A 54,045-nucleotide genomic window follows, 5' to 3' on the forward strand; every position below is an offset into this window, starting at 1 on the left:
CGCCACGTTCGCAAATATCTCCCGCAGGCGCAACGTAAACGTTCGCACTCATGCTCGCCTCACAGAGCCTCGATCATGCGTCGTTGCCGATCATATGGGTAATAAAAATACTTGCTCGCCAACGCCGCGCCATGGCTATGGTTCCGGGGAGGGAACGCGATCGTGAGGGAAATTTTCCTCAACGCGGGATTTCGAGTTGGTGTGGCATTAATCGGTTAGGATCGTGCTCGGCAACCGTGCCGCGCAGCAAGCTTACGAGACCCGCTATGGCCAGCACATCTGAGCCGCCCGAGAAAATGATGTTTCAGCTCGCGCTGCGGCGGCGCGGCATCAGCGACCAGTCGGTGCTTCGTGCGATGGAGGAGGTGCCGCGTGAGCGGTTTGTCGCGGCCAATGACCGCGACCATGCTTACCGCGACAGCGCGCTCGGCATTGCCTGCGGGCAGACCATCAGCCAGCCCTTCGTGGTCGCCTACATGACCGAACAGCTCCAACTCAACCGGGAGCACCGGGTGCTCGAGATCGGCACCGGCTCCGGCTACCATGCCGCGGTCCTCTCGCGGCTGTGCAAGCATGTGCTGACCATCGAGCGCTATCGGACATTGGCCGATACGGCCCGCCAGCGGCTGGAGAAGCTCGGCTACTACAATATCGAGGTCATGCTTGGCGACGGCTTCGACGTGCCTGCCGGGGGCGGCGATTTCGACCGCATCATCGTCACCGCCGCGATGGAGCAAATTCCGGAGAAGCTTTTGCAGCGGCTCGAGGTCGGCGGCATCCTGATCGCGCCGGTCGGCCCACACCATGGTACCCAGACCTTGGTGCGGGTGACCAGGACCGAGACCGGCTTCGAGCGCAAGGAACTGGTCGACGTGCGCTTCGTGCCGGCCCTGCCGGGGGTGGCGCGGGAACTGTAGAGTCTGGGGATTGCTGCCTCGCGCCAATACCTTATTCCGAAGGTTAAGCGGTTATTTACTCGGTACGTGTTTACTCAAAACAGTATTTTGTTGCGTACGAGTGAGTAACCATGTCCGCTCTTGTCGAGTTGCTTCGCTCGCGCCGCGTCCCGCAGGTGACGGTGCTGGCGCTGATGTCGGTCGGTTTTGCCGGGTGCAGCGGCGACATGTCGACGCGCTTCTCGCAAAACTCTTATTCCAGCAATCCTTTCGCCTTCGAGCCCCAGGCGACCGGCTCTGTGCCGCAGCAGCCGGTCGAGCGGCGTGAGTTGCCGCAATATGCGCGGCCGCAATCGCCCTATTCGCAGTCCCAGCCCTATCAGTCCCAGCCGCTGCCGCCGCCGGTTGCTGCGCCGCAATCCTATCCGGTCTCGAACTCCGGCGTAGCAGGGGGCGGGCGGGGCGTGGCATCCTATGCGCCGCCACAACAACCGCCGCGCCTTGAGGCGCCCCAGCAGCAGCGTCTCGAGACGACTGCTGCCGTGCCGCAGTCGGTGGCGCGCGCGCCCGCAGGCCATGGCGGCACTACCATCATCGTCGGCACCAGCGATACGCTGGAAGTGCTGTCGAAGCGCTACAACGTCTCGACAGCCGAGATCCTGCGCGCCAACGGCTACAAAGGGCCGCGCGCGCTGTCGCCCGGTCAGCAGCTTGTCATCCCGCGTCCGGCTGCCGTTGCGGCGGCGCCGGCACCTGCCGTGGCGCCGCCGGCAAGCAAGCCGGTCGCGGTCGCAGCCACGGTTGGAGGCGTCCATTACGTCAACAGGGGCGACACGCTGCACAGCATCGCGCGCCAGCATCACGTCTCGCCGGCCGAGCTTGCCAAGGCCAACCATCTCGATCAGTCGGCCAGGCTCAGCCTAGGCATGAAGCTGACCGTCCCGGGCGCCAAGACCGCTGCGGCCGCGCCCACGGCGCCGGCAGTTGCGCCGGCTCCCGCTGCCGCGCCAGCCGCTCCGGCACCGAAGGTGGTTGCGACCGCCCAGCCGCAAAGCGCCCGGCTGGTTCAGCCCGCGGCGAATGTCGAACAGCCTGCTCCGGCCGCGGAACCGGTGGCGGTCAAGCCCAGCGAGACCACGAGCTCGTTGCCGACCTTCCGCTGGCCGGCCCGCGGCAAGGTGATCACCGGCTATGGCGCCAAGACCAACGGCAAATCCAATGACGGCATCAACCTCGCGGTGCCCGAGGGCACGCCGGTGAAGGCCGCCGAGGATGGCGTGGTCGCCTATTCCGGCAACGAATTGAAGGGCTATGGCAACCTGGTCCTGGTGCGGCACTCGAACGGCTACGTCACCGCTTATGCCCATGCCAGTGAGCTGCTGGTGAAGCGCGGCGATACGATCAAGCGCGGCCAGGTGATCGCCAAGTCGGGCCAGTCGGGAGAGGTGAGCTCGCCGCAGCTTCACTTCGAGATCCGCAAGGGATCATCGCCGGTCGATCCGCTGCAATTCCTCAACGGCGCGTGAGGCCGTCTTCGTCATTGCCGGGCCTGACCCGGCAATCCATCTTTGAACAAAGCGCTTTTGTGAAGATCGATGGATACGCGGGTGAAACCCCGCGTAGGACGATCGAAATCTTGGCCTGCTCTGCGCGCCATGCTGGGCGCCTTACTTGCCCGCTAGCCTCACGCCAAGCCGGCCGGCCAATTCCTGCGTGAACTGCCAGGCGACGCGGCCGGAGCGGGAGCCGCGGGTGGTCGACCATTCCAGCGCCTCGCGCTCCAATTCCTCGCCATCGACCTTGATGCCGAAATGGTCGCAATAGCCTCTGACCATGGCGAGGTATTCATCCTGGCTGCAGCGGTGGAAGCCGAGCCACAGGCCGAAGCGGTCGGACAATGAGACCTTCTCTTCGACCGCTTCGCCGGGATTGATCGCAGTGGAGCGCTCGTTCTCGATCATCTCGCGCGCGAGCAAATGCCTGCGGTTGGACGTGGCATAGAGGATGACGTTCTCGGGACGTCCCTCGATGCCACCTTCCAGCACCGCCTTCAGCGACTTGTACGAGGCGTCGTTGCCGTCGAAGGAGAGGTCGTCGCAGAACACGATGAAGCGGAAATCGGAGGCGCGCAGCACTTCCATCAGCATCGGCAGGCTCTCGATATCCTCGCGATGGATCTCGATCAGCTTCAACCGGTCCGCAGGCTTGCGGTCGAGATTGATGCTGGCATGTGCGGCCTTCACCAGCGAGGATTTCCCCATGCCGCGCGCGCCCCAGAGCAGCGCGTTGTTGGCGGGCAGCCCGTTGGCAAAGCGCTCGGTATTTTCGATCAGGATGTCGCGCATCCGGTCGATCCCCTTGAGCAGGAAGATCTCGACGCGGCTGACGCGGGCGACGTTCGAGAGCCGTCCGTCCGGATGCCAGACGAAAGCATCGGCCGCACCAAGCTGCTCGCTTGCGTCGGAGTCCGGGGCGGCGGCGGAGAGGTGGCGCGCGATCGCTTCCAGGGCGTTCGCGATCCGCTCCGCGGTGTCGCCGTTGGGCTCGCTTGCCGGACCTTTTGTCGCGGTTTTGCGGGGGCCTTTGGAGGCCAGTTTGGGCATGGCGCGAGGCGCTGATTTTTTGGCTTTTTTCGACATTTGCGCAGTTCCTGAGGGGGCAGCCTTTAACGGGCCTTGGCGGTTGCCGCAAGCGGCCTAAATGAGGGGCTGTTAACGTTGCAATTGGGCCGGCCGCCGCTATAGTCCGCGCGAATTTGCCCGGACCGGGCTTGACGCGCCAGGCGTCGCCGGTCCTTTTCCCGTCTCACGAGGATTGTCCGAATGCTGATTACTCCTGCGTTTGCCCAGGCCGGAGCCGGCGGCGATGCCAACAGCATGTTGATGTCGCTTCTGCCGTTCGCCCTGATCTTCGTGATCATGTACTTCCTGATTCTGCGCCCGCAGCAGAAGAAGGTGAAAGACCATGCCGAGCTCGTCAAAAACATTCGCCGCGGCGACACCATCGTGACCTCGGGTGGCCTCGTCGGCAAGGTGACCAAGGTGGTCGACGACGACCAGATCGAGTTCGAAATCTCCGATGGCGTCCGCGTGCGGCAGATGCGGCAGATGATCTCGGGCGTGCGCACCAAGGGCGAGCCGGCGAAGGAAAAAGCCGAGGCCAAGGACGAGACATCCGCGAAGTGATCGTCGCGCCGCAATTTTCGATCTGACAGGTCAAGGCGATGTTGTATTTCACGCGGTGGAAGGCGCTGGGGATCATCCTCACGGCGCTCGTGGTGTGCCTTTGCGCCGTGCCGAACTTTTTCCCGGAATCGCAGGTCAAGACCTGGCCGGGGTGGGCGCAGCGGCGCCTGGTGCTCGGCCTGGACCTGCAGGGCGGCTCCTATCTGCTGCTCGAGGTCGATTCCAACTATGTGAAGAAAGAGAAGCTCGACCAGATCCGCGACGACGCGCGGCGCGTGCTGCGCGACGCCAAGATCGGCTACACCGGTCTCAACGCGCGCAACGATGCCGTGGAGGTACGGATCAGCCGCGATACCGACCTGCCGACCGCGCTCTCCAAGTTGCGTGAGCTCTCGCAGCCGCTCGGCGGCTTGCTTGGTTCCAGCGGCCAGCGCAGCCTCGAAGTGTCCGATGCCGGCGGCGGGCTGATCCGCCTGACCGTGCCGCAGGCTGCCATCACCGAGCGCATCCGCCAGACGATCGAGCAGTCGATCCAGATCGTCGAACGCCGCGTCAACCAGCTCGGTACCGTCGAGCCCGTGATCCAGCGCCAGGGCACCGACCGCATCCTGGTGCAAGTGCCGGGTCTACAGGACCCGACACGTCTGAAGGAACTGCTCGGCAAGACCGCGAAGATGGAATTCCGGATGGTCGACACCTCGGTGCCGCCCGACCAGGCCCAGCAGGGCAGGGTTCCGCCTGATTCCGAACTGCTGATGAGCGCGTCGACGCCGAAGATCCCCTACGTCGTCAAGAAACAGGTGCTGGTCTCCGGCGGCGACCTGACCGACGCGCAGCCGGGATTCGACCAGCGCACCGGCGAGCCGATCGTCAGTTTCCGCTTCAATACCTCCGGCGCACGGAAATTTGCCCAGGCCACGACCGAGAACGTCGGCCAGCCCTTCGCCATCATCCTCGACAATGAGGTGATCTCCGCGCCCGTGATCCGCGAGCCGATCACCGGCGGCCAGGGCCAGATCTCGGGCAGCTTCACGGTCCAGTCCGCCAACGATCTCGCGATCCTGTTGCGCGCCGGCGCGCTGCCGGCACCGCTGACGGTGATCGAGGAGCGCACGGTCGGTCCGGGGCTCGGCCAGGATTCGATCGAGAAGGGCGAACTGGCTGCCTATGTCGGCTCGATCCTGGTCATCGTGTTCATGCTGCTGACCTATCGCCTGTTCGGCGTGTTCGCCAACATCGCGGTGACCATCAACGTCGCGATGATCTTTGGCCTGTTGTCGCTTCTGAACGCGACGCTGACGCTGCCCGGCATCGCCGGCATCGTGCTCACGGTCGGCATCGCGGTGGACTCGAACGTGCTGATCTATGAGCGTATCCGCGAGGAATTGCGGGGCGGGCGCAACGCGATCTCGGCGATCGATGCCGGCTTCAAGCGTGCGCTTGCGACCATTCTCGACTCCAACATCACCACCTTCATCGCCGCTGCGGTGCTGTTCTACATCGGTACCGGCCCGGTGCGCGGCTTTGCCGTCACGCTCGGGATCGGCATCATTACCACGGTCTTCACCGCGTTTACGCTCACGCGGCTGATCGTCGCGTGGTGGGTGTGGTGGAAGCGGCCGCAAAAGACCGTGCCGATCTGAGAGGCCTGTTGTGACTCATTACGTTCTCATTGGCCTTGGCATCCTGATCGCCGTGCTGACCGTGGTCGCCGCGCTCGGCCTCCTGCCGCCGCTGCGCATCGTCCCGGACAACACGCATTTCGATTTCACGCGCTTCCGCCGCATCAGCTTCCCGATCTCGGCGGTGCTCTCGATCATCGCGATCACGCTGTTCTTCACCCACGGCCTGAATTTCGGCATCGACTTCCGGGGCGGCACGCTGCTGGAAGTGCAGGCCAAATCCGGCAACGCCGATATCGCCGCGATGCGCGCCACGCTCAGCACCTTGAACCTCGGTGAGGTCCAGTTGCAGCAGTTCGGCGGGCCGGCCAACGTCTTGATCCGCGTCGCGGAGCAGCCCGGCGGCGACAGCGCCCAGCAGGAGGCCGTGCAGAAGGTCCGCGGCGCGCTCGGCGATTCCGTCGAATATCGCCGCGTCGAGGTGGTGGGCCCGCGCGTCTCCGGCGAACTGCTGGCTTACGGCATGCTCGGCCTGATGGTCGCGATCGTCGGCATCCTGATCTATCTCTGGTTCCGCTTCGAATGGCAGTTCGCGCTCGGCGCCATGATCGCCAACGTCCACGATATCGTGCTGACGATCGGCTTCATGTCGGTCTCGCAGGTCGATTTCGACCTCACCAGTATCGCCGCGCTGCTGACGATTCTCGGGTATTCGCTCAATGATACGGTCGTGATCTACGACCGTATCCGCGAGATGCTGCGGCGTTACAAGAAAATGCCGATGCCGCAGCTCCTCAACGAATCGATCAACTCGACGCTGTCGCGCTCGATCATCACCCACGTCACCGTGACGCTCGCGCTGCTGGCGCTGCTGCTGTTTGGTGGCAACGCCATCCACAGCTTCACTGCGGTGATGATGTTCGGCGTGGTGCTGGTCGGCACCTACACCTCGATCTTCATCGCGGCGCCGATCCTGATCTATCTCGGCGTGGGCACCGTACGCGGCGACGCGCCGGAAACGCCGGCCAGGAAGCCGGAAGCAGCGGTCAAGAAGTAGCTCCATGGCTCAATCCTCGGACGCTCCACATCTTCCGAGGTCGGCGCCGATCGAGGCCTACGGCAAGGGCGGCTTCGCCTTTGCCGACATGTCGCATCGGGGCTCGCTGCTCTGCCTGCCCGATGGCATCTGGGCCTGGCCGGTGACGACGCCGCAGCAGATCGACCGATACTCGCTCGAACGTGTGTTCGCGAAGGCCAACATCATCGACACGCTGATCGTCGGCACCGGCACCGAAGTATGGATAGCGCCCAAGGCGCTGCGGGATGCCTTGCGCGCGGTGCATGTGGTGTTGGATACGATGCAGACGGGGCCTGCGATCCGCACCTACAACATCATGTTGGGCGAGCGTCGGCGGGTGGCGGCGGCGCTGATTGCGGTGCCATGACCGAGTCCGGGTCCGGCCGCACGGACGCCGCGGCATTCTGCGCCGACCTGGTGCGCACGCATGATTTCGCGCGCTATGCCTCCACGCTGTTCGTGCCGGCGCGCGAACGCCGCGCGCTGCTCGGGATCTACGCCTTCAACGCCGAAATTTCCCGCGTTCATGAGCTGGTCAGCCAACCCTTGCCTGGCGAGATACGCCTGCAATGGTGGACCGACATGCTCGCAGGCAGCCGACATGGCAGCGTCGAAGGCAACCCGGTGGCTGCGGAACTGCTGCTCGCGATCAGGAATTTCCGGCTGCCCGTTGAGCCGCTGTCGCGGCTGGTCGAGGAGCACCAGTTCGATCTCTACAACGATCCGATGCCGTCGATGGCGGCGCTCGAGGGCTATCTCAACGAGACCGCCTCGGCGCTGTTCTCGCTCGCTGCGCGCGTGATGGCACAACCCTCCGAGGAGATCGATCACCTCGCACAGCACGCCGGGCTCGCGCAAGGTATCGCGCAAGTGATCGCCGCATTGCCGCGCGATGCTTCGCGGCGGCAATTGTTCCTGCCACTGCAGTTCCTTGAGCAGCACGGCGGCGGAATCGAAGACGTGTTCTCCGGCAAGCAGACGCCCCAACTGCGCGCGGCGATCGACCAGCTCATCAGTGAGGCGAGCAGTCATCTGAAGACCGCGTTCTCGCTGCTGCCGACGGTCCCGCCGGCGACGCGGCCGATCTTCCTGCCATTGGCGCTGGCCGAGCGCGATCTCGCGCGGATATCGCGGGCCGGCAGCAATCCCTTCGCCCCGCAGGTCACATCACGGCTGCGGGTCCTGTGGACCACGTGGCGGGCGTCGCGGCGACGGGAGTTCGGCGGCTAACACCGCGCATTACTTGCCGATGTGCTTGGTGAAGATCCTGATCGTGCGGCCCTTCACGACCGGGCCGGCATCGAACAGGCCGGACGCGATCTTCTCGATCTCGTCGCGCAGCGACACAAACTGCCCCTGCCGCGCGATGCTTGGTGTGCCGCGCGTTCCCGCAAGCTCGTCCATCGCGGCGTCGCTGATCTGACACTCCACGGCTTCGCCGTCGTTCAACATCGTGAACGTGAATGCGAGCCGTTCGGAATCATGTCCGCCAATCTTGCCACGCGTCAGCGGCATTGAAGCACTCTCCTTGGGATCGATTCCAAAGGTGCTTCGCAACGATGGCATTGTCGAGGTGGCGATGCCGAACGGTTACCGCGTCAGCCGATCCATTTCCGCGACCTCGAAATTGAATCGGTCGCGAAGATTTTTGCGCTGCTCAAGGATGTCCTTGAGGAAGGCGCGGTCGGTCTCGTTCTGCATCATCGGCTCGATCAGGTCGATCTGGTTCATCGCCACGAGCTGCAATATCTCGGTGCGCGGCTTGCCCGCGGCATCGCGCGGCAGCGCATGGACGACCTGGATATGCTCGGGCGGCTTGACGCCCTTGGCTGAGGCGAGCGTGTTGCGCAGCTTCTTCTCCAGCGCGGCCTCGTCGGCTTCCACAAAGGCATAGAGCCCGACGCCGACGCGGCGGTCGGCGAAAGCGACGATCGCGGTGTCGCGCACTTCAGGGTTCTTCCGGATCAGATCAATCAAGACCGGCGCGTCATTGACCAGCCGCCGGCCGCCGCCTTCGCGATCGGTGAAATTGAAGAGTCCGCGGGTGATCGCCTGGTAGACCTTCTTGCCGGTCTTGAGCCAGACGCTGGCGACGACGGACTTGCGTGCGAGGATCTTGCGTTCCTTCGGGGTCAGCGCCTCCGGCGCATAGCTGCGCTTGTGCTTCAGCAGGTGCCGCAAGTCCTCATAGGCCGCGATGCGGAACAGACGGCTGCGGCGCTTGAAGCAGGCGGCGAGCTGGAAATCGGTGAGATAGGCGCAGCCGTTGCGGCCGACCAGCCAGTTCTGCTCCTTGGCGAGATCGTTGTGGCAGATGCCGGCGCGATGCAGTCTGCGCAGCGCATCCTTGGCCGAGCGGAAATAGGCGACATCGCCATGTGGCTTGGCCAAGTGCAGCGCCACGCCGTCGATGAACCCGCGTACCAGCGCGCGTTGTCCCGCCCACAGCAGTTTCGGTCCGACGTCGAGGTCGCGCGCCAGCGACAGCGCGCGCCGCTCGCGCGAAAACAGGTGCAGCGCCAGTGGAAACGACCAGAACGGCACCAGGTCGAGTCGGCGCAGCACCGCATCGGTTTCGCTGGTCTCGATGCGGAAACGGCCGCGCTCGACGGTCGAGAACACGTCGCGCTTGAGCAGGACTCCTTCGCGCCATCGCGCCGACAGGGTGGCGGCGTCGTGTTTCGGCAAGCTCATGGCTCAAGCCGCCGCCGCGACGTGCAAATGCTCCGATATCCAGCGGTCGAGATCGGCAAGCGCGCGGGCGGACATCGCCTGCTTCTTCGCTACCGTCTTCTCGTTGCCGCGGAGCCGCGTGCCGTCGGGTTTCTTCGTTGGCGGGCTGGCCAGAGGCGGGAACAAGCCGAAATTGATGTTCATCGGCTGGAACGAGCGCGGACCCGTGTCGATGGTCTCGATATGGCCGCCGGTGATGTGGCCGAGCAGCGCGCCCAGCGCCGTGGTCGAAGGCGGCGGCGCCAGCGAATGGCCGCCAGCGTTCGCTGCGGCATAGAGGCCGGTGAGCAGGCCGATGCTGGCGGACTCCACATAACCTTCGCAGCCGGTCATCTGGCCGGCGAAGCGCAATCGCGGCTCGGCGCGCAGCCGTAGTTGTGAATCCAGAAGCTTGGGCGAGTTCAGGAAGGTGTTGCGGTGCAATCCGCCGAGCCTGGCGAATTCGGCGTGCTCGAGACCCGGAATGGTGCGGAACACGCGCTGCTGGGCGCCGTGCTTCAACTTGGTCTGGAAGCCGACCATGTTGTAGAGCGTGCCGAGCTTGTTGTCCTGGCGAAGCTGTACGATCGCGTAAGGCTTTGTTGTGGGATCGTGAGGATTGGTGAGGCCAACCGGCTTCATCGGACCGTGCCGCAGCGTCTCGCGCCCGCGCTCGGCCATCACCTCGACCGGCAGGCAGCCGTCGAAATAGGGGGTGTTGGTCTCCCAGTCCTTGAAGTCCACCTTCTCGCCGGCCAGCAGCGCGTCGACGAACGCGTCATACTGCTCCTTCGTCATCGGGCAGTTGATGTAGTCGGCGCCGGTTCCGCCTGGGCCGACCTTGTCGTAGCGCGACTGGAACCACGCCACGTTCATGTCGATGGAGTCCTTGTGCACGATCGGCGCAATGGCATCGAAGAAGGCGAGCGCGCTTTCGTCAGTGAGCTCGCGGATGGCGCCCGCCAGCGGCGCCGAGGTGAGGGGGCCTGTCGCAACGATCATATTGCGCCATTCGGCGGGCGGTAGGCCCGCGATCTCCTCGCGGCGAATCTCGATCAGGGGATGGTCGTTGAGGGCCTTGGTGACCGCCGTGGAGAACCCCTCGCGATCGACCGCCAGCGCCCCGCCGGCGGGCACCTGGTTGGTATCGGCGGCGCGCATGATCAGCGAGCCGAGCCGGCGCATCTCGGCATGCAGCAGGCCGACCGCGTTGTTGGCGGCGTCATCGGAGCGGAAGGAATTGGAGCAGACGAGCTCGGCAAGGCCATCGGTGCGATGGGCCTCGGTCATCCGTTGCGGGCGCATCTCGTGCAGCACCACGCGCCCGCCGGCGCTCGCCACCTGCCAAGCGGCTTCGGAACCGGCAAGGCCGGCGCCGATGATGTGGACAGGATCTGTAAAGGGTTTGGTCATCGCGCAGGGTTAGCGCGTTTTTTCCGCGAGCGCATCTGAAACCGGGCAGAGAAACTGGGGAGAGAATACGAGAACGCCCGCGTAAAGCAGCGGGCGTTATCCGTTCATTGATGGGCTGACGAACGATTAGCCGTTGTAGTGCCCAGAGGCGACGCGCGGGATATCGGAGCGATCGAGGCCGATGTCCGCCAGCTCGCGATCGCTAAGCTGCGACAGCTCGGCAACATTACGCTGATAATCCCGGAAAGCCCGGATCATGCGGATGAGCGAGAGTAACATGGTAGTCTCCTAGAAATTACGATTCAGCGTTTCGGCACGCGTCATCGTTGATGAAGTGAACATAAGTTGAGTTGATGCGGTGCGGTAGCGCTTATGTTGCGATGCAGCTAAGTGAAAAATGCATGACAAAGTAAGGGTCGATTAACCCTTCATGGGGCTGCCCGAGAAGGCGCGGGCGGTCCCGGTGTGAGGCCTGTCGGAGATCAGAAAAAGCCCGTAAAATCACTGGCTTGTTACAAGAATAGCGTCTCTGTCGCCCCTGAAGCATGTCGTGGCTATCAGTGCCGAAATCAAACGTTGAAACCCGATTGGCGTCATGCGGAGGTCAACTCGCAAGGGCTCGCTTCTCATGCGTGATTCGCATGCGTCTCTTAGAAATGAAATAAAAATCATTTCTTCTGGGGCAGATTTAGAAGAACATTCCTTCGCCATCTAGGAGTTGGCGTCGGACCGAGCGCCCGAAGCCAGGCGCAGGATCATCGTCTGGCAGACCGTCCACCCCTCAGCGTAGTCACCCAAGGATGTTCGCACGAAGGACTCGTCGCCGACGCTGAACCCGCAGTTCCCGGTCCGCGGGAATTCGGTTCGTGAGGAGAGGAGACGGCACGTCGCACCGGGCGAGCGGCAACGATCTCTTACGCGGCGTTTCCTTACCGGGCTGTAATGAAAAATCGATGCAACGCATGCGTGCTTTGCTCGCAGCGTCGATCACATCTCTATCGCGCGGAATTCATTCTGAACTTTTCGATGATGGGCGAACAATTGTTGTCACGGATTCCGGCAATGACGTCGGCTTCCGTTCAAATAATACAGAAAATGGGGAAAATACCATGCGCAACAAACTGATCGCAGCGACTGCGATGGCTGTCATTGCTTACGCGGCCATTCCTGCCCACGCCGCCAAGGTGAGCGCCGGCTGCAGCGGCGACAATCTCAGCAAGACTGAATCTATGGTCGAGAACATGGCGGACGGTCCAGGCAAAATCGTGGCGCAAAAGGAGATTGCCCAAGCCCAGGACGCTCTGCTCGGTGGCAAGATGGGCGTGTGCGCGGCGCATCTGAACAAGGCCATGCACGCCGGCGAGGCGAAGTAGGAGGCAAGGCCTCTCGAAGGAGCCGATCGCCCTGCGGCGATCGGCTCCTTAAAGACAGAGGGGCGTTAGATTTCTTTTTGACGCGTTTGCTTGACGCGAACCGGCGTCCACCCTCGGATCAAGTCCGAGGGCATGCTTCGCTCGCAAACGCTTTAGGGCGCTCGGGTAAGCTGGGTGGCAAAATAGGCGACGGTCCGGGCGTAAACCTCGCTCTTGTTCCATTGCTGGATTACCGCGAAGTTCGGATTGCCTGGCTCCCAATTCTTGCCGCGTTGCCAGCCATGGTTGGCGAAGAAATTCGCGGTCGAGGCCAGCACATCGGGCGCGCTGTGCAGGAGATCGCGGCGGCCATTGCCGTCGAAATCGACTGCGAATTTGATGTAGTTCGACGGCATGAACTGGGTCTGGCCGATCTCGCCGGCCCATGCGCCGCGCAGTTCCTGCGCAGGGACATCGCCGCGCTCGATGATGCGGAGCGCATCCAGAAGCTCGGCCCTGAACATATCGGAGCGGCGGCAATCATAGGCGAGCGTCGCCAGCGCCCGCATCGTCGGGAATTTGCCGATGTTGACGCCGAAATCGGTCTCCAGTCCCCAGATCGCCACCAGCACTTCGCCTGGCACGCCATACGCCTCCTCGATGCGGGACAGCACCGAGCCGTACTGCTTCATCATGTTGGCGCCACGGGTGAGGCGGGGCGGCACCATGCGTCCCGAGAATTCCTCGAAAGTCTGACTGAACACCTTCTGCGACTGGTCGCGCGTGAGCACGTTCTTGTCGAGTGTGACGCCGTTCAGGCCGACCTGGATCGCGGACTGCGAAATCCCCTTCGACGCCGCCTCCTTCTTGAAGTCGTCCAGCCACGTATCGAACGAGCCGCTGCCGCAGGTCGCGGCGAACGAAGGCGTGCAGAGGGTCAGGAGCAGGGCTCCCAGCGCAGTCCGGAGGGAAAAGCGAAAGCTCATGAAATCACTCACTCCATGTCGACGCACCATCGACACTAATCTCGAAACGCTACCAAAATGTTTGCGGCAACAGCGGCCAAAACAAGGCTTCTGGGCGTTACGCGAGCAAGTCAATCCATCATGCCGGGGCGATAACATATTTTGGAGCTGGCCCCTGCGCATCTCCGATCCGGTGCTCGCGCACCAGGCCGGAGATGAATGGATTTGCCGAAGATCTACGCGCTGTCCTTCCGCCGCCATGGGAACAGGTTGGCGGGGAAGTCGGCGGCAGGCTTGCGCTCGCGCGGGCGCGGCGGGAACGGTCGCACATTGGGATCGGGAACGATCACCTGCCGGTAGAGATGCCAGGTGGCATGGCCGAGCAGGGGAATGACAACGGCGAGGCCGAGGAAGAAAGGCAGCGTTCCCAGCACTAGCAATGCCGCAACGATCAGGCCCCAGGCGGCCATTGGTAGCGGATTGCGCGCGACCGCGCGCAGCGAGGTGACCATGGCTTCACCGGTCGTGGCGTGACGGTCGAGCATCATCGGGAACGACACCACGCTGATGCAAAGCGCGAGCAGGGCGAAGAGAAAGCCGACGCCGCAGCCGACCAGGATCAACCACCAGCCTTGCGTTGTCGTCAGCACCTGCGTGAAGAAATCGGGTATCCCCGCAGCCGTCGCATAGCCGAATGCCGAGACATAGATGGCCTGCGCCGTGGCGATCCAGGTCACGAACAGCGCGAACAGCAGCGTGCCTAATCCAAGCATGGCGCCGAATGACGGCGAGCGGACGATCTCGAGCGCGTCCCATGCAGAAGGTTCTTCGCCATTCTCACGACGGCGACTGAGTTCATAGAGACCGATCGCCGCGAACGGGCCGAGCATGGCGAAGCCCGCGGCCAACGGGAACAACAGCGGCAGCACGGAATAGCCGTGCACGACGCGGGCAAGCACCAGGCCCAACACCGGATAGACCACGCACAAGATGACGGCGTGGCTTGGCACGGCTTTGAAATCCTCCCAGCCGAGCTGCAGGGCGCGATGCAGATCGCCAAGACCGATGGTGCGGATCTCGGGCGCAGTCGCGACTTCCTGTCCGTTCTGCGTCAATGATGTGACATTGTCGTGATAGGTGGCCATAGTGGTTGTCTCCCTGCGCGGCCGCATTTCTGTGCCCGCGAGCGAGGGCACGACGTGCCGTCTCCTAAGCGATCACGAACAGGCCAGACGCGAAGACACCCAACCGGCCATGTCGCGAACTGAGATGTCACGGTACTCCGAAACCGGGACAGACGCGCTCACGCTTCGGTGAATGTCGCATTGGCAACCTTGGCTGGTCCGGGTAAAATCATTTTGCGACCCGGGCGGGTGCTGCCGGTCGAAAAGAGCCCCGAGAGAACCACCTGACACCATATCTCAAGTCCTTTGGAGTGAACGATGAGCATTTTCGGAAAAATCATGAGCTCGATCTTTGGCAGCAGCACAGCGACTGCGGCGCCGGCTAGCGGTGCGCCTGCGGGGAGCGCGCCCGCGGCCGGCACCTCGCCGACTGCTACGGCTGCAGCGCCTGCGCAGAGCGTCGACGTCGCTCCGATTTTGGATGCGGCCGTCGCCGCGAAGAAGGAGAAGCTTGAGTGGCGCACATCGATCGTCGACCTGATGAAGGCGCTCGACATCGATTCGAGCCTGTCCGCGCGCAAGGAGCTTGCCAAGGAACTCGGCTACACCGGCGATACCAATGATTCCGCGAGCATGAACATCTGGCTGCACAAGCAGGTGATGACCAAGCTCGCCGCCAATGGCGGCAAGCTGCCGCCGGAAATCAAGCACTAAGGCGACGCTCGTACTTAGGATTCGGAGGCCCGCGATCGTCGCGGGCCTTTTTTTGACCCCAGATAACAACAACGAAGGAGAAACGCCCATGACTACGATCGATCGCAGGACCATGCTGGCCACCGGCGCGCTCGCGCTGGCGGGAACGGCTGCGCAGGCGACGTCCGCTGAGGCGCAGGCTGGGCCGAAGGCGATGTTTCCGGTGGCGGCGACGACGATCCCGATTGTCGGCGAGACCGAGGTATTCCAGGTCCGCCGCATCTATTGCATCGGCCGCAACTATGCCGCGCACGCGATCGAGCGCGGCTCCGATCCGACGCGCGAGCCGCCGTTCTTCTTCCAGAAGCCGACCGATGCGATCCAGAACGTTGAGATCGGGACAGTTGCCGATCATCCCTATCCGTCGCTGACGAAAAACTATCATCACGAGGTCGAACTCGTCGCAGCGCTGAAATCCGGCGGCACCAACATTCCCGCCGACAAGGCGCTGGATCACGTCTACGGCTATGCGCTCGGTCTCGATATGACCCGCCGCGACCTGCAGAACGGCATGGCCGCTGAGAAGAAGCCTTGGGAGATCGGCAAGAGCTTTGACCATGCCGCAGTGATCGGTCCGATCCATCCGGCTTCCAAGACCGGACATTTCACCCAGGGCGCGATCTCGCTCGCGGTCAACGGCACCGTCAGGCAGAACTCGGACCTGCGGAACATGATCTGGAGCGTCGCCGAGCAGATCGCAAAACTGTCGGAAGCCTTCGAGCTGAAGGCTGGCGACATCATCTATTCCGGCACGCCGGAAAATGTCGGCCCGGTGGTCAAGGGCGACGTGCTGCTGTGCAAGCTCGAGGGCCTGCCGGACATGTCAATCCGGATCGTGTAGCAGGCCGCCCGACTCTCACGCCACGAGATCCCGATATTCGGGGTGCTTGCTGAGATAGTCGACGACAAAGCCGCAGCCGGCGATCACCTTGTGGCCGTCGGCGCGGATCAATTCCAGCGCGCCCTTGACGAGTTCGGAGGCGATGCCGCGGCCGCGCAGCGCACGCGGCGTCTCGGTGTGGGTGATGATGATGGCCGACGGCGTCGCGCGGTAGTTTGCGAAGGCGACGCCGCCTTCGACGTCGAGTTCGAAGCGGCTTTGTGCGCTGTTATTGCGGACCGATGTCATGTCTGATGTCTACGCTTTCAGTGTTTCAGCAGATCCTGGTAATCCGCGTGTTTCTCGATGAAGGCCTTCACGAACGGGCATTGCGCGATCACCTTCAAGCCCTCGGCGCGCACCCGGTCCAGCGCGCCGCGGACCAGCTTTGAGCCGATCCCCTTGCCGCCGAGCTCCGGCGGCACTTCGGTGTGGACGAACGTGACCACACCATCCGCTTTCTCGTAGTAGGTCGCGGCAATATGTCCATCGACTGCGAGCTCGTAGCGCTTGCGCCCCGGGTTGTTGACTACGGCTTCGTTCACACGTCCATCCATCATCTCATTCCTGTTGTTTGCATCGCGGCATCGCCCCGCGGTTGTCCCGCGAAATGGCAATCGCCCGCCTTGCAAGCCGATCATAACCGGCCTACGTTTTTTTCAAGACATACGCCCCGAAGCGGCCAGATGGTCGTTTGGTCCTGCAATGTCATAATCGCTGGCTGCTGACGTATGCCTCTTTTCCAGGGAGGTCTACCATGTCTACCATGTCGGATAAGCGTTTCTTTAGCACCCATAGACCTTGGGAGGACTGGTTCGGCATGCTGCTCGGCGTGCTGATCGTCGTCTCGCCGTGGTTTCCGATGCAGGCCGGCCGCGACGTCGTCGATGCCGACCGCAGCATCATGATCCTCAACACCTTCGTGATTGGCATGCTGGTGTTCGGCCTGGCCCAGCTCGAATATGTCGCCCTGCAGCGCTGGGAGGAGGTGGCAGCCATCGTGCTCGGCTGCTGGCTGATCGCTTCGCCCTTCCTCTTCGGCTATTCCGGCGACACCCTGCTGCAGGTGTGGCACGGCATCCTCGGCGCGCTGGTGGTTCTGCTGGGTGCGCTGCAGCTCTGGCAGGACTGGGGCAGGAGCGACCAGGAACTCGCCGACCATCCGCAGTGAGCGCCCTCGTCGCGGAGCGGTGGCTGGGCAGCCGGAGGCGCCGGGTCCGCCCTTGCCGAACCCCGTGCGGAGGCGATAAACCGCGGAGGGGTGGCGAGAAGCCCCGCGTGATGAAATTCCCGATGGGACGGAAATGAGCGGAGAGACGGGTAGCGCGGCCACGCCGCGCGGCGGCCAGTTGCGGATGTCGCGCCGGGTCATGAACCTGGCGCATATCGTGACCCAGAATGCGCGCCGGCACGGCGATCGCGCAGGGTTCATTTGGCAGGACCGAAGCTGGACGTGGCGCGAGATCGATGGCCTCGTCTCGGCGCTTGCCGCTGCGCTGGCGGCGCGGGGCATCGGCAAGGGTGACCGCATCCTGGTCCATTCCAAGAACTGCGACGAGATGTTCTGGTCGATGTTCGCGGCCTTCCGCCTCGGCGCGGTCTGGGTCCCGACCAATTTTCGCCTGATGCCCGACGAGGTCGCCTATCTCGCCGCAGCCTCCGGAGCCAAGGCCTTCCTCTGCCACGGCGATTTTCCCGAGCATGCCGCGGCCGCCGCCAATCCCGCCCTGCAATTCACCTGGCGGATCGGCGAGGAGGGGAGTTTTGGCGAGCGGACCGTCACTGACGCGATCGCGGCGCATGCCGGCGCGAAGGTCGATAATGTCGCGGTCGAGCATGACGATCCCTGCTGGTTCTTCTTCACCTCCGGCACCACCGGCCGCTCCAAGGCCGCCGTGCTGACCCACGGTCAGATGGCCTTCGTGGTGACCAACCACCTCGCCGACCTGACGCCCGGCGTGAGCGAGCGGGATGCCTCGATCGTGGTCGCGCCGCTGTCGCATGGCGCGGGCATCCATCAGCTCGTGCAGGCGGCGCGCGGCGTGCCGACCATCCTGCTGCCATCGGAGAAATTCGATATCGCCGAGACGTTCCGGCTGATCGAGCAGCATCGCGTCAGCAATCTCTTCACCGTGCCGACGATCCTGAAGATGATGGTCGAGCATCCCGCCGTCGACCAGTTCGACCATTCCTCGCTGCGCCACGTGATCTATGCGGGGGCGCCGATGTACCGCGAGGACCAGAAGCTGGCGATGCGAAAGCTCGGCGCCGTGCTGGTGCAGTATTTCGGCCTTGGCGAGGTCACCGGCAACATCACCGTGCTGCCGCCGGCGCTGCACGATCCTGAGGACGGCCCGCATGCGCGGATCGGCACCTGCGGCTTCGAGCGCGTCGGCATGCAGGTCTCGATCCAGGACGACCAGGGACGCGAATTGAAGCCGTTCGCGACCGGGGAGATCTGCGTGATCGGCCCCGCGGTGTTCGCGGGCTACTACGACAATCCCGAAGCCAATGCGAAGGCGTTTCGCGACGGCTGGTTTCGCACCGGCGATCTCGGCCACATGGACGAAGAGGGCTTCGTCTACATCACCGGCCGCGCGTCCGACATGTACATCTCCGGCGGCTCCAACATCTATCCGCGTGAGATCGAGGAGAAGATCCTGACGCATCCTGCTGTTGGCGAGGTCGCGGTGCTCGGCGTGCCCGATCCCTTCTGGGGCGAGGTCGGGGTTGCCGTCTGCGTCGCGCGCGAGGGCGCCAGCGCGGTCGGCGAGGCGGAGCTTGCCGCCTATCTTGCGCCGAAGGTGCCGCGCTACAAGATGCCGAAGCGCTTCTTCTTCTGGGATGCGCTGCCGAAGTCGGGCTACGGCAAGATACCCAAGCGCCTGATCCGCGATGAGCTGGAAGCGCGCGGGCTGCTCGACATCTCCACCAAGCAGACCGGGTGATGCGCAGCATCGCCCAACCGGGTCCCATCGCGCGCGAGCGCATTCAATGGGTCGAAGCGCGCGGGCGCGCGTTTTCGTTTACGCTGCAGGCCGGCATTCCGCTGCTTGAAGCTGCGCGCCGCGGCTTCGCAGCGGAAGGGTTTTCCGGCGGCGTGTTGAGCGCAAGCGGCGGCGCGCTCGGCCCGTTCGCCTACGTGATGCCGGCACTGTCGAAGACCGGCGCCAACGCCGCATTCTACAGCGAGACATTTCGCCCTGATGGCATCACCCGGCTCAAGTTCGCCACGATGACGCTGGGCGAGCGCGACGGTGCGCCGTTCTTCCACTGCCACGGATTGTGGACCGAGGCTGACGGCCGCTTCAACGGCGGCCATATGCTGCCGGAGGAGACGGTGGTCGCCGAACCTTTCGAGGTGCAGGCCTTCGGTCTCAATGGCGCGATGTTTGTCGCCGAGCCTGATGCGGAGACCAATTTCAAACTGTTCGGCCCGGTGCCGCGCCAGGCGACCAGTGCTGAGACCGCCAGCCGCGCCTTTGCGCTGCGGCTGCGCCCGAACCAGGATTTTGCCTGCGCGCTGGAGAAGTTTTGCCGCCAGCATGGCATCCTGCACGCGCGCCTGCATGGCGGCGTCGGTTCGACCATCGGCGCCTGCTTCACCGATGGCCGCACAGTGGTGCCGTTCGCGACCGAGCTCGCGGTCCGAGCCGGCACGATCGCTCCCGATGCCGATGGCCAACTTGAAGCCGAGCTCGAGATCGCGCTGGTCGACTATCTCGGGGGCATCGCCGAAGGGAAATTGGTGCGCGGCGACAATCCAATGCTGATGACGATGGAGCTCGTGCTCGAAGTGCTGGACGAGGAGTAGGCTCTCTCCGATGTTGTAGGATGGGTAGAGCGAAGCGAAACCCATCGACTTCATAGCAAGCGGCCGCATGGTGGGTTTCGCTTCGCTCTACCCACCCTACGATTCCGATTCAATTTTCAAACAGCTCTCCGCTGTCATCGTCCGGCTTGACCCGACGATCCAGTATTCTAGAGGCGATCGTGCTTGAGCCGAGAGGCCGCGGGTTACTGGATGCCCGTCTTCGCGGGCATGACGGTGGAGTTTGGGAGAGGATGTGCGTTCGCATTCTCGCGACGCTTTGCGTCCGAGTTCTGCGTCACTTTCCACCCTCGAAGAGAGGGCGCAGGGAAAGCCGGGTGCTGGTTGCACCCGTGGGTCCCGTGCAACAAAAAGCACGGGGGTAGGACCACAGGTTCAACCGGGATCACACCGGCTTTCCCTGCGCGACGGCTTTACGGCTTACTTCGTACTCTCCCCGGTGACCGGGCTTTTTTGCCACCGTCGCCCGCGGCAGCTCTTGCTGCTCGCGCGCTTAGCGCCAGCGTCGGGGCGCCAGGACCACACGACTTCGCCGTACGCAGCCATGCCATCCGTCCAGCGCTCTCCGCGCCTGACGCAGCCACGTCCATCGCATCCCGCTTCCAACGTCCGTGACGATCGCGATACGCCCCTCCAAGTGGAGGCGGGACGGTGCGGTTTCTAAGGTGATTTGCGGTGAGAACGAAGCGGAATGTTTTTCGTCGGGCGACTGGACGAGGCAAATCACTTTGATATTGCAGGAGAATTTTCGCTCGGGCGGCATGCGAGACCACGTGCTCAGTCCTCATCCTGAGGAGCCGCGCCTCGCGCGGCGTCTCGAAGGATGGCCGCGGGCGAGATCGGGGCCTCATGGTTCGAGACGCGCTACGCGCTCCTCACCATGAGGGTCTGGCATTGCGCGGGCGGCTAGGACGCAAACATCGTCACCGCCGCCCGCGGACGTGGATGTTGATGTCGAGATCGATGTTGCTGACGCAGGTCTGCTCGGTGCGGTGCGAGCCGCCTTCGTGCCAGCGTCCTTTGCGCAGGCGGGCGTCGCGCACATTGGCGAGCCGCAGGCAGCGCCATTGCGGGAGCCTGCCTGAACTCTCGCCGGCGAACTGCCAGGCCAGCACGACTTCTTCGCCTGATTTGTTGGTGCCGATGATGTGCGGGCAAAGCTCGCGCGGCCGGCCCTCGTAGGTGCAGACGACCTGCTGCTCGCCGAGAATGGCTTTGCGGAAAAGAGCGTAGGTGGCGCTCGGCGCGGGGCGGACGCTCATCGGCAGGATCGTTCTTGTTGTGTTCCGTGATCTGTGCCAGATAATCATCCCGGGATTGAAGCTCTGAACTGCGTCGGTTGTTAGGTGCGCCCATGGCCTCGCGAAGAAGCCGAACGATCAATCTGCCGGCGCCCTACCTCAGGCGCGTCTGGCTCGATCCGTCCCGCATCACGGACCGGGAGGCTTATCCATTTTGCCTGCCGTTTCTGCGCGAGGATTTCGAGCTCAGCTTCGACCGTGCGATCACCATCATCGTCGGTGAGAACGGCACCGGTAAATCGACGCTCTTGGAAGGTATAGCGGTGCTGGCCGGCTTCGACGAGGCCGGCGGCAGAAATGGCTACATGCCGGTCGATCACTCGAAGGCGATCGAGAAGATGGGCGGGCAATTGTCGACCGCGCTTCGCGCAAGCTGGTTGCCGAAAATCACCAATGGCTGGTTCTTTCGGGCGGAGAGCTTCTTTTCGGTTGCGAGATATCTGGACGAGGTCAACAACGAATTTATTCCGGGAGTTGGTCGCGGCATCCCTCCAGACTTCCTCTCCCACTCTCACGGCGAAGGCTTTTTGCGTTTCTTTAACGAGCAGTGCCAGCGTCAGGGCATCTTCATCTTCGACGAGCCGGAATCGGCGCTGTCACCTGCGCGCCAGATCGAATTCTTGAAACTGCTGCGCCGCATGGACGATACAGGACATTGCCAGGTGCTGATGGCCACGCATTCGCCGGTACTGATGGCCTATCCAAACGCAACGCTGTTGCGGCTGACGAAATACGACCTTGAGCGCATTACCGTCGAGCAGACAGACCACTACAAGGTGATGCGCGCGTTCTACGCGGACCCGATGGGCTTCGTGCAGGCGGCGATCGCGGAATAGAGTGGGGCGGGGACATGGGCCGAAGACGACACCGAACGATCAATCTGCCTGCGCCGTATTTGAAGCGGGTCTGGCTCGATAGGTCCCTCGTTCCGGATTGGGAAGCCTATCCATTCTGCCTTCCTATTTTCAGGGACGAGTTCGATCTTAGTTTCGAGTCAGCCATCACCATCATCGCCGGCGAGAACGGGACCGGCAAATCGACCATCCTCGAAGGGATCGCAGCGCTTGCCGGGTTCGACAACGCAGGCGGCGGGAAGGGATACAGGCCGGTCGATCATTCCGGCGCCATCGAATCGACGGGCGAAGACCTGTCGGCTGCCCTGCGCGCCGGCTGGTTGCCCAAGGTCAACTACGGCTGGTTTTTCCGGGCGGAGACGTTCTTCTCGGTCGCAAGATATCTGGATCAAACCAGCGAAGCGCCCCCCGATTATCTCTCCTATTCCCACGCAGAGGGCTTTCTCTACTTCTTCGAAGAACGCTGCCAGCGTCAGGGCATCTTTATCTTCGACGAGCCGGAATCCGCGCTGTCGCCCTCGCGCCAGATCGAATTCCTGAAGCTGATGCGCCGGATGGACGAGACTGGCCAATGCCAGATCATCATGGCCACGCATTCGCCGATCCTGATGGCCTATCCAAATGCGACGCTGCTGCGATTGTCGAAATACGGACTCGAGCCGGTGAACGTGAAGGACACGGATCATTACAGGGTCATGCGCGAGTTCTGCGATGATCCCCATGGGTTCGTCGAGGCGGCGATCGAGGAGTGAGGCGAGCAGGGCGCTGACCCGCGGGGCGCTCGTCTTTCTGGTCCAGCACCGCTCCCGCCCGCGCCACAAACCAGCCGCGTTTGGTCTGAAAATGCCTTACGATATGGCAGCCCGCGCGCCTGCGGGCCGCCAAGATAAGATAAATGGGGAAACGACATGAGAGTGACGATCGCGAAGGTGGGAGCCGTGGTGGCGGCGCTGGCTGTGGTAGGGGCGGCTTGGGCCCATGGACCGACCCGGCAAAAGGTGCGGGAATCAATCGAGATCAGCGCGCCGCCTGCAAAGGTATGGGCAGTGATCGGGAATTTTCAGGACATGAGCTGGCTGCAGCCGGTCAGCAAGACCGAAGGTGAGAAAGGCAACGAGATCGGCGCCACGCGGCGGCTGACGCTTGCGAGCGGCGGCACGCTCGACGAGGAGCTCTACAAATACGACGCCGAGAAGTTGAGCTATTCGTACCGGATTACGGCTGTTGACGTGAAGGTGCTGCCGGTCACCAACTATTCCTCGACCTTGACGATATCGCCAAGGGCCGACGGCAAGGGCAGCGTCCTGGAGTGGGCCGGCGCCTTCTATCGCGGCTATCCCAACAACGACCCGCCACCCGAGCTGAACGATGAGGCCGCGGTGAAGGCGGTGAGCGGGCTTTATCGTTCAGGGCTTGAGGCGCTGAAGAAGAAGGTCGAGAGCGGAAGCTGATCATGCGGGCCATCGTTCTGGCGGCTGTGGTCGCCAGCATCGGCTCAGCTTCCGCCGAGGAGGCGTTCGTCACCAATCAGCTCAGCGAAAACCTGACGGTCGTGGACCTCGCAACCGTGCAGCCGGTCGCGACCATCGCGATCGGCGGCAAGCCGGCCGGCGTTGCCGTCACGCTGGATGGACGCTTCGCCTATGTGACGAGCCCCGAGGCCAAGGCGCTCACGGTGGTGGATGCCGCCGCGCGCCAGGTCGTCGGGCAGGTCAAAGTTGGCGGCGGTCCGCTCGGTGTCGCGGTATCGCCGGACGGTGCGGCGGTCTATGTGGCTGACTGGCATGCCGCTGCGGTGCGGGTGATCGATCCGCTGGAGCTGCGCGTTGTCGCTGATATCGCGGTCGGCGCATCGCCCTCGGGCCTCGCGGTGACGCCCGACGGCCGGCTCCTGCTCTCGGCGGACCGCGACGACAACACTGTATCCGTCATCGATACCGCAACGCGCGACCGGCGGGCGGTCATCAAGGTCGGGATGCATCCGTTTGGAGTCACTATCGATGCAGAAGGCCGGCGTGCCTACACCGCCAATGTCGAATCAAACGACGTGTCGGTCATCGATATCGCAGAGGGCCGTGAGATCGGTCGTGTGAAGGCCGGCCTGCGCCCCTATGCGGTTGCGCTGGCGCAGGGCCGTGGCTTCGTCACCGACCAATATGACGGCACCGTCAGCGTGTTCGATCTCGCGACGCTGGCGCCGATCAAGCGCATCAGCGTCGGTGACTATCCGGAAGGGATCGCCGCGACGGCGGATGCGCGTCGCGTCGTCGTGGCAAACTGGGAGAGCAACACGCTCAGCGTCATCGATGCGGCCGAGCTTAAGGTGATCGGTGAGACCAAGGTCGGCGACGGTCCGCGCGCGTTCGGAGCTTTTCTGCGGCACTAGAGCGGGATGACTTGTCTTCGAATCGGCGTGACCGCGGTTGTCCACCTCTCCCATAGGGAGAGGTCGGCGCGCAGCGCCGGGTGAGCGGTTATGGTTCCTCGATCGAGCTCATCCCCCTCACCCGGATCGCATCTCACGATGCGATCCGACCTCTCCCCGACGGGGAGAGGTAAGGCACCTCCGACGTGGCGCCAACTCGACCTGATCTCATCATGCTCTAACGCGCGGATGGAGGTTCGTGCCTAGGCCCATATTAGCGAAGCGTAACCCGCCCTTCGGCGCCGCCGCAAAGGGACGAAGCAATATCCTCCATTCGCTCGAACATCAGGTCGGGCCCGAGCGCCCGCAGCTTGGCGGGCGCCGCATAGCCCCACGACACGGCGCCGCAGGCGATGCCGACGGCGCGCGCGGCTTCGATGTCACGGGTTTCATCGCCGATCGAAATCACCTGTGACGGCGCTAGGTCGGCGCGCTTGAGGACGCGGCTGAATTTAGCGGCCTTGCCAAAGATCGACGCGCCGCAATCGAACGAGGAGAACAGCGCCGTAGTCTCGCCGAGCAGCCGGCGTGCGTTCGCCTCGTTGTCCGAACTGACCAGCACCAGTTGCATGCCGCCGTCCTTGAGTGTGCGCAGCATGGTTTCGGTACCCGGAAACAGTTCGATATCGGCTAGGTGCTCCGCTTTCAGCCGGCGCATATGCCGGGCGATGATGGGTATCTTCCACATCGGCACTTCAAGCCGCGCGACGATCTCGCGCGAGCCGGCATGCCGCAGCTCTTCGACGTCCTCATCCGCGACGCGGCGGAAACCGAAGCGGTCAGCAACATCGTTTACGTTGCGCAGGAACCAGGGAAAGCTGTCTGCAAGCGTGCCGTCGAGGTCGAAGATGACAAGGGAGTAGGGCATTCGGCGGGAGAAGAGATAGCACGCGCTGAGACAATTGCGAAATTAACAAATGGAAAAGCGGTCGCAAACCTGCGATCGGCATTGGCTGTTGCCGCATGCCGCCGGAGGGCAGTTGCACTAATGTCGCTCGGCTTCGGCCTCCTGCTCGAGCTGCAGGATATGAGCCCGCAGCGCATCGAACCTGGCTTCCGTGGCGTCGCTGAACAGCGGATCCTTGTGGGGGACAAGGCTGACGCGATTTCGGTCCAATCCTCGGACTGCAATGCCTTCAGCGCGGCCGGAAAGAAATCACGATCTTCCATCCTGATATGACGCCGCTCATGCTCCAGGAAATCGCGAACGATGCGGTCCACGTCCTGACGAAGGAACTCGCGATCAGCAAGCACGCCGTCGACGGCTTTGGCGACGAGGTGCAATCCCTTGGCGCCTTCCCGGTGCTCATGCGCGAGATCGCCGATCTTCGCTGCAGCGGCGGGATCGCGAATTTTCAGTTTGGCGAAGACACGGTCTTCCTGAGCATGATGGTATATCTCAGTATAGACTTCGAAATAGGCGATGATGGCGCGGATGACCTCGTAGTCCGGCCGGCCTGAGCGATCGAAAATATCCAATTCGTGCTCGAGGACGGCAAGCAGCCGTTCAATATTGCGATGCTCTTGGCTTAGCAGCTCGATGATCATTGCGGTGATCCACAAGGGGGTGAACCATCGCAGAAAAGTAGACGCTCAAATCATCGTGGCATTGCGTTAGATCAAGGTCGAAACCGATTTGCACCGGAACGCGTCCGAAGCGTCGGAAAACCCTCACTCCGCTGCTTCGCTCGCGCTGCTCTTGCGTGGCTTACTGTTCGCCTTCTTCAGCACCGGCGCCAGGAATTTGCCGGTGTAGCTCCGCGGTGCCTTGGCGATGTCCTCCGGCGGACCCCAGGCGACGATTTCGCCGCCGCCGTCGCCGCCTTCGGGGCCGAGGTCGATCACCCAGTCGGCGGTCTTGATGACTTCGAGGTTGTGCTCGATGACGACGACCGTGTTGCCCTGGGCGACCAGCTCGTGCAGCACCTCCAGCAGTTTTGCCACATCGTGGAAGTGCAGGCCGGTGGTCGGCTCGTCCAGGATGTAGAGCGTGCGGCCGGTGGCGCGCTTTGACAGCTCCTTTGCCAGTTTGACGCGCTGGGCTTCACCGCCCGATAGCGTGGTCGCCTGCTGGCCGACATGGATGTAGTCGAGACCGACGCGGTGCAGGGTCTGGAAGGTTTCGCGGACGCGCGGCACCGCCTTGAAGAAATCGGCGGCTTCTTCCACGGTCATGTCGAGCACGTCGGCGATCGACTTGCCCTTGAATAGAACCTCCAGCGTCTCGCGGTTGTAGCGCTTGCCCTTGCAGACGTCGCAGGTGACGTAGACGTCCGGCAGGAAGTGCATCTCGATCTTGATGACACCGTCGCCCTGGCAGGCCTCGCAGCGGCCGCCCTTGACGTTGAAGGAGAAGCGCCCGGGCTCGTAGCCGCGTGCCTTGGCCTCGGGCAGGCCGGCGAACCATTCGCGGATCGGCGTGAAGGCGCCGGTATAGGTCGCAGGGTTCGAGCGCGGGGTACGGCCGATCGGTGACTGGTCGATGTCGATGATCTTGTCGATATGCTCCAGGCCCTCGATGCGGTCGTGCGGCGCGGCGGCTTCGCTGGCATTGTTGAGCTTGCGCGCGATCGCCTTGTAGAGCGTGTCGATCAGGAGCGTCGACTTGCCGCCGCCGGAGACGCCGGTGATGCAGGTGAACAGCCCCAGCGGAATCTCCGCCGTGACGTTCTTCAGGTTGTTGCCGCGGGCGTTGACGACCTTGATGGTGCGGCGATGGTTTGGCGGCCGCCGGTCGGAGATCGGCACCGAAAGCTCGCCGGTGAGATATTTGCCGGTCAGCGATTTCGGATTGCGCATGATCTCGGCGGGCGTGCCTTGCGCGACGATATGCCCGCCATGCATGCCGGCGCCGGGGCCGATGTCGAGCACGTAGTCGGCGAGGCGAATGGCGTCCTCGTCATGTTCGACCACGACCACGGTGTTGCCGAGGTCGCGCAGCCGCTTCAGCGTATCCAGGAGCCGCGCATTGTCGCGCTGGTGCAGGCCGATCGAGGGCTCGTCCAGCACATAGAGCACGCCTGTCAGCCCCGAGCCGATCTGGGACGCGAGTCGGATGCGCTGGCTTTCGCCGCCGGACAATGTGCCGGAGGAGCGGGACAGCGTGAGATAGTTGAGGCCGACGTCGAGCAGGAAGGTCAGTCGCTCGCGGATTTCCTTCAGCACGCGCGCGGCGATCTCGTTCTGCTGCGTGTTCAGCGCTTCCGGCACGGTCTCGAACCACTCGCCGGCGCGCTTCACCGACAGGTCGGCGATCTCGCCGATATGCTTGCCGCCGATCTTGACGCACAGCGCTTCCGGCTTGAGGCGATAGCCACTGCAGGCGGCGCAAGGAATGTCGGTGAAATATTTCGCCAGCTCCTCGCGCGCCCACTCGCTCTCGGTCTCGCGGTAGCGGCGGTTGATGTTGGTGATCACGCCCTCGAACGGCTTCTTGGTGTCGTAGGAGCGGACGCCGTCCTCATAGGAGAACTTGATCTCGTCGTCGCCGGAGCCGTGCAGGATGGCGTTCTGCGTCTTCTTCGCCAAGTCCTTCCACTTGGTGTCGAGCGTGAACTTGTAGTGCTTGCCGAGCGCGGTCAGCGTCTGCAGGTAATAGGGCGAGGAGGACTTGGCCCACGGCGCGATCGCGCCCTTGCGCAGGGACAGATCCTTGTCGGGAATGACGAGGTCCTCGTCGACATGCTGCTCGATGCCGAGGCCGCCGCAGGCGGGGCAGGCGCCATAGGGATTGTTGAACGAGAACAGCCGCGGCTCGATCTCGGGGATGGTGAAGCCGGAGACCGGGCAGGCGAACTTTTCCGAGAACAGGATGCGTTCCGGTCCGCTCTTGTCGTGGATCTTTGCGGTCTTCTTCTTTTCTTCGGCGGGAGCTGCCGCCGGGGCGTCGGCGAATTCGATCACCGCAAGGCCCTCGGCAAGCTTGAGCGCGGTCTCAAAGCTCTCCGCGAGACGCTGACCGATGTCGGGGCGCACCACGATGCGGTCGACGACGACGTCGATGTCGTGCGGAAACTTCTTGTCGAGGCTCGGCGCTTCGGCGAGCTCATGGAAGGTGCCGTCGATCTTGACGCGCTGAAAACCCTTCTTGAGATATTCGGCGAGCTCTTTCCGGTACTCGCCCTTGCGGCCGCGCACGACCGGCGCCAGCAGATAGAGGCGAGTGCCCTCGGGCAAGGCGAGCACGCGATCGACCATCTGCGAGACGGTCTGGCTCTCGATCGGCAATCCCGTGGCCGGCGAATAGGGCACGCCGACGCGGGCCCAGAGCAGGCGCATGTAGTCGTAGATCTCGGTGACAGTGCCGACGGTCGAGCGCGGGTTCTTCGAGGTGGTCTTCTGCTCGATGGAGATGGCGGGCGAGAGGCCGTCGATCTGGTCGACATCAGGCTTCTGCATCATCTCCAGGAACTGGCGGGCATAGGCCGACAGCGATTCGACATAGCGGCGCTGGCCCTCGGCATAGATGGTGTCGAAGGCAAGCGAGGACTTGCCGGAGCCGGACAGGCCGGTGAAGACGACGAGCTTGTCGCGGGGAATCTCGACGTCGATGTTCTTGAGATTGTGCTCCCGCGCGCCGCGGATCGTGATGGCACGCGTTGAGGAGCCGGCGGTCGGTTGGCGCTTCGCCCTGAGCACTTCATCCATATCGGCATTTCCAGGCGCTTGTAAGCGCGCCACGTTATGGGCGCGCGTCGTCGGAAATCCCTACCACGGCGCCGATGGGGTGATGCCGGAACATAGGAAGAACGGGCGACGATTTCCAGTGCTCAGCACGAATCATCAACGATTTGTTTCTGATCGCATTTCCTGCGTGCAGCTTTGGCAGTAGCTGGCAGCAAGAGGGGCCCGCGCAAGCGGAGCTTCGCAGATGAGCGGCTCGGAACTAACGACACGCAAACAAAAAGGCCGGCGCAAGGCCGGCCTTTTCTTAAGATTGATATCCGATCGCGAGATCAGTACCGCCCGATGATCGGAGCGCCGCCGAGGCCGAACTTGTAGTTCACGCGGACGGTGACGAGGTCGATGTCCTGCTTGATATTCTCGGTGGCGAAGAGGCTGCCGGCCGGGCCGGCGAAGCCATTGTTGACGAAATCGTAGGAGCGATTGCCCAGGAAGATGTGATTGTACTCGGCGCCGACCGACCAGTTCGGCGCAAAGCCGTACTCGATGCCAGCGCCAACCGAGGCTCCCCAGCGGGTGTCGTTGATGTCGTTGGTGATCGGGAAACCGGTGAAGGCGTCACGCACGCGGTAGCGATCGGCGACCACGGCCGCGCCGCCCTTGACGTAGAACAGCACATTGTTGGCAGCATAGCCGATCTGGCCGGTGATCAGGCCGAAGGCGTCGACCCTGGTCTCGTTGGTGTCGATGCCCGTCAGCAGGCTGATGTTGCTGCCCTTGAAGTCGGCCCAATTGCCCTGGCCTTCGACGCCGAACACCCAGGTGCCCATCTGCCAGCGATAGCCGATCTGACCACCAGCAGTGCCGCCGTCGGCGTTATGGGAGCCGTCACTGAAACCAAGGACGTCCCAGCGGTTGCGGCTCGTTCCCCAGCCGCCGTTGCCGCCGATATAGAACCCGGTCCAGTCGTAGACGACGGCGACGGGCGCCGGCGGAGCCTTGACATAAGGGCGCGCGGCAAGATCGGCAGCCGAGGCGGGCGCAGCCAGCGCAACCAAGGCAACCGTTCCAAGCAAAAACTTCTTCATCGTAGCTCTCCAGCCTTTGTTCGCTTCAATTTGGTCCCGAAGCGTTACGGTATTAAAGACGCGAGCGCCGCGCCGTCGTTTTAGGCATATACTCCGATTCAACCGGAAATACCGTCGCCGAAACGCAACACTTCACGGCGAAGTACCGGGAACATAAGTTAATGGTTTTCTTGATGTTTTATGGAACCCCAGGGTCGATTTCGGGTTCCATCCTGGCCGCACCAAATTTGGGCCACAATGCCACCACGATTATGTCAAGTTGCATGGAACAAAACTGGAACAATGGCGCGGCTGGTGCTATATGTGGATAACCGCGCAATGGACGGGGAATGGCTGCGCCCGACGGTGTCGGCGAGCGTATAGGGTCCGTCAGCAATGTAAGATGTGGTTAGCGAAGACTGAATGTGGCCGCCGTGTAACCGGCCGGCCCAGTGATTGAGTGGAGAGCGGCGATGGCGGGAAGCGTAAATAAGGTCATTCTGGTGGGCAATCTCGGCAAGGACCCGGAAATCCGGCGGACCCAGGACGGCCGTCCGATCGCCAATCTGAGCGTCGCGACCTCCGAGACCTGGCGCGACCGGGCCACCGGCGAGCGCAAGGAAAAGACCGAGTGGCACCGTGTCGTCATCTTCAATGAAGGGCTCGCCAAGGTCGCCGAGCAATACCTGAAGAAGGGCGCCAAGGTTTACGTCGAGGGCCAGCTCCAGACCCGGAAATGGACCGATCAGAGCGGGGTCGAGAAATATTCGACCGAAGTGGTGCTGCAGGGCTTCAACTCCAACCTCACGATGCTGGACGGCAGGGGCGGCGGTGGCGGCAGCTTCTCCGACGACATGGGCAGCGGTGGCGGCGATTTCGGCGTCAGCGGCCCCTCGAGTTCCGCGCCACGCCGCGCCGTGCCGGCCGGCGCCCGCAACAACAACGACATGGACGACGATATCCCGTTCTGATCGAGCGGTACGTTGCCGGAAAGATCGCGTGAGGATGAAAATCTCCCTCGCGCGATACAGCTTGCGTCGAACTTATCCTCTTCAATGACTGCAGGATATCAGCGTCAAGCGATTGATATGGCTTGATGTGCCGCGGCCGGGTTGCTTGTGGCTCCGGTTAATGTGAATTGTGAGGAAATCGATCTAACCGACAGGGCGCGGCGATGCGGGCGCCGCCAACGGCCCGCGGGCGGTTTCCTGACCTCGGAGGGCGCCTTGCCGCACGCCGCTGGGGTGTTCCCGCGGCGCGCCGGTCGACCCCGTAAGTCTATGAAAAAACGAAGGGAAAAACCGGTCGCCGAGGCCGTTCCGGGGTGGTGGTCGGGCCCCCGATACGCTATATGATTCTGCAGTAGAACCGACCCGGATTCCCCCTTTGTCAGAACCTGAAGACGACAAGCCCGGCGAGCCGTCGGGGCCCTCCGACATTCGTCCCGTTTCCATCCTCGACGAGATGAAGAAGTCCTACCTCGACTACGCCATGAGCGTGATCGTGGCGCGGGCGCTCCCCGATGCGCGTGACGGGCTCAAGCCGGTCCACCGCCGCATCCTGTATTCGATGTACGACCAGGGGCATACGCCGGACAAGAAGTACGTCAAGTCCGCGCGCGTGGTCGGCGACGTCATCGGTAAGTATCACCCACACGGCGACCAGTCGATTTACGACGCCATGGTGCGCATGGCGCAGGATTTTTCGATGCGCGTGCCGCTCATCGACGGCCAAGGCAATTTCGGCTCGGTCGACGGTGATCCGCCGGCGGCCTATCGATACACCGAAGCACGCCTGACGCGGGCGGCAGAGGCTGTGCTGGCGGACATCGAGAAGGACACGGTCGACTTCCAGCCCAACTACGACAACAGCGAGCAAGAGCCGTCGGTATTGCCGACGCGGTTTCCGAACCTCCTGGTCAATGGCGCGGGCGGCATCGCCGTCGGTATGGCCACCAACATCCCGCCGCACAATCTCGGCGAGGTCGTCGACGCCTGTGTGGCGCTGATCGACAACCCGGCGCTCACCATCGACGACCTCATCAACATCATTCCGGGGCCGGATTTCCCCACGGGCGGCATCATCCTCGGTCGAGCGGGCATCCGAGCATCCTATCATCTCGGCCGCGGCTCGATCGTGATGCGCGGCAAGGTCACGATCGATACCCTGCGAAAGGATCGCGAGGCGATCATCATCACGGAGATCCCGTACCAGGTTAACAAGGCGAACATGGTCGAGCGGATCGGCGAGCTGATCCGCGAGAAGAAGATCGAGGGGATTTCCGACCTGCGCGACGAATCCGACCGCGAAGGTTTCCGCGTCGTGATCGAACTGAAGCGCGAGGCGATGCCGGACGTGGTGCTGAATCAGCTCTACCGCTTCACGCCGCTGCAGACCAACTTCCCGGCCAACATCCTGGCACTCGATTCCGGCCGTCCGCAGACGATGAACCTGAAAGATCTGCTGACGATCTTCGTCAACTTCCGCGAACAGGTGGTGACCCGGCGAACCAAATACCTGCTCGGCAAGGCGCGCGACCGCGCACACCTCCAGGTGGGCCTGGCCATCGCGGTTGCCAATATCGACGAGGTCATCCGCGTCATCCGCTCTTCGCCGAATCCGGCGGCCGCGCGCGAAACCCTGATGTCGCGCGATTGGCCGGCGCGGGACGTCGAAGACATGATCACGCTGATCGACGATCCGCGCCACCGCATCAATCCGGACGGCACCATCCGCCTTTCGCTGGAGCAGGCGAGGGAAATCCTCGACCTCCGGCTGCAGCGCCTCACCGCGCTCGGCCGCGACGAGATCGGCGAGGAACTCACCAAGCTCGCGGCGGAGATCTCCGACTATCTCGACATCCTGCGCTCGCGCGCCCGGGTGCAGGCGATCGTCAAGACCGAGCTTGCCGAGGTGAAGGCCGAGTTCGCCACCCCGCGCAGGACTGTTATCGTCGAGCAGGAAGGCGAGGTCGAGGACGAGGATCTGATCCAGCGCGAAGACATGGTGGTGACCGTGTCGCACGCCGGCTACGTCAAGCGCGTGCCGCTGTCGACCTATCGCGCCCAGCGCCGCGGCGGCAAGGGCCGGGCCGGCATGCAGACCCGCGACGAGGATTTCGTCAGCCGCGTGTTCGTGGCGTCGACCCATACGCCGGTCCTGTTCTTCTCCTCGCGCGGCCAGGTCTACAAGGAGAAAGTCTGGCGATTGCCGATGGCCGCGCCGAATGCGCGCGGAAAGGCGCTGATCAACATCCTGCCGCTGGAGCAGGGCGAGCGCATCACCACCATCATGCCGCTGCCGGAGGATGAATCCTCCTGGAAGAATCTCGACGTGATGTTCGCCACCACCGGCGGCAACGTCCGTCGCAACAAGCTGTCCGACTTCGTCGACGTCCGCCGTTCCGGCATCATCGCCATGAAGCTGGAGGAGGGCGAGGCGATCGTCGACGTGCAGATCTGCACCGAGCATGACGACGTGCTGCTGACCGCCGCCGGCGGCCAGTGCATCCGTTTCCCCGTCACCGATGTGCGCGTCTTCACCGGCCGTACCTCGATGGGCGTGCGCGGCATTTCCCTCGCCGAGGGCGACAAGCTGATCTCGCTCGCGATCCTGCGCCATGTCGAGACGACCTCGGACGAGCGCTCGGCCTACCTGAAGATGCGCCGCGCGGTCGCAGGCGAAGCGACCGCCGAGGAGCCGGTCGAGACCGAGGCCGAGGAGGCCACAGGCGCGATCCAGCTCTCGCAGGAGCGCTATGTCGATATGTCGGCGCAGGAGCAGGTGGTGCTGACGGTGTCCGAAAACGGCTACGGCAAGCGGACCTCATCCTACGAGTACCGCACCACCGGCCGCGGCGGCAAAGGTATCGTCGCCATGAGTGTCAACAGCCGCAACGGCAAGCTGGTGGCCTCGTTCCCGGTAGAGGAGGCCGACCAGATCATGCTGGTGACCGACAAGGGGCAACTCATCCGCTGCCCCGTCGGCGACATCCGCATCGCCGGCCGCTCGACCCAGGGCGTCATCGTATTCGACACCGCGGACGACGAGCATGTCGTCTCGGTCGAGCATATCGGCGACGACAGCGAGAATGGCGAGAACGGCAACGGAAACGGCGGCCAATGACCCGTAGCCCGGGTGAAGCGCAAGCGTAGCCCGGGACCTTCGTGGGTAAGGATGGAATCCCGGGTTGCGCTTCGCTCCACCCGGGCTACAGCTACGGACTTCACCAACTCCAGCGAAAGCCAATGTCGCGACGCGCGACGTCAGGGCGGCTGTTGTCAGGTGGTCAGATCTCGATTTCCGTCCCGAATTCCACCACCTGTCCGGTCGGCACGCCGAAGAACGCCGCAGTGCGTTCGGCGTTGCGTTGCAGGAATGCGAAGATTGATTCCCGCCAAACCCACATGCCCGGAACGTCCTCGCGCGGGATGATGGTCTCGCGGCCGATATAGTAGGTGACGTCGGAAAGATCGATGCCGGGCAGCTTGCCCTGCCGGCAGGCGAGTTGCAGGCCCTCATAGATGGTCGGGTATTGCATGAAGCCGTAGTGCAGGATCACCCGCGTGATGCCCGGGATGATGTCGATGATCTCGGCGCGGTCGTCCTCGGAAATGCGCGGGGATTCCTCGATCTGCACGGTGACCAAAAGAACGCGTTCGTGCAGGACGTGGTTGTGCTTGACGAACTGCGTCAGTGCGAGCGGCACGCCGCTCGGCGCGGCTGCGAGGAACACGGCAGTGCCCGGCAGCCTGGCGCGGCACTTGGTGATCGCGGTCTCGATCAAATCCTCTTCCGGCTGGCGTAGTCTTGCACGGGCACGCTCGACCAGCTTTACGCCGCCGCGCCAGGTGAGCATCAGGAATGCGATCAAGCCTGCCAGCAGCAGCGGAAACCAGCCGCCTTCGTGCAGCTTGGTCGAGTTGGCCGCGAAGAAGATGAGGTCGATGACAAGAAAGAAACCGTTGACGGCGAGCACGATCAGCGGCGAGTAGCCCCACTGGATCGCAACCAGCGCCGCCAGCAGCGTGGTGATCGCCATCAACAAGGACACCGCGATGCCATAGGCGCCGGCGAGGGCGTCCGAAGTGCCAAAGCCCAGTACCGCGCCAAGCGTCGCGGCGGCGAGCAGCCAGTTCACCAGCGGCACATAGATCTGGCCGATCGCGTCGCTGGTGGTGTGCAGGATGTGCATCCGCGGCAGGAAGCCGAGCTGGATCGATTGCTGGGTCAGCGAGAACACGCCCGAGATGATCGCCTGGGAGGCGATCACGGTGGCGATCGCGGAGAAGGCGACCAGCGGGTAGTGCAGCCAGTCGGGCGAGAGCTGGAAGAACGGATGGTCCAGCGCGCCCGGATCGGTGATCAACAGCGCGGCCTGCCCGAAATAATTGAGCACCAGCGCGGGCAGGCAGACGGCGAACCAGGCGAGCCGGATCGGAAACCGCCCAAAGTGCCCCATGTCGGCGTACATCGCCTCACCGCCCGTGACCGCGAGAAAAGCTGCGCCGAGGATGGCGAAGCTGATGTGGAAATTCTGGTGGATCAGGAAATTGAAGGCATAGAACGGGCTGAGTGCCGCGAGCACCGCCGGCGCCTGGACGATGCCGTGGATGCCGAGCGCCGCGAGAACAAGGAACCAGCCGAGCATGACCGGTCCGAAAATCCGGCCGATGAAGCCGGTGCCCTGCTTCTGCATCGCGAACAGGCCAACCAGAATCACGATGGTGATCGGCACCACCGCCGGCGCCAGCGATGGCGCGTCCACCTTTAATCCCTCGATCGCGCTCAAGACCGAGATCGCCGGGGTGATTGCGCCGTCGCCGTAGAGCAGGGCGGCGCCGATGAGGCCGACGACCAGAAGCTGCGCACGCCAGGTGCCCGGCTGGGCATGGCGCGCGTGCAGCAGCGCCAATATCGCCACGATCCCGCCTTCGCCGCGGTTGTCTGCACGCAGGATCAGGAGCGCGTATTTGATCGAGATGATCAGGATCAGCGCCCACAGGATCAGCGATACCACGCCCAGGACGGCGTTCGGCGCGATCGTGCCGCCATGGGCGGCCGCCCTGGCAGCCTCCTTCAATGCATAAAGGGGACTGGTCCCGATATCGCCATAAACGACGCCAAGCGCGCCGATGGTTGTTGCAAGAGGAAGGGGGCTCGGCGGATGGCCTGAGGCGATGGCGGGCGTGCTTGACATCAGCGAGACCCCCGATTGCACCGCGCCGACCGGATCATCCTCAAGGGCGCGACCAAACGGCAGTCTGCGATGAGACGTCGCAAATTACCACTATGTTCCTACGGAGGAGGAGGCCGGGGTTACGGGGTGCGATCGGCGGTGACGAGGCGGGCTTCGCGGACCGCGGCATTGCCGCCGGCCTTGCGGAGGCAGGAGGCATCAAAATTCGGCCAATTCTGCTGCGCGCAGGTGTCCTTGGCAGGGGGGCGGATATCCAGCCGGTCGGCCTTGGCGAGGGGGCGGGGCACGCTGGCTTCGACCTGGGGTGCAAAGCCTGGAAGAACGGTGAGAGCGGCGGCAATGAAGGCGGCAACGGCGACGGCAGAAAGTGCCTTGATCATGACGGTTCCCTGTGAGTGGGCCTTGGCGGCCCGTCGTTTCGTTGGCGGCGGTGATAGAGGCCGCCAATTTCCTGCTGTCTTCGCCCGAGGCGAAAATGATTTCGTTCCCTGGGCATTTTGTTTCGTCGGCGCCAGATCAATGAAACATTGGGGTTCAGGGCCGCCTGGGAACCCGGCTGGCTTGCCGGCCAGCCCCGGGCAGGCTAGAGGGGGATATGCCTCGCACCGCGCTTTATCCCGGCTCCTTTGACCCGGTCACCAACGGCCATCTCGACGTGGTCAAGCACGCCGTCGTCCTCTGCGACCGCCTGATCGTCGCCATCGGCGTCCATCCGGGGAAGAAGCCGCTGTTTTCGGTCGAGGAGCGCCTGGTGATGCTGCAGGAGGTATTCGGCCCCGTCGCCGCCAAAGCCGGCTGCGGCTTCGATTGCATCACATTCGATGACCTGGTCGTTACCGCGGCGCAACGCGCCGGTGCTACGATTCTGATCCGGGGCCTGCGGGACGGCACCGACCTGGACTACGAGATGCAGATGGCCGGCATGAACGAAGCCATGGCGCCCGAGGTGCATACCGTTTTCCTGCCGGCCTCGCCGGCCGTCCGGCCGATTACGGCGACCCTGGTGCGCCAGATCGCCGGCATGGGCGGCGATGTCTCCAACTTCGTGCCCAAAGCCGTTGCCGCCCGCCTCAAGGCCAAATTCGCCAGCTAGTTCTCGCGCTCTTCTCAGACATCCGTTCCGGAGTTTTCATGATCCGAATCCTCGCCGTTCTCGCCGCGCTCCTCTGTGTGGCTCCCGCGGTCGCGCAGCCCTTGCCGGCCAATCTGGACAAGGCCAATGCGATCGTGATCGACACCAACAAGGGCCGCATTGTCGTCAAGCTCAGGACGGACATCGCGCCGCAGCATGCCGAGCGCATCAAGCAGCTCGCGCGCGAGGGCTATTACAACAACGTGCCGTTCCACCGCGTGATCGACGGCTTCATGGCGCAGACCGGCGACGGCCAGAAATTCGACGGCACCGGCGGCTCGAAATACCCGAACCTGAAGCAGGAATTCTCGAACGTGCCGTTCAAGCGCGGCATCGTCGGCATGGCTCGGCGGGGTGACAGCGTCGACAGCGCCAACTCGCAGTTCTTCATCATGTTCGCGGACGGCCCGAGCCTGAACAACCAATACACCGTAATCGGCGAAGTGGTGTCCGGCATGGACGTGGTCGACAAGTTGAAGAAGGCCCCCGCAGGCTCCCCGAGCGGTGCGGTAACCGATCCCGACAAGATGGTGAAGGTGCAAGTCGCATCCGACATCAAGTGAGTTCAGGCGATGCTGCGCGGCAAACCATTTCTCTGGTTTGCAGCGCCGCTGATGCTGCTTGCCTGCACGGCGCGGGCGCAGCCGGCGCCCGAGAAGCTTGATACGCTCAAGGACCTTTTCATAAAGCTGCACAGTTGCTTCAAGCCGCCGCCGCTGTCGCAGGCCAACCCGATCGACATCACCGTGATCGTCAGCTTCACCCGCCAGGGCGCGATCCTCGGCCGTCCCAGGATCACCTATGAGACGGCGGAGGCCAGCGAGAATGACCGGTTGCAATACCGCATCGCCGTGATGCAGGCCTTGGAACGTTGCACGCCGTTGCCATTTACCGATGCACTGGGCGGCGCGGTTGCCGGCCGGCCGATGGCGATCCCTTTCCGAACCCGCAAACGTCAACCCGAAGCCAAAGAGAGGCGAGCATGGCTGTTACCGAAAATACTTTGATCCTCGAGACCACCCAGGGTCCCGTCACCATCGAGATGCGCCCTGATCTCGCGCCGAACCACGTCGCCCGCATCAAGGAATTGGTGCGCGAGGGCTTTTACGACGGCATCGTGTTCCACCGCGTGATCGAGGGCTTCATGGCCCAGACCGGTTGCCCCCATGGCACCGGCACGGGCGGCTCCGGAAAGAAGCTGAAGGCCGAGTTCAACAAGGAGCCGCATGTCCGCGGCACCGCCTCGATGGCGCGCGCCGCCAACCCGGATTCCGGCGACAGCCAGTTCTTCATCTGCTTCGACGACGCCGCCTTCCTCAACGGCCAGTACACGGTCTGGGGCAAGGTCACCGAGGGCATGGAGAACGTCGACAAGATCAAGCGCGGCGAGCCGGTGCAGAACCCGGACAAGATCGTCAAGGCAAGGATGGCTGCCGACGCGACAGCCTGACACTCAATCGTCATACCCGGGCTTGACCCGGGTATCCATCGCTCTTCAGAAGAGTTTTTCCTAAGAGATGGATTGCCGGGTCAAGCCCGGCAATGACGGCTAGAAGATGCGCACCGACCTCTTTGACTTCGACCTCCCGCCTGAACGGATCGCGCTGCGGCCCGCGAGTCCGCGCGACGCCGCGCGGATGCTGGTGGTGCAGGGGGACGGCGTGCTGCGCGACCGCACCGTGGCCGAGCTGCCGCAATGGCTCGAGCCGGGCGACCAGCTCGTGGTCAACGACACCAAGGTGATCGCGGCGCAATTGAAGGGCCGCCGCATCGGCCGCGAGACCGAACCGAAGATCGAGGCGACGCTGATCAAGCGGCTCGACGGTTCGCGCTGGCAGGCGCTGGTGAAGCCGGCGAAGAAATTGGCGGAAGGCGACACTGTCCGCTTCGGCAATGAGGGCAGGGTCTGCCTGCTTGGACATCTCGATGCGCAGGTCGAAGCCAAGGGGCAGGAAGGCGAGGTGACGCTGTCATTCTCCTTCCACGGGCCCGCGCTCGACCAGGCCATCGCCGATCTCGGTAGACCGCCGCTACCGCCTTACATCGCCTCGAAGCGCACGCCAGACGATCAGGACGCCGCCGACTACCAGACCATGTTCGCGGCCAATGAGGGCGCGGTCGCAGCCCCGACCGCGGGCCTGCATTTCACGCCGGCGCTGGAAGCTGCACTACGTGGCCACGGGGTCGATATTGTCAGACTGACCCTGCATGTCGGGGCAGGGACATTCCTGCCGGTGAAGGTGGACGACACCTCCGAGCACAGGATGCATTCCGAATGGGGCTGCGTCTCCGCAGAGACCGCCGCAGCGCTGAACGCGGCGCGCGCCAAAGGCGGGCGCATCATCGCGGTCGGCACGACCTCATTGCGACTGCTCGAAAGCGCTGCGAGGGAGGATGGCACGATCCAGCCATTCACCGGCGACACCGCGATCTTCATCACGCCCGGCCACCGCTTTCGCGCAGTCGATATCCTGCTGACCAATTTCCATCTGCCACGCTCGACCCTGTTCATGCTGGTGTCGGCCTTCTCCGGCCTCGAGACGATGAAGCAGGCCTATGCGCATGCCATCGCTGCGGGCTATCGCTTCTATTCGTATGGCGATGCGTGCCTGCTGTTTCGCGCGCACGAGGGACGCGAGTTTCTGTAGATTGTGTAGCGTCGGATGCGCAGGAGCTTTATGCGTTCGCGCTGCCAGTTGATGTGCCCTCGCCCCTTGTGGGAGAGGGCTGCTCCGCTGCTTCCCATTAGACTCATTCGGGTGAGGGGTTGTCTCCGCGAGCATCGTCGCCCGTGGCGACAACCCCTCATCCGGCGCTTCGCGCCACCTTCTCCCACAAGGGGAGAAGGGAAGGGCCGATAGACCGAGCGTCAACGGCTCTTGCGGCGGGGCGGTTCGAGGATCACCTGCTTCAGATCCAGTCCGCTGACGATGATGACCACGAAGCTCAGCTTGCCGCGTTCGCGTGTCAGGCCTCCGCTGATCGCCTTGCCCGAGGCGGCCCGTTCCGCCACCCGCACCGCATCCGACAACTGCTGGTCAACACCCGACAGCGAAGCGATGTTGGTGCGGTCCTCCGCGTTGAGTTCTTTCAGGGACGACACCAGCCGATCCGTCGAGATCTCGCCGGTGGCAGCATCGATGGCATGTTCCCAGAGCTGGCCGTCATGAAACGTCCTGACCCGGTACACCGGCGCACCTGATCCCCCATCGAAGCTGACATCGGAGGTCCTCGCGCCGGCGTGCGCCCGCTCGGCGATCTCGATGGCCCGGCTGAGCGACACCTGGGCGGTCCGGAACAGCTCAATTTGATGGGCGACCGCCTTGTCGTCAGACTCCGTTGCCTGCTCCTGGCCGGAGGAAGCCTCAGGAGCAGAAGGTGCGGCGACAGTGAAGGAGGGCGCGGATGCGAGCAGCGTCAGCAGACCGATCACGAGCAGGTGCCGTGTCGTTCTGGACTCTGTGCCCGTGGCGAGCGTGCGCGGATTCACCATCGATCCTCCTCCGTGGCGCGAAGCATCTGTTTCGCAGCCATGCGTCTCCCATCATTTGGGACTTCGATCCGGCATTTTTGAGTTCCGAACCGAGATCACATCGCGGCATTTTTCGCTCAGCCGCCGCCTATTTGCGTGAAGGCACGAAACAATCTCTTCGGTGTTCGGAATGGAACCGGAGCAGAATCGAAAGACATCGGGCGTGCAGGCCTCGCGCTGTTCCGGCGTTCCCCGACCTTCTGCATCGGCTCGCGATGCGCATGACAGCGCCGTGATCGCAAGACCGACGGCCATGAGCTGGACGCTTCTTTGCAACAGGGCGGGGGCCAATGAGAGGATCCTTGCTGGTCCGGACGACTATCGCGCGTTGCGTTCGTGCGCCGAAAGGACACGGCCGACCCGTGTCCGGGTCGGCCGTCCGAACAGCGCAAGCCGGCTTGGGGGCCAGGAAGACACAGGTTGCGCCGATCGAAGTCTGCGACGGCGTGAGCACTGGGCGAGTCCGGTGCGGCGGACACGTCGGCTCACTTAACGAAACCGTACGGTATCGTTTAGTTATCGTCAACAGCTCTCGGGTGCCGGGGAGCCACGCAAATCGCGGGGCTGCCCGCGGCGTCGGGCATGGCTTGTCGAGATGTCAGCGGGGCGGGCGGGTGCGTGCGCCGGATTTCTGCGGCCGACCGCCAGGTCCGCCGATGCCGGTCATCAAGAGGCGCAAGGAAGCCCGCAAGCGTTTTTCCTCAGCCTTCCGGTCAATTGGAATGCCGTTGGTCGCTTGCCGGAAGGTGTGGCCGACGGTGATGTTGAGGTAGACCTCGGCGGCGATCGTCGTGTCCTCGATTTGGACCGCTCGCTCGGCGACCAGACGATCAAACAGACGGGTCATCGTCGAAACGGCTTTCAAGTAGCCTTCTTCCTCGGCGAGCCTTGCGAGCTCGGGAAAATTGGTTGCCTGCGCCGCCACAATGCGGCCCAGAGCCCCCGGCTCAGGCCCGCTGATCAAATCGAGCATCTGCCGCGCGAGATCGAGGAGAACTTGCTCGACGGAAACGCCGGAAACATCGCTGCACTGCATTTCCGCCGCTGTCGAGAGCGGAGAGAGCCAGCGCGCAATCTCGCGCCGCAGCACGGCCTCGAACAGGCCGCGCTTGTCGCGATAGCGGGCGTAGACGGTGGGCTTGCTGACCCGCGCCGTTTCAGCGACGGCGTCGATCGACGTCGCCTCGAAGCCGCGCTCCAGAAAAAGCCGGGTGGCAACCTCGATCAGCCGCAGGTCGCGCTGGATGGCGGCGCTTTTTGTCGGGCGGCCGCCGCGGGATTTCGCAGCGCTCTGCCGTGCCGCCCGTGCCATTAACCTCGTCAGTGGTTCCGTCCTCTCGGCGCTAATGTACCTCAGCTCTATATCGCGCCTCCGTGCAGCCGTCATCGCCAATCTGCTGGCGACGCCGGCCTCATGCCATCACGCGCTCGGGCAACAGCTCCGCGATCTGGACCGCGTTCAGCGCTGCGCCCTTCAGGAGCTGGTCGGCCGCCACGAAGATCGAGATCGAATGGCCGCTCGGGTCGCTCAGATCCTTGCGGATGCGGCCAACCAGCACGTCGTCCTGGCCGGAGGCATCGATCGGCATCGGGAAGTAATTTGCGGCGCGATCGTCCACGATCCGCACGCCGGGCGCGGCGGCAAGCAGCGCGCGCACCTGGTCCTCGCTGATCGGCTTCTCGCATTCGAAGGTGATGGCCTCGCAGTGCGCGCGCAGCACAGGGACGCGGACGCAGGTGACGCCGACTGCGATGCGGTCGTCCTCGAAGATCTTGCGGGTCTCCTTGATGACCTTGGTTTCCTCGTCGTTGTAGCCGGTCTCGGGATCGACGGCGGTGTTGTGGTTGAACAGGTTGAATGCGTAAGGATGCGGCATCACCTTCGGCGTATAGACCTGTCCGTTCAGATTGGCGCGGGTCGATTCCACCAGCTCCTCCATGGCAGCGGCGCCGGCGCCGCTCGCGGCTTGATAGGTCGAGATGATCACGCGCTTGATCCGGTTCTTCTGATGGATCGGCCACAGCGGCACGAGCGCGGTGATCGCGGCGCAGTTCGGGACGGCGATGATGCCCTTGTGCTCGCGGATGCGGGACGCGTTGATCTCGGGGATCACGAGCGGCACGTTCGGGTCCATCCGGAACGCCGAGGAATTGTCGACGACAATGGCACCGGCCTTCACCGCGATCGGCGCGAACTTCTTCGAGACGCCGCTGCCGGCCGAGAACAGGGCGATGTCGACGCCCTCGAAGGAGCGCTCGTTGAGCTCCTCGATGACGACCTTTTGGCCGCGGAAGTCGATGGCCTTGCCCGCCGAACGGCTGCTCGCCAGCGGCTTCAGCTTGCGCACGGGGAAGCCGCGCCGGTCCATGGTGGCGATGAACTCGGCACCGACGGCGCCGGTCACGCCGGCAATGGCAACTACGGGATCGTTCTTCACGGAAGTCTCCATCTTATTTGAGCATGATCTTTTCGGAAAACCGGTGCCCACTTTTCCGGATCATGCTGTAGGGCAATAAAAAAAGCCCCGGACCTTCATCAGGCGGGGCTTCGGTTTGAGACGATGCGGTCGGTCCGACTACACGCGCACGCCTCCCAAGGCCCCGGAGAGCTTTTTGGTCGTGGTGGTGCGTTTGGTCGCGGTCATCATGGTGTTGGAACTTATGCGGGAGAGTTTTTGCGCCGTCAACGGCTTTGCGGCAGAAAAACGACGTCGGCGCGGTTGAACGAGCCACGCTGGCGCGCCATAAGCGGCCGCATGAGCCTTCCCAATCATTTCGAATTGCTCGCAACTGACGGCAATGCCCGTACTGGCCGGCTGACCACGCCGCATGGCGTGGTGCGCACGCCGGCATTCATGCCGGTCGGCACGGCCGGCGCGATGAAGGGCATGCACTGGCGCGAGGTGCGCGACGCCGGCGCCGACATCGTGCTCGGCAACACCTATCATTTGATGCTGCGGCCGGGTGCCGAGCGCATCGCAGCCCTCGGCGGGCTGCAGACGTTCACCGGCTGGAACGGGCCGATGCTGACGGACTCCGGCGGCTTCCAGGTGATGTCGCTGTCGGAGCTGCGCAAGGTCAGCGAGAACGCGGTGACCTTCCGCTCGCATATCGATGGCGCCAAGGTCGAGCTGTCGCCGGAGCGCTCGATCGAGGTGCAGCGATTGCTTGGCTCCGACATCGCGATGCAGATGGATGAATGCGTGCGGTTGCCGGCGGAGCGCGACGATATCGAGCGCGCGATGCGGCTGTCGCTGCGCTGGGCCGAGCGCAGCAAGCGCGCCTTCGAGACTGCACCCGCCGGCTACATGCTGTTCGGCATCGTGCAGGGCGGCGATCTCCCCGAGCTGCGCCGGCAAAGCGCCGAGGCGCTGGTCGAGATCGGTTTTCATGGTTACGCGATCGGCGGGCTCGCGGTCGGCGAGCCGCAGGCCGTTATGCTGGCGATGATCGAGGAGACTGCGCCGGCGCTGTCAGCGGATCGTCCGCGCTATCTGATGGGCGTCGGCACGCCCGAGGACATCCTCGAAGCGGTGGCGCGCGGCATCGACATGTTCGACTGCGTGATGCCGACGAGGAACGGACGTCATGGCGTGGCGTTCACCCGGTTCGGGCCGGTGAACCTGCGCAACGCACGACACGCCGACGATCCGCGTCCGCTGGACGAAGAGAGCGCGTGGCCTTCCGCGCGCAGCTATTCGCGCGCCTATCTGCATCACCTCGTGAAATCGGGTGAGACGCTCGGTGCGATGCTGCTATCGGAAATCAACATCGCCTATTACCAGCAGCTCATGCAGGACATACGCGCCGCGATCGCGGGCGGAAGTTTTGAGGACTTCCAAAACCAAACGCGCGCCGATTGGGCGCGCGGTGACATCGCCGCCAGATAGGGCTTAGTTGCAGACGAAGCGCTTGACCGCGTGCTTGGTCACGAAACCGTAACCGCAGGTGTCGCAGGTCCAGAGATAGCTGATGATGCTGTCGTACAGATAGGCAGACGCTTCCGCAGCTATCATGGTGTCTGCGCACACCGGGCAGGTCGGCAGATCGCAGCCGCGCGGATTCGGACGAACCGCAATGGTCGACGGGATTTCAGCGATTGCTGTCATCGTGACCTCCTGGCGATCTGTGGGGAGCTTAACTTGGAGGTAACTTATACACCGATTTATTTGACGTTGTCGCAACACAAATGCGTTGGTTTATCGCTATTTAGAAACATTTCGCTGTTGCGATGCAGCGATTTGTTAATCGATCGTTTCCCTTCTTGCGCTGCGGTGGGCCCTGTTCCTAACTAACGAGAACCGCGATTTTCGCGGCACATTTTGCACAGGAGCCCCGTGATGGATGCGCCTTCAACTACGCGTGCAGTGCAACGGCCGGGACGAGGGCTGGTCTATGACTCCATTGTGGACGCGATCGGCAACACGCCGATCGTCCGCCTGCGCCGGTTGCCGCAGGCGCATGGCGCGCACGCGACGATCCTCGCCAAGCTGGAATATTTCAATCCGGCGGCGAGCGTGAAGGATCGCATCGGCGCGGCGATGATCATCGCGATGGAGAAGGCCGGCATCATCAATGCCGACACCGTGCTGATCGAGCCGACCTCGGGCAATACAGGCATCGCGCTGGCGTTCGTCGCGGCCTCGCGCGGCTATCGGCTGAAATTGGTGATGCCGGAATCGATGTCGATCGAGCGCCGCAAGATGCTGGCGTTTCTTGGCGCCGAGCTCGTGCTGACGCCGGCAGCGCAGGGCATGAAAGGCTCGATCGCGGCCGCCGAAGAGCTGGTGCGCACGACGCCGAATGCGGTGATGCCGCAGCAGTTCAAGAACCTCGCCAATCCGGAGATCCATCGCCGCACCACCGCCGAGGAGATCTGGAACGATACCGGCGGGAACATCGACTACTTCGTTGCGGGAGTCGGCACCGGCGGGACCATCACCGGCGTCGGGCAGGTCCTGAAGCCGCGCAAGCCCTCGCTGCGCATCGTCGCTGTCGAGCCCGAAGAAAGCCCGGTGCTGTCAGGCGGCCAGCATTCGCCGCACAAGATCCAGGGCATCGGCGCCGGTTTCATTCCTGACATCCTCGATCGCTCCGTGATCGACGAGATCGTCAAGGTCAACAGCACCACCGCGATCGAGATGTCGCGCGCGCTCGCGCGCAACGAGGGCATTCCCGGCGGCATCTCCTCGGGTGCGGCGATCGCCGCGGCGCTTGAGATCGGCAAGCGGCCGGAAGCTGCGGGAAAGACCATCCTGGCCGTGGTGCCGTCGTTCGCCGAGCGCTATCTGTCGACGGCGCTGTTTGAGGGGATTTAGCAATGGCCGATCAACCGAGGCGACCGCGCACGCTGAACGACGCCCGCAGCGAGGCGGAAGCGGCGTTCAAGCGCGCCACCGCGAAGGTGGCCGAAGCGCCGCCCAAGAAGAATGCCGCTCCCGGCGTGCGCGAGCAAGTTACGCTGCGCATCGACCAGGACGTGCTGGAGTGGTTCCAGGAGGGCGGCCCGGGCTGGCAGGACCGCATCAACGAGGCGCTGCGCAAGGCGGCGGGGAAGTAGCTCCGACGAGGAGCCGCCAGAAACTGAAAAGCCCGGCGTGAGCCGGGCTTTTCGTTGAACGTTTCAAGGGCGTTAGCGACGGAACGCGCCGCCCAGCATGCCACCCACGACGCCGCCGACGAAGGCGGCTCCCGGATCGATGCCACCGCCGTGATGGCGGGGGGGAGGGGGAGCGCTGCTGCCACCACCTCCGCCGCCACCGCTGCTGGCGCGACGGCGCGGACGCTCTTCATCGCTCGAGTTCGTCGACGTGGTCGCCACGACCTCGGTCAGCAGCGCCTTGTGCTGCAGCCTATTGAGGTAGCCGCTCTTCGGATAGCCGCGCGCGGCCTGCCAGCGCGTGATCACGGCGCGGGTGGGCTCGTCGAATTTTCCGGTGGCTTTGACATCGAAGCCGAGCCCGTCGAGGCGGCGCTGCACGTCGCGGCGCTGGCCCTTGTCGAGGCCGATCTGGTCCTCGGTGACCTGGCTTGCTTCCTCGGTGAAGGTCGCGGGATCGATGCCGGCAGTAAGGTTACGCGTCTGCGTGCTCGGAGCCGCGGCGCTCTCAAGCGCGGCGATGCGGGCGAGCGCGAGCGAACGGAACTGCCCGTTCGGATAGCTCGAGAGATAGGCGTTGAACTCTTCGGTCTTGTTGGAGTCCTTGATCGAACGCCAGAACTCGAGCTCGACGTCCGAGCTCGGCGCGGCCGCAACCGCAGTCGATGCCGCAGGCGTGCCCGCCGCGGTGGCCGGGTTGTTCGCCGGCGCGCCGTTGAGATAGACCGAGCCGATCAGGTTGGTGTGGCCCCAGGGCAACTGGCCCTTGCTGGTCTCCTCGTTGACCTGGGCGCGGACCTTGGTCATCGCCTGCTGGATCTCAACGCCGGGCTGGGTGATGTTGGCGATCAGCGCGCGCGTGAACGGGCTGTTGGCGCCTTCCTGGCCGTCGAGCGCGGTCTGGCCCGGGCCGGTTGCGAACGCGATCAGCGTGCCTTCGCCGGATTTCATTTCGGCAAGGCCGGTCTGCACGTTGACGCTGCGGGTCGCCGAGTTCGACTTGATCTTGGCGGCGAACGGATTGTCGCGGCAGGCATCGAGGAACACCAGCTTGACCTTGGCGTCGCTCATGGTCTGGTCGAGCGTGAGGTCGATGTTGATCGCAGAGCCGAGCTTGACGTCCATCTCCGACTTGATGTCGGCATCGACCGGCAGAAGATAGTTGGTGCCACTGATCGCGATGCCGTGGCCGGCATAGTAGAACACCGCGATGTCAGCTCCCTGCGCCTTCTTGCCGAAGTCGAGCAGCTTCTCGGTCATCTTGTCGCGGGTGAGGTTGGTGCCCTCGACCACTTCGAAGCCGACATTGCGCAATGCGCTGGCCATCGACTTGGCGTCCATGGTCGGATTGGGCAGCGGCGTCACGTTCTTGTAGGCGCCGTTGCCGACGACGAAGGCGACGCGTCTGTCGGCTCGGGCGGCAGTTGCGGTCAGCGCCACGCAGATCAGCGAGGCGAGGAGGGTAAGGGTGCGCATTGAAATCCCCCAGCAGAATCGAAAAGGCTTTGCTCTATCGCATTGTGTCAGACTACACGATAACACCACCGTTCGCGCAGCATAAAAATACCGCTGCGGTCGACGAGAGAATCGCGTTGCCATAAGGCATGCCATGAAACGCGCGGCGGCTACGTGATCTACGTCACAACCGCGTTGATCGTCAGGTCCCTGCGCGGGCGTGAGCCGGCGCGCTCGGTTTCAAGTTCAAGAGATTGCCAGTCAGGATCAGCGCTGCACCGAGCACGGTGAACAGGTCGAGCTGCTCCGAATAGATCAGCCAGCCCGCGGTCGCGGTCAGTGGCACCCGGAGGAAGTCCATCGGAATCACAACTGTCGCATCCGCGTAGAGCATCGCGCGTGCCATGCAATAGTGTGAGAAAGTGCCGCAGAAGGCGATCAGCACGACCCAAGCCCAGACATGCGCTGGCGGCCATATCCAGACATAAAGCGACGGCAACAGGCCTGCGGCCGACTGCACGACCAGCATCCAGAAGATGATCGCCAGCGTCTGCTCAGTGCGGGTCAGCGACTTCACCATCGCAACCGAAATGCCAAAACCTACGGCTGCAGCGAGCGCGATCAATTGACCCGGATTGACCTCGCCCGCTGCGGGGCGGACGATGATGATCACGCCGATCAGGCCGAGCACGATCGCCGCGACCTTCCACACCGTCATGCGCTCGCCGAGAAAGGCCGCCGCGAGGATCGCCGTCCAGATCGGCATCGTGAATTCGATTGCCACCACCTGGCCGATCGGGATCAGCGTCAGCGCGAAGAACCAGCCGAGCTGCGCGCCGTAATGGATCAGATTGCGCGCGATGTGCATGTGCACGCGCGCGGTCTTCAGGATCGAAAATCCGCCACTCGCGTGGATCAGCGGATACAGCATGAAGAAGCCGAGGATCGAGCGCGCTTCCATGAGCTGAAACACGTTTATGTCCCGCATGGCTTCGCGGCCGGCAATCGCGATCACCAGCATCAGCGTGAGCCAGCCCGCCATCCACAGCGCGGCCTTGATCTTGGAAGGGGTGCGGTCCATCGGCGATGCGGAGAAGGAGGGGGACGGGCGGGAACATCGGTATCGGCGAGGCCCACGCGATTTGCAACTCGCAATTCCGAGAAGGCAGCGATGCAGGCCCTCAGCTTTGCCGTGATGGCCCCTTAGGTGCTAATCATCGTCCCGCTTCTGGGAGGATGAATTCATGCATGTCTTGCAACCGGCCGAATGGTCGAAACCCCGCGGCTTCTCGCACGGCGTCAGCTTCGACGCATCAGGCAAATGGATCGTGCTGGCGGGCCAGACCGGCGGCGATGAGAAGGGCGATTACGCGCCGGACATGGCAGCGCAGGTCGCCACTGCACTGAAGCGGATCATCAAGCTCTTGAGTGAAGCCGGCGCCGGGCCTGAGCACATCGTGCGCCTGACCTGGTATCTGACCAATCGTGCTGAATACGAGGCCGCGGGCGCCGGAATCGGCGCGGCCTGGAAGGAGACGCTGGGGCGCAATTTCCCGCCGTCCACTCTGCTTTATATCGACGGCCTGGTCGATCAACGCGCCAAGGTCGAGATCGAAGTCACCGCCTTCGTTCCCGCGGCATAGGTGCCGCTGATGGCAAACCGTAAGACGTCGGCAGATTTCGTGACCGGCTTCGCCACCGGCTGGCCCGAACATCAGCCCGACATCATGGTGCTGTCGCTGACGACGCACAAAGGCGTGCAGGATTTTGCGTTCAACAAGGAGCAGGCTCTGCTGATCGCCAAGACCATCAAGGACACCGCCGAGCGGCTGGCGAAGCCGAAGACGAGCTGAACGGGTTTCCTGAATTATCGCCCGCTTCCGCGGGAGAGCCGCGTGCGCGAGCTATCTCGATAGCGAGATGTCCGCTTCGCGGAACCCGTTATCGGCCCTGATGCTGACAGATTGCTTGTTGCCGCTCGTCCGCATGCTGAGGTTCGCATTGAACCCGCCGGCATTAACGGCAACCTGGAAATTACCGCCGCCGCCGCGGCCCTGCAGGCTCCCGCTGATCCCGCGGCTACCCTCGGTCCAGTTACCGGAGATCGCGCTACCCTGGGCGACGACATCGGCTTGCAGGTTGAACTTGTAGGCATCGCTGGCGCAGGTCAGCGACATCGCCATGTTGACGCCGCCGACGCGGTAGGTCGCGCGGCAGCGGATGCGCTCCCTGGAGCCGTCGTCCAAGGTTACGCTGCCACCGCCAGACCAAGTGCCGGCCATCCCGGTAAACGGGCCGGACTGAGCATGGCCGGGGGAGACCAAAAACGTTGCCGCAGCAAATGCCGCCGCGACAGTCAGCCGCCGTGCGGAGGGGAACAGCTTCGAGGTCCGGTGGATCTTACTGACGGGAAGCTTCCCATCGACCGCTGCACGGTACGCCTGCTGATGCCCCATTCCACTTCCCCGATCCGGAGTTGCCACTGAGCTGTCCGTTGGCATATGCACCATTGATCGAGACTCGCACAAGGCCCTCACGGCCGACCCTGCCCGAGATGCCAGCGCCCGGCGCGGAGATTTGACCGTCCGTGACCGTAACCGTGGAAGAGGTCGAAGGCTCGCAGGTTCCAGTTTTGGTGACCACGGTGACCTGCCAGAGGCCGTCATAGGGCTGCTGGGCCGAAACAGGGGCAGAAATCAGGGCAGCAGAACCGAGAAAGGACGCAAACAAGAGCGCGCGAATGCGGTCAGGACGCATGGATCAGATTTCCTTGAAATGTGTGTGATCAGTCCGGCTTATCCGGACACAATGTGTTCAAAATGGGCCGTCCTGTGGAAGGCAAAAAGTTCCTGCGAGATCAAACACATCATGGTGAACTTGCATGGTGAATCCGCAGCGTGAATCCGCACATCGAAAGACAGGCGCGTTCGATTGTTGCGGCAGACTTTGGGCGTTCAGTGCCTGGCGTCAGGGAGACTGGGTGCCTTGGTCGCGAATTGCTCATCCTGCGGCTTGGCAGGAAGGCTGCCATGAGCTCTGGCATGGTCGATCACCTCGGCGAGCAGCCGGAGCCCCAGCGGCGCCAGCGCCCGCTCCCAGAGCTCGCGCGCGGTTTCGCCTTTCTTGACGAACACCCAGTCCTGCGCCGCGATGGCGCCGGCATCCATGCGATCGGCGAGATGATAGATGCTGCCGCCCGCGATCGGATCGCCTTCCTTGATGGTCCATTCCACGGCAGCCATGCCGCGATGTCGGGGCAGTAGCGAGGGATGGTAGCCGATCCCGCCGAGTTTCGCGGCGGCCAGCGCTTCCTTGCTGACCCGGGCGTGGCTGTGGGCCGTTACGATCAGATCGGTGCTGGGGGCGATCTCGGAGGCTACAACGAGCTTCGGATTGGCCTGCACCACCACATCGATCCCTGTGGCCCGCGCAGCCGCCGCCAGCCGGTCTTCGCCATCGTGCACCACGACCCTGACGACATCGACTTCGCGTTGGCGCAGCATATTCAAGGTCGCCACGCCGAAATGGCGGGAACCGACGAGGGTAATCCGCATATCTGTGTTCCGTACCTGATCTTGCCGTTATGCCGATAGCACAGGGCGGCCGACGATCCCGCGCCGGGAATGGACAAGTTCCTGGTTATCAACAGAACGGCGCTGCAGCGAGCCGGTCTGGCGCATGGGACGGGTGCGCAACAGCCGTCACGGCAGGGCCGGGAACCGGTGGGTTTCCAGGCCATAAGAGATAGGTCACGGCTCTTCCACGCGGCTGACCAAGGCCTTGTCGATCCTCCGGCCGTCGAGATCGACGATCTCGAACTGCCAGCCATGGGCCGTGACCTTTTCGCCGACATTGGGGATCGCGCCGAATTCCTGTAGCAGGAAGCCCGCAAAGGTCTGGTAGGGCCGCGGCGAGGGAAGGGTGATGCCGAGCAGGTCGGCAAATTCGAGCGCCGGCATCCAGCCCGAGATCAGGTAGGAGCCGTCATCGCGCCTGACGTAAGCGGGTTCCGCCGGCCCCTCCTCGGTGTGGAACGCGCCGACGATCGCTTCCAGAATGTCGGCGCTCGTCACCACGCCCTGGAAGGTGCCGTATTCATCGTGCACCAGGCCGATATGGACGGCAGAATCGCGCAGGATCGCGACCACGTCGCGTGCATCGACGGTCTCCGGAATCACCGGCGCCTGACGGACGAGCGAGCGGATGTCCGGCGTTCCGCCGGACAGATAAGCATCAAGCAGATCCTTGGCTTGAACGATGCCAAGTGCAACGTCGCCATTGTCGTCGAATACGACCACGCGAGAGTGGTTGGTCTTGAGCAGCGTTGCATGAATCTCGGAAGGGGGATCGGTGAGGTCGATCGAACTGACTTCGTGGCGCGGTGTCATCACCGCGCCGACCGGAAGATCGCCGAGCCGCATTACGCCCGCGATCATCTCTTTTTCGCCGGGCTCGAGCACGCCGGCGTTTTCGGCTTCGACCACCAGCGTCCTGATTTCTTCCTCGCTGACTTTCTCTTCGGCTTCGCCACGATGGCCGAGCAGCCAGAGCAGCGCCTTGCCGGAGCGGTCGAGCAGCCAAACCAGCGGCAGCGAGATCCTCGCCATCCACACCATGGCCGGCGCGACCCTGACCGCAATCGCTTCCGGATCGCGCAGCGCGATCTGCTTAGGCACGAGCTCGCCGACGATCAGCGAGGCATAGGTGATGACGGTGACGACAAAACCGACGCCGATGGCATCGGCGAGCGCTGGGGAGACACTGAATCCGAGCAGCCATTGCGAGACCCGCTGCCCAAGCGTTGCTCCGGAAAAAGCGCCCGAGAGCACCCCGATCAGGGTAATGCCGATCTGCACGGTGGAAAGGAATTTGCCCGGGTCGGATGAAAGCGCCAGCGCTTGCCGCGAGCCGCTCACGCCTTTTTCGACCAATCCCGCCAGCCTTGCTGGCCGGGAGGAGACGATCGCCAGTTCCGACATCGCAAGCAGGCCATTGACGACGATCAGGACAAAAACGATCGCAAGTTCCAGATAAAGCACGATTAAACCTTCTTTAACGCTCGGCCGCGACAGCACCGAACATATAGGAAACGCAACCCGTTTGGCTGCGGCTTGCCGACCGCCGTCGGGAACAGCCGCGCCGCGCGAAGGTGTTAACACAGGTTCGGCTCGGTGTGAGGGGCGTCACATCGTGAAGCCGGGGAGCGGCGGTACAAACTCGGCCACCGCAATAGCTGGCGATAGAGCGACGCAGGTGGATGCTCCAGGCCTGACGGCCTGGCGCATGTTCGGTTCTGATCGAATCAGAAGTCTAGCGCCAAGCGAGAATCCGCATCTCTGGTCTTGCGAAGCTGCGCTCCGGCTGCCCGCTCTGCTTCGGCTGGGGCGCGGCAACGCGCTCGAGACGCGCGCGCAGATCGGCGTTGTATTGCTTCATCTGGTTGCGCAGTTCGCGCCGGCCGAAAGCGGTCAGCGAGGGATCAGCGAGTTGCAGCCAAGCGGCGCGAAGCCATTCCTGCAACGCGCGGATGTCTTGATCCAAGATCTCTGGTTGGGTCATGCCGCCAAACCGTGTGAGAATCGATCAAGACGCGAGTAGGTCTGATTCGTCAGAGAATACCTAGGACAAAATAGCGTCCGGGTTGCATTTCGAACGGCTGATCAGTGCCATCCTCATTCGACCTCATCCGGATTCGAGCGCAGCATGTCCATTGCGACCCAGATGCCGGCAAGCACCGCGGCGATCATCGCGACGTGCCGAATCTGCGTGGTGGAAAAGCCGAGATCCTCGTGAGCGACATATTCCAGTATGATTGCCGCGTACCCCGCGACAACGACGGCGGCGATGATCGTGGGCAGGTCGAACTTGTTTTCCATGGCGGCACCGCGGTCCTACGGCGCCCTGTTTAGCGCGCCGAAACGCCGACCGCTGTGACGTGGTTCACGTCAGCTATTCAAACCGTGCCGCCGTCTCGTGTCGGCCCTGGACGGGTAGAGAAAGATGACTTGGGCCTCGGGGAGTTGGAGCGGGACGTGCGGCGACGTGC

At 63.5% G+C, this 54,045-nt stretch carries 57 protein-coding genes; 29 read left to right on the forward strand and 28 right to left on the reverse strand.

The window, feature by feature from the left end; genetic code table 11:
- Window positions 1–266: 266 nt before the first annotated feature.
- Together ACZIRK_RS29050 and ACZIRK_RS29055 are read left to right on the forward strand one after the other, a co-directional pair.
- A complete protein-coding gene (locus ACZIRK_RS29050; protein WP_028165591.1) occupies window positions 267–917 on the forward strand; it encodes a protein-L-isoaspartate(D-aspartate) O-methyltransferase in 651 nt (216 codons plus the stop codon).
- 110 nt (window positions 918–1,027) lie between these two features.
- Window positions 1,028–2,422 carry a peptidoglycan DD-metalloendopeptidase family protein gene (locus tag ACZIRK_RS29055; RefSeq protein WP_474418674.1) on the forward strand — a complete coding sequence of 465 codons (1,395 nt, stop codon included), beginning with the start codon at window positions 1,028–1,030 and terminating at the stop codon, window positions 2,420–2,422.
- Window positions 2,423–2,563: 141 nt separating this feature from the next.
- On the opposite strand, the gene ACZIRK_RS29060 is transcribed toward ACZIRK_RS29055, so the two are convergent.
- Complete coding sequence (locus ACZIRK_RS29060) at window positions 2,564–3,535, reverse strand: ATP-binding protein (protein WP_130226372.1); 972 nt, start codon at window positions 3,533–3,535, stop codon at window positions 2,564–2,566.
- Window positions 3,536–3,718: 183 nt separating this feature from the next.
- Here ACZIRK_RS29060 and yajC point away from each other — a divergent pair, with 183 nt between their 5' ends.
- Genes yajC through ACZIRK_RS29085 form a run of 5 tightly spaced genes read left to right on the forward strand, consistent with a single transcriptional unit; the run spans window position 3,719 to window position 8,011 of the window.
- Entirely contained in the window at window positions 3,719–4,081 is a 363-nt protein-coding gene (yajC, locus tag ACZIRK_RS29065; protein ID WP_028165588.1) for a preprotein translocase subunit YajC, read from the forward strand.
- 38 nt (window positions 4,082–4,119) lie between these two features.
- The gene (secD, locus tag ACZIRK_RS29070) at window positions 4,120–5,724 is read left to right on the forward strand and encodes a protein translocase subunit SecD (RefSeq protein ID WP_130226371.1); all 1,605 of its coding nucleotides are present in this window, start codon (window positions 4,120–4,122) and stop codon (window positions 5,722–5,724) included.
- Between the two features lie 10 nt (window positions 5,725–5,734).
- Window positions 5,735–6,760 (forward strand): protein translocase subunit SecF, encoded by a 1,026-nt coding sequence (secF, locus tag ACZIRK_RS29075; RefSeq protein WP_130226370.1) that lies wholly within the window; start codon window positions 5,735–5,737, stop codon window positions 6,758–6,760.
- A gap of 4 nt (window positions 6,761–6,764) precedes the next feature.
- On the forward strand, window positions 6,765–7,148 hold the full coding sequence (locus tag ACZIRK_RS29080) for an Mth938-like domain-containing protein (RefSeq protein WP_028165585.1): 384 nt from the start codon (window positions 6,765–6,767) through the stop codon (window positions 7,146–7,148).
- Complete coding sequence (locus ACZIRK_RS29085; protein ID WP_474418675.1) at window positions 7,145–8,011, forward strand: phytoene/squalene synthase family protein; 867 nt, start codon at window positions 7,145–7,147, stop codon at window positions 8,009–8,011. Before ACZIRK_RS29080 ends, ACZIRK_RS29085 begins: the two co-directional genes overlap by 4 nt.
- 9 nt (window positions 8,012–8,020) lie before the next feature.
- Here the strand turns inward: ACZIRK_RS29085 and ACZIRK_RS29090 are convergent, their stop codons facing one another.
- The 4 genes from ACZIRK_RS29090 to ACZIRK_RS29105 all read right to left on the reverse strand — a co-directional run bounded on the left by ACZIRK_RS29090 (window position 8,021) and on the right by ACZIRK_RS29105 (window position 11,185).
- Window positions 8,021–8,296 (reverse strand): DUF1488 family protein, encoded by a 276-nt coding sequence (locus ACZIRK_RS29090; RefSeq protein WP_130226368.1) that lies wholly within the window; start codon window positions 8,294–8,296, stop codon window positions 8,021–8,023.
- Between the two features lie 75 nt (window positions 8,297–8,371).
- The gene (locus ACZIRK_RS29095; RefSeq protein WP_130226367.1) at window positions 8,372–9,475 is read right to left on the reverse strand and encodes a serine/threonine protein kinase; all 1,104 of its coding nucleotides are present in this window, start codon (window positions 9,473–9,475) and stop codon (window positions 8,372–8,374) included.
- A 3-nt stretch (window positions 9,476–9,478) separates the two neighbouring features.
- Window positions 9,479–10,906 carry a methylenetetrahydrofolate--tRNA-(uracil(54)-C(5))-methyltransferase (FADH(2)-oxidizing) TrmFO gene (trmFO, locus tag ACZIRK_RS29100; protein ID WP_130226366.1) on the reverse strand — a complete coding sequence of 476 codons (1,428 nt, stop codon included), beginning with the start codon at window positions 10,904–10,906 and terminating at the stop codon, window positions 9,479–9,481.
- Window positions 10,907–11,032: 126 nt separating this feature from the next.
- Window positions 11,033–11,185, reverse strand: coding sequence for a DUF1127 domain-containing protein (locus tag ACZIRK_RS29105; protein ID WP_080663824.1), 153 nt, complete (start codon window positions 11,183–11,185; stop codon window positions 11,033–11,035).
- A gap of 674 nt (window positions 11,186–11,859) precedes the next feature.
- On the opposite strand from ACZIRK_RS29105, the gene ACZIRK_RS29110 reads away from it, so the two are divergent.
- Window positions 11,860–12,279 (forward strand): hypothetical protein, encoded by a 420-nt coding sequence (locus ACZIRK_RS29110; protein ID WP_245474749.1) that lies wholly within the window; start codon window positions 11,860–11,862, stop codon window positions 12,277–12,279.
- A gap of 152 nt (window positions 12,280–12,431) precedes the next feature.
- Here the strand turns inward: ACZIRK_RS29110 and ACZIRK_RS29115 are convergent, their stop codons facing one another.
- Both ACZIRK_RS29115 and ACZIRK_RS29120 read right to left on the reverse strand, forming a co-directional pair.
- On the reverse strand, window positions 12,432–13,244 hold the full coding sequence (locus tag ACZIRK_RS29115; protein ID WP_130226365.1) for a lytic murein transglycosylase: 813 nt from the start codon (window positions 13,242–13,244) through the stop codon (window positions 12,432–12,434).
- 215 nt (window positions 13,245–13,459) lie between these two features.
- Window positions 13,460–14,368 (reverse strand): DUF2189 domain-containing protein, encoded by a 909-nt coding sequence (locus tag ACZIRK_RS29120; protein WP_130226364.1) that lies wholly within the window; start codon window positions 14,366–14,368, stop codon window positions 13,460–13,462.
- Between the two features lie 297 nt (window positions 14,369–14,665).
- Here ACZIRK_RS29120 and ACZIRK_RS29125 point away from each other — a divergent pair, with 297 nt between their 5' ends.
- Complete coding sequence (locus ACZIRK_RS29125) at window positions 14,666–15,061, forward strand: DUF3597 domain-containing protein (RefSeq protein ID WP_130226363.1); 396 nt, start codon at window positions 14,666–14,668, stop codon at window positions 15,059–15,061.
- A gap of 88 nt (window positions 15,062–15,149) precedes the next feature.
- Window positions 15,150–15,941: a fumarylacetoacetate hydrolase family protein gene (locus tag ACZIRK_RS29130; RefSeq protein ID WP_464348264.1), complete on the forward strand. Its 792-nt coding sequence runs from the start codon at window positions 15,150–15,152 to the stop codon at window positions 15,939–15,941.
- 15 nt (window positions 15,942–15,956) lie between these two features.
- On the opposite strand, the gene ACZIRK_RS29135 is transcribed toward ACZIRK_RS29130, so the two are convergent.
- Window positions 15,957–16,229 carry a GNAT family N-acetyltransferase gene (locus ACZIRK_RS29135; RefSeq protein ID WP_028165575.1) on the reverse strand — a complete coding sequence of 91 codons (273 nt, stop codon included), beginning with the start codon at window positions 16,227–16,229 and terminating at the stop codon, window positions 15,957–15,959.
- 17 nt (window positions 16,230–16,246) lie between these two features.
- Window positions 16,247–16,537 (reverse strand): GNAT family N-acetyltransferase, encoded by a 291-nt coding sequence (locus tag ACZIRK_RS29140; protein ID WP_130226361.1) that lies wholly within the window; start codon window positions 16,535–16,537, stop codon window positions 16,247–16,249.
- Window positions 16,538–16,746: 209 nt separating this feature from the next.
- Between ACZIRK_RS29140 and ACZIRK_RS29145 the strand changes: the two genes are divergently transcribed.
- From ACZIRK_RS29145 to ACZIRK_RS29155, 3 genes are all read left to right on the forward strand, one after another.
- Entirely contained in the window at window positions 16,747–17,151 is a 405-nt protein-coding gene (locus tag ACZIRK_RS29145) for an SPW repeat protein (protein WP_028165573.1), read from the forward strand.
- Between the two features lie 133 nt (window positions 17,152–17,284).
- Window positions 17,285–18,928, forward strand: coding sequence for an acyl-CoA synthetase (locus tag ACZIRK_RS29150; RefSeq protein ID WP_130226360.1), 1,644 nt, complete (start codon window positions 17,285–17,287; stop codon window positions 18,926–18,928).
- Window positions 18,928–19,794, forward strand: a complete 867-nt coding sequence (locus ACZIRK_RS29155; RefSeq protein WP_130226359.1) for a PCC domain-containing protein — start codon at window positions 18,928–18,930, stop codon at window positions 19,792–19,794. The genes ACZIRK_RS29150 and ACZIRK_RS29155 overlap by 1 nt, the downstream gene beginning before the upstream one ends.
- A 941-nt stretch (window positions 19,795–20,735) precedes the next feature.
- On the opposite strand, the gene ACZIRK_RS29160 is transcribed toward ACZIRK_RS29155, so the two are convergent.
- Window positions 20,736–21,074 carry a hypothetical protein gene (locus ACZIRK_RS29160; protein ID WP_130226937.1) on the reverse strand — a complete coding sequence of 113 codons (339 nt, stop codon included), beginning with the start codon at window positions 21,072–21,074 and terminating at the stop codon, window positions 20,736–20,738.
- A gap of 92 nt (window positions 21,075–21,166) precedes the next feature.
- Between ACZIRK_RS29160 and ACZIRK_RS29165 the strand changes: the two genes are divergently transcribed.
- The 4 genes from ACZIRK_RS29165 to ACZIRK_RS29180 all read left to right on the forward strand — a co-directional run bounded on the left by ACZIRK_RS29165 (window position 21,167) and on the right by ACZIRK_RS29180 (window position 24,353).
- Window positions 21,167–21,949: an AAA family ATPase gene (locus ACZIRK_RS29165; protein ID WP_130226936.1), complete on the forward strand. Its 783-nt coding sequence runs from the start codon at window positions 21,167–21,169 to the stop codon at window positions 21,947–21,949.
- A gap of 14 nt (window positions 21,950–21,963) precedes the next feature.
- Entirely contained in the window at window positions 21,964–22,719 is a 756-nt protein-coding gene (locus ACZIRK_RS29170; RefSeq protein WP_130226935.1) for an AAA family ATPase, read from the forward strand.
- Window positions 22,720–22,875: 156 nt separating this feature from the next.
- Window positions 22,876–23,418: an SRPBCC family protein gene (locus tag ACZIRK_RS29175; protein WP_474418676.1), complete on the forward strand. Its 543-nt coding sequence runs from the start codon at window positions 22,876–22,878 to the stop codon at window positions 23,416–23,418.
- A 2-nt stretch (window positions 23,419–23,420) separates the two neighbouring features.
- Entirely contained in the window at window positions 23,421–24,353 is a 933-nt protein-coding gene (locus tag ACZIRK_RS29180) for a YVTN family beta-propeller repeat protein (RefSeq protein ID WP_130226933.1), read from the forward strand.
- Window positions 24,354–24,606: 253 nt separating this feature from the next.
- Here the strand turns inward: ACZIRK_RS29180 and ACZIRK_RS29185 are convergent, their stop codons facing one another.
- The 4 genes from ACZIRK_RS29185 to ACZIRK_RS29200 all read right to left on the reverse strand — a co-directional run bounded on the left by ACZIRK_RS29185 (window position 24,607) and on the right by ACZIRK_RS29200 (window position 30,103).
- Window positions 24,607–25,260, reverse strand: coding sequence for an HAD-IA family hydrolase (locus ACZIRK_RS29185; protein WP_130226932.1), 654 nt, complete (start codon window positions 25,258–25,260; stop codon window positions 24,607–24,609).
- The gene (locus tag ACZIRK_RS29190) at window positions 25,185–25,940 is read right to left on the reverse strand and encodes a hemerythrin domain-containing protein (RefSeq protein WP_245474787.1); all 756 of its coding nucleotides are present in this window, start codon (window positions 25,938–25,940) and stop codon (window positions 25,185–25,187) included. Before ACZIRK_RS29190 ends, ACZIRK_RS29185 begins: the two co-directional genes overlap by 76 nt.
- Before the next feature lie 123 nt (window positions 25,941–26,063).
- Entirely contained in the window at window positions 26,064–29,039 is a 2,976-nt protein-coding gene (gene uvrA / locus ACZIRK_RS29195; RefSeq protein WP_130226931.1) for an excinuclease ABC subunit UvrA, read from the reverse strand.
- A 308-nt stretch (window positions 29,040–29,347) separates the two neighbouring features.
- Complete coding sequence (locus ACZIRK_RS29200) at window positions 29,348–30,103, reverse strand: outer membrane protein (protein ID WP_130226930.1); 756 nt, start codon at window positions 30,101–30,103, stop codon at window positions 29,348–29,350.
- 452 nt (window positions 30,104–30,555) lie between these two features.
- Between ACZIRK_RS29200 and ACZIRK_RS29205 the strand changes: the two genes are divergently transcribed.
- The gene (locus tag ACZIRK_RS29205; RefSeq protein ID WP_130226929.1) at window positions 30,556–31,053 is read left to right on the forward strand and encodes a single-stranded DNA-binding protein; all 498 of its coding nucleotides are present in this window, start codon (window positions 30,556–30,558) and stop codon (window positions 31,051–31,053) included.
- A 415-nt stretch (window positions 31,054–31,468) separates the two neighbouring features.
- Window positions 31,469–34,207 (forward strand): DNA gyrase subunit A, encoded by a 2,739-nt coding sequence (gene gyrA, locus ACZIRK_RS29210; protein WP_130226928.1) that lies wholly within the window; start codon window positions 31,469–31,471, stop codon window positions 34,205–34,207.
- Between the two features lie 163 nt (window positions 34,208–34,370).
- On the opposite strand, the gene ACZIRK_RS29215 is transcribed toward gyrA, so the two are convergent.
- Complete coding sequence (locus ACZIRK_RS29215; protein ID WP_035690748.1) at window positions 34,371–36,281, reverse strand: potassium transporter Kup; 1,911 nt, start codon at window positions 36,279–36,281, stop codon at window positions 34,371–34,373.
- Between the two features lie 119 nt (window positions 36,282–36,400).
- Window positions 36,401–36,661, reverse strand: coding sequence for a hypothetical protein (locus tag ACZIRK_RS29220; RefSeq protein WP_130226927.1), 261 nt, complete (start codon window positions 36,659–36,661; stop codon window positions 36,401–36,403).
- Window positions 36,662–36,876: 215 nt separating this feature from the next.
- Between ACZIRK_RS29220 and coaD the strand changes: the two genes are divergently transcribed.
- From coaD to queA, 5 genes are all read left to right on the forward strand, one after another.
- A complete protein-coding gene (coaD, locus tag ACZIRK_RS29225) occupies window positions 36,877–37,374 on the forward strand; it encodes a pantetheine-phosphate adenylyltransferase (protein WP_130226926.1) in 498 nt (165 codons plus the stop codon).
- Window positions 37,375–37,412: 38 nt separating this feature from the next.
- A complete protein-coding gene (locus ACZIRK_RS29230) occupies window positions 37,413–37,976 on the forward strand; it encodes a peptidylprolyl isomerase (protein WP_028165553.1) in 564 nt (187 codons plus the stop codon).
- A 9-nt stretch (window positions 37,977–37,985) separates the two neighbouring features.
- A complete protein-coding gene (locus tag ACZIRK_RS29235; protein WP_130226925.1) occupies window positions 37,986–38,420 on the forward strand; it encodes a hypothetical protein in 435 nt (144 codons plus the stop codon).
- Window positions 38,396–38,863, forward strand: coding sequence for a peptidylprolyl isomerase (locus tag ACZIRK_RS29240; protein WP_130226924.1), 468 nt, complete (start codon window positions 38,396–38,398; stop codon window positions 38,861–38,863). The genes ACZIRK_RS29235 and ACZIRK_RS29240 overlap by 25 nt, the downstream gene beginning before the upstream one ends.
- A 106-nt stretch (window positions 38,864–38,969) precedes the next feature.
- A complete protein-coding gene (gene queA / locus ACZIRK_RS29245) occupies window positions 38,970–40,061 on the forward strand; it encodes a tRNA preQ1(34) S-adenosylmethionine ribosyltransferase-isomerase QueA (protein ID WP_130226923.1) in 1,092 nt (363 codons plus the stop codon).
- Between the two features lie 221 nt (window positions 40,062–40,282).
- Here the strand turns inward: queA and ACZIRK_RS29250 are convergent, their stop codons facing one another.
- From ACZIRK_RS29250 to ACZIRK_RS29260, 3 genes are all read right to left on the reverse strand, one after another.
- The gene (locus ACZIRK_RS29250) at window positions 40,283–40,906 is read right to left on the reverse strand and encodes a PepSY domain-containing protein (RefSeq protein WP_130226922.1); all 624 of its coding nucleotides are present in this window, start codon (window positions 40,904–40,906) and stop codon (window positions 40,283–40,285) included.
- 637 nt (window positions 40,907–41,543) lie between these two features.
- Window positions 41,544–42,257 (reverse strand): TetR/AcrR family transcriptional regulator, encoded by a 714-nt coding sequence (locus tag ACZIRK_RS29255; protein WP_130226921.1) that lies wholly within the window; start codon window positions 42,255–42,257, stop codon window positions 41,544–41,546.
- 100 nt (window positions 42,258–42,357) lie between these two features.
- A complete protein-coding gene (locus tag ACZIRK_RS29260; RefSeq protein ID WP_130226920.1) occupies window positions 42,358–43,395 on the reverse strand; it encodes an aspartate-semialdehyde dehydrogenase in 1,038 nt (345 codons plus the stop codon).
- A gap of 306 nt (window positions 43,396–43,701) precedes the next feature.
- Between ACZIRK_RS29260 and tgt the strand changes: the two genes are divergently transcribed.
- On the forward strand, window positions 43,702–44,835 hold the full coding sequence (tgt, locus tag ACZIRK_RS29265) for a tRNA guanosine(34) transglycosylase Tgt (RefSeq protein WP_130226919.1): 1,134 nt from the start codon (window positions 43,702–43,704) through the stop codon (window positions 44,833–44,835).
- Window positions 44,836–44,838: 3 nt separating this feature from the next.
- Here tgt and ACZIRK_RS29270 read toward each other — a convergent pair whose 3' ends face one another.
- Window positions 44,839–45,054: a hypothetical protein gene (locus tag ACZIRK_RS29270; protein ID WP_028165546.1), complete on the reverse strand. Its 216-nt coding sequence runs from the start codon at window positions 45,052–45,054 to the stop codon at window positions 44,839–44,841.
- A 231-nt stretch (window positions 45,055–45,285) separates the two neighbouring features.
- On the opposite strand from ACZIRK_RS29270, the gene cysK reads away from it, so the two are divergent.
- On the forward strand, window positions 45,286–46,263 hold the full coding sequence (gene cysK, locus ACZIRK_RS29275; RefSeq protein ID WP_130226918.1) for a cysteine synthase A: 978 nt from the start codon (window positions 45,286–45,288) through the stop codon (window positions 46,261–46,263).
- 2 nt (window positions 46,264–46,265) lie between these two features.
- Entirely contained in the window at window positions 46,266–46,505 is a 240-nt protein-coding gene (locus ACZIRK_RS29280; RefSeq protein ID WP_130226917.1) for a BrnA antitoxin family protein, read from the forward strand.
- A 72-nt stretch (window positions 46,506–46,577) separates the two neighbouring features.
- Here ACZIRK_RS29280 and ACZIRK_RS29285 read toward each other — a convergent pair whose 3' ends face one another.
- Together ACZIRK_RS29285 and ACZIRK_RS29290 are read right to left on the reverse strand one after the other, a co-directional pair.
- Window positions 46,578–48,020, reverse strand: a complete 1,443-nt coding sequence (locus tag ACZIRK_RS29285; RefSeq protein ID WP_474418677.1) for a caspase family protein — start codon at window positions 48,018–48,020, stop codon at window positions 46,578–46,580.
- Between the two features lie 181 nt (window positions 48,021–48,201).
- Complete coding sequence (locus ACZIRK_RS29290) at window positions 48,202–49,080, reverse strand: DMT family transporter (protein ID WP_130226916.1); 879 nt, start codon at window positions 49,078–49,080, stop codon at window positions 48,202–48,204.
- Window positions 49,081–49,243: 163 nt separating this feature from the next.
- On the opposite strand from ACZIRK_RS29290, the gene ACZIRK_RS29295 reads away from it, so the two are divergent.
- Together ACZIRK_RS29295 and ACZIRK_RS29300 are read left to right on the forward strand one after the other, a co-directional pair.
- Window positions 49,244–49,642, forward strand: a complete 399-nt coding sequence (locus ACZIRK_RS29295; protein WP_028165541.1) for a RidA family protein — start codon at window positions 49,244–49,246, stop codon at window positions 49,640–49,642.
- Between the two features lie 9 nt (window positions 49,643–49,651).
- Window positions 49,652–49,852 carry a hypothetical protein gene (locus ACZIRK_RS29300; protein WP_028165540.1) on the forward strand — a complete coding sequence of 67 codons (201 nt, stop codon included), beginning with the start codon at window positions 49,652–49,654 and terminating at the stop codon, window positions 49,850–49,852.
- A 51-nt stretch (window positions 49,853–49,903) separates the two neighbouring features.
- Here ACZIRK_RS29300 and ACZIRK_RS29305 read toward each other — a convergent pair whose 3' ends face one another.
- The 6 genes from ACZIRK_RS29305 to ACZIRK_RS29330 form a co-directional block, all read right to left on the reverse strand.
- A complete protein-coding gene (locus tag ACZIRK_RS29305) occupies window positions 49,904–50,455 on the reverse strand; it encodes a hypothetical protein (RefSeq protein ID WP_165435290.1) in 552 nt (183 codons plus the stop codon).
- On the reverse strand, window positions 50,400–50,756 hold the full coding sequence (locus tag ACZIRK_RS29310) for a hypothetical protein (RefSeq protein WP_080663820.1): 357 nt from the start codon (window positions 50,754–50,756) through the stop codon (window positions 50,400–50,402). Before ACZIRK_RS29310 ends, ACZIRK_RS29305 begins: the two co-directional genes overlap by 56 nt.
- Before the next feature lie 197 nt (window positions 50,757–50,953).
- A complete protein-coding gene (locus tag ACZIRK_RS29315; protein ID WP_130226915.1) occupies window positions 50,954–51,553 on the reverse strand; it encodes a formyltransferase family protein in 600 nt (199 codons plus the stop codon).
- 195 nt (window positions 51,554–51,748) lie between these two features.
- Window positions 51,749–53,038, reverse strand: a complete 1,290-nt coding sequence (locus ACZIRK_RS29320) for a hemolysin family protein (protein ID WP_130226914.1) — start codon at window positions 53,036–53,038, stop codon at window positions 51,749–51,751.
- Between the two features lie 271 nt (window positions 53,039–53,309).
- Window positions 53,310–53,558: a hypothetical protein gene (locus tag ACZIRK_RS29325; protein ID WP_028165536.1), complete on the reverse strand. Its 249-nt coding sequence runs from the start codon at window positions 53,556–53,558 to the stop codon at window positions 53,310–53,312.
- A 113-nt stretch (window positions 53,559–53,671) separates the two neighbouring features.
- The gene (locus ACZIRK_RS29330; RefSeq protein WP_028165535.1) at window positions 53,672–53,875 is read right to left on the reverse strand and encodes a hypothetical protein; all 204 of its coding nucleotides are present in this window, start codon (window positions 53,873–53,875) and stop codon (window positions 53,672–53,674) included.
- Window positions 53,876–54,045 lie beyond the last annotated feature (170 nt).

The sequence above is a fragment of the Bradyrhizobium sp. Leo114 genome (assembly GCF_055229415.2).

Excerpts from the sequence above, each read along its gene's own strand:
- ACZIRK_RS29050 (WP_028165591.1), top strand. The coding sequence starts at position 267 with ATGGCCAGCACATCTGAGCCGCCCGAGAAAATGATGTTTCAGCTCGCG.
- ACZIRK_RS29055 (WP_474418674.1), top strand. The coding sequence starts at position 1,028 with ATGTCCGCTCTTGTCGAGTTGCTTCGCTCGCGCCGCGTCCCGCAGGTG.
- ACZIRK_RS29060 (WP_130226372.1), bottom strand. The coding sequence starts at position 3,535 with ATGTCGAAAAAAGCCAAAAAATCAGCGCCTCGCGCCATGCCCAAACTG.
- yajC (WP_028165588.1), top strand. The coding sequence starts at position 3,719 with ATGCTGATTACTCCTGCGTTTGCCCAGGCCGGAGCCGGCGGCGATGCC.
- secD (WP_130226371.1), top strand. The coding sequence starts at position 4,120 with ATGTTGTATTTCACGCGGTGGAAGGCGCTGGGGATCATCCTCACGGCG.
- ACZIRK_RS29080 (WP_028165585.1), top strand. The coding sequence starts at position 6,765 with ATGGCTCAATCCTCGGACGCTCCACATCTTCCGAGGTCGGCGCCGATC.
- ACZIRK_RS29085 (WP_474418675.1), top strand. The coding sequence starts at position 7,145 with ATGACCGAGTCCGGGTCCGGCCGCACGGACGCCGCGGCATTCTGCGCC.
- ACZIRK_RS29090 (WP_130226368.1), bottom strand. The coding sequence starts at position 8,296 with ATGCCGCTGACGCGTGGCAAGATTGGCGGACATGATTCCGAACGGCTC.
- ACZIRK_RS29095 (WP_130226367.1), bottom strand. The coding sequence starts at position 9,475 with ATGAGCTTGCCGAAACACGACGCCGCCACCCTGTCGGCGCGATGGCGC.
- trmFO (WP_130226366.1), bottom strand. The coding sequence starts at position 10,906 with ATGACCAAACCCTTTACAGATCCTGTCCACATCATCGGCGCCGGCCTT.
- ACZIRK_RS29105 (WP_080663824.1), bottom strand. The coding sequence starts at position 11,185 with ATGTTACTCTCGCTCATCCGCATGATCCGGGCTTTCCGGGATTATCAG.
- ACZIRK_RS29110 (WP_245474749.1), top strand. The coding sequence starts at position 11,860 with ATGCAACGCATGCGTGCTTTGCTCGCAGCGTCGATCACATCTCTATCG.
- ACZIRK_RS29115 (WP_130226365.1), bottom strand. The coding sequence starts at position 13,244 with ATGAGCTTTCGCTTTTCCCTCCGGACTGCGCTGGGAGCCCTGCTCCTG.
- ACZIRK_RS29120 (WP_130226364.1), bottom strand. The coding sequence starts at position 14,368 with ATGGCCACCTATCACGACAATGTCACATCATTGACGCAGAACGGACAG.
- ACZIRK_RS29125 (WP_130226363.1), top strand. The coding sequence starts at position 14,666 with ATGAGCATTTTCGGAAAAATCATGAGCTCGATCTTTGGCAGCAGCACA.
- ACZIRK_RS29130 (WP_464348264.1), top strand. The coding sequence starts at position 15,150 with ATGACTACGATCGATCGCAGGACCATGCTGGCCACCGGCGCGCTCGCG.
- ACZIRK_RS29135 (WP_028165575.1), bottom strand. The coding sequence starts at position 16,229 with ATGACATCGGTCCGCAATAACAGCGCACAAAGCCGCTTCGAACTCGAC.
- ACZIRK_RS29140 (WP_130226361.1), bottom strand. The coding sequence starts at position 16,537 with ATGGATGGACGTGTGAACGAAGCCGTAGTCAACAACCCGGGGCGCAAG.
- ACZIRK_RS29145 (WP_028165573.1), top strand. The coding sequence starts at position 16,747 with ATGTCGGATAAGCGTTTCTTTAGCACCCATAGACCTTGGGAGGACTGG.
- ACZIRK_RS29150 (WP_130226360.1), top strand. The coding sequence starts at position 17,285 with ATGAGCGGAGAGACGGGTAGCGCGGCCACGCCGCGCGGCGGCCAGTTG.
- ACZIRK_RS29155 (WP_130226359.1), top strand. The coding sequence starts at position 18,928 with ATGCGCAGCATCGCCCAACCGGGTCCCATCGCGCGCGAGCGCATTCAA.
- ACZIRK_RS29160 (WP_130226937.1), bottom strand. The coding sequence starts at position 21,074 with ATGAGCGTCCGCCCCGCGCCGAGCGCCACCTACGCTCTTTTCCGCAAA.
- ACZIRK_RS29165 (WP_130226936.1), top strand. The coding sequence starts at position 21,167 with ATGGCCTCGCGAAGAAGCCGAACGATCAATCTGCCGGCGCCCTACCTC.
- ACZIRK_RS29170 (WP_130226935.1), top strand. The coding sequence starts at position 21,964 with ATGGGCCGAAGACGACACCGAACGATCAATCTGCCTGCGCCGTATTTG.
- ACZIRK_RS29175 (WP_474418676.1), top strand. The coding sequence starts at position 22,876 with ATGAGAGTGACGATCGCGAAGGTGGGAGCCGTGGTGGCGGCGCTGGCT.
- ACZIRK_RS29180 (WP_130226933.1), top strand. The coding sequence starts at position 23,421 with ATGCGGGCCATCGTTCTGGCGGCTGTGGTCGCCAGCATCGGCTCAGCT.
- ACZIRK_RS29185 (WP_130226932.1), bottom strand. The coding sequence starts at position 25,260 with ATGCCCTACTCCCTTGTCATCTTCGACCTCGACGGCACGCTTGCAGAC.
- ACZIRK_RS29190 (WP_245474787.1), bottom strand. The coding sequence starts at position 25,940 with ATGATCATCGAGCTGCTAAGCCAAGAGCATCGCAATATTGAACGGCTG.
- uvrA (WP_130226931.1), bottom strand. The coding sequence starts at position 29,039 with ATGGATGAAGTGCTCAGGGCGAAGCGCCAACCGACCGCCGGCTCCTCA.
- ACZIRK_RS29200 (WP_130226930.1), bottom strand. The coding sequence starts at position 30,103 with ATGAAGAAGTTTTTGCTTGGAACGGTTGCCTTGGTTGCGCTGGCTGCG.
- ACZIRK_RS29205 (WP_130226929.1), top strand. The coding sequence starts at position 30,556 with ATGGCGGGAAGCGTAAATAAGGTCATTCTGGTGGGCAATCTCGGCAAG.
- ACZIRK_RS29215 (WP_035690748.1), bottom strand. The coding sequence starts at position 36,281 with ATGTCAAGCACGCCCGCCATCGCCTCAGGCCATCCGCCGAGCCCCCTT.
- ACZIRK_RS29220 (WP_130226927.1), bottom strand. The coding sequence starts at position 36,661 with ATGATCAAGGCACTTTCTGCCGTCGCCGTTGCCGCCTTCATTGCCGCC.
- coaD (WP_130226926.1), top strand. The coding sequence starts at position 36,877 with ATGCCTCGCACCGCGCTTTATCCCGGCTCCTTTGACCCGGTCACCAAC.
- ACZIRK_RS29230 (WP_028165553.1), top strand. The coding sequence starts at position 37,413 with ATGATCCGAATCCTCGCCGTTCTCGCCGCGCTCCTCTGTGTGGCTCCC.
- ACZIRK_RS29235 (WP_130226925.1), top strand. The coding sequence starts at position 37,986 with ATGCTGCGCGGCAAACCATTTCTCTGGTTTGCAGCGCCGCTGATGCTG.
- ACZIRK_RS29240 (WP_130226924.1), top strand. The coding sequence starts at position 38,396 with ATGGCTGTTACCGAAAATACTTTGATCCTCGAGACCACCCAGGGTCCC.
- queA (WP_130226923.1), top strand. The coding sequence starts at position 38,970 with ATGCGCACCGACCTCTTTGACTTCGACCTCCCGCCTGAACGGATCGCG.
- ACZIRK_RS29250 (WP_130226922.1), bottom strand. The coding sequence starts at position 40,906 with ATGGTGAATCCGCGCACGCTCGCCACGGGCACAGAGTCCAGAACGACA.
- ACZIRK_RS29255 (WP_130226921.1), bottom strand. The coding sequence starts at position 42,257 with ATGGCACGGGCGGCACGGCAGAGCGCTGCGAAATCCCGCGGCGGCCGC.
- ACZIRK_RS29260 (WP_130226920.1), bottom strand. The coding sequence starts at position 43,395 with ATGGAGACTTCCGTGAAGAACGATCCCGTAGTTGCCATTGCCGGCGTG.
- tgt (WP_130226919.1), top strand. The coding sequence starts at position 43,702 with ATGAGCCTTCCCAATCATTTCGAATTGCTCGCAACTGACGGCAATGCC.
- ACZIRK_RS29270 (WP_028165546.1), bottom strand. The coding sequence starts at position 45,054 with ATGACAGCAATCGCTGAAATCCCGTCGACCATTGCGGTTCGTCCGAAT.
- cysK (WP_130226918.1), top strand. The coding sequence starts at position 45,286 with ATGGATGCGCCTTCAACTACGCGTGCAGTGCAACGGCCGGGACGAGGG.
- ACZIRK_RS29280 (WP_130226917.1), top strand. The coding sequence starts at position 46,266 with ATGGCCGATCAACCGAGGCGACCGCGCACGCTGAACGACGCCCGCAGC.
- ACZIRK_RS29285 (WP_474418677.1), bottom strand. The coding sequence starts at position 48,020 with ATGCGCACCCTTACCCTCCTCGCCTCGCTGATCTGCGTGGCGCTGACC.
- ACZIRK_RS29290 (WP_130226916.1), bottom strand. The coding sequence starts at position 49,080 with ATGGACCGCACCCCTTCCAAGATCAAGGCCGCGCTGTGGATGGCGGGC.
- ACZIRK_RS29295 (WP_028165541.1), top strand. The coding sequence starts at position 49,244 with ATGCATGTCTTGCAACCGGCCGAATGGTCGAAACCCCGCGGCTTCTCG.
- ACZIRK_RS29300 (WP_028165540.1), top strand. The coding sequence starts at position 49,652 with ATGGCAAACCGTAAGACGTCGGCAGATTTCGTGACCGGCTTCGCCACC.
- ACZIRK_RS29305 (WP_165435290.1), bottom strand. The coding sequence starts at position 50,455 with ATGGGGCATCAGCAGGCGTACCGTGCAGCGGTCGATGGGAAGCTTCCC.
- ACZIRK_RS29310 (WP_080663820.1), bottom strand. The coding sequence starts at position 50,756 with ATGCGTCCTGACCGCATTCGCGCGCTCTTGTTTGCGTCCTTTCTCGGT.
- ACZIRK_RS29315 (WP_130226915.1), bottom strand. The coding sequence starts at position 51,553 with ATGCGGATTACCCTCGTCGGTTCCCGCCATTTCGGCGTGGCGACCTTG.
- ACZIRK_RS29325 (WP_028165536.1), bottom strand. The coding sequence starts at position 53,558 with ATGACCCAACCAGAGATCTTGGATCAAGACATCCGCGCGTTGCAGGAA.
- ACZIRK_RS29330 (WP_028165535.1), bottom strand. The coding sequence starts at position 53,875 with ATGGAAAACAAGTTCGACCTGCCCACGATCATCGCCGCCGTCGTTGTC.